Origin of the sequence: Rothia terrae (assembly GCF_014705925.2) — a bacterium.
Taxonomy (GTDB): domain Bacteria; phylum Actinomycetota; class Actinomycetes; order Actinomycetales; family Micrococcaceae; genus Rothia; species Rothia terrae.
The window spans coordinates 2,191,518-2,249,188 of the sequence record NZ_CP061539.1; the positions used below are offsets into that span (position 1 = coordinate 2,191,518).

At 54.6% G+C, this 57,671-nt stretch carries 51 protein-coding genes, 1 tRNA gene and 1 other RNA gene (1 of these 53 only partly in view); 24 read left to right on the top strand and 29 right to left on the bottom strand.

Features of this window, described 5'->3' with window-relative positions; translation table 11 throughout:
* Positions 1 to 1,293, bottom strand: the 5' portion of a protein-coding gene (locus tag IDM49_RS10020; protein WP_228008085.1) for an amino acid permease. It extends 147 nt beyond the left edge of the window; 1,293 of the gene's 1,440 nt are visible here — the first part of the coding sequence; its start codon is at positions 1,291 to 1,293; its stop codon lies beyond the left edge, outside the window.
* Positions 1,294 to 1,362: 69 nt separating this feature from the next.
* Positions 1,363 to 2,799, bottom strand: coding sequence for an amino acid permease (locus IDM49_RS10025; RefSeq protein WP_190724396.1), 1,437 nt, complete (start codon positions 2,797 to 2,799; stop codon positions 1,363 to 1,365).
* Positions 2,800 to 3,014: 215 nt separating this feature from the next.
* Here IDM49_RS10025 and IDM49_RS10030 point away from each other — a divergent pair, with 215 nt between their 5' ends.
* Complete coding sequence (locus tag IDM49_RS10030) at positions 3,015 to 5,246, top strand: S8 family serine peptidase (protein WP_190724397.1); 2,232 nt, start codon at positions 3,015 to 3,017, stop codon at positions 5,244 to 5,246.
* A 150-nt stretch (positions 5,247 to 5,396) separates the two neighbouring features.
* Here the strand turns inward: IDM49_RS10030 and IDM49_RS10035 are convergent, their stop codons facing one another.
* Entirely contained in the window at positions 5,397 to 6,083 is a 687-nt protein-coding gene (locus IDM49_RS10035; RefSeq protein WP_168614173.1) for a queuosine precursor transporter, read from the bottom strand.
* A gap of 260 nt (positions 6,084 to 6,343) precedes the next feature.
* Between IDM49_RS10035 and IDM49_RS10040 the strand changes: the two genes are divergently transcribed.
* Positions 6,344 to 7,003 (top strand): TetR/AcrR family transcriptional regulator, encoded by a 660-nt coding sequence (locus IDM49_RS10040; RefSeq protein ID WP_190724398.1) that lies wholly within the window; start codon positions 6,344 to 6,346, stop codon positions 7,001 to 7,003.
* Positions 7,004 to 7,085: 82 nt separating this feature from the next.
* Here the strand turns inward: IDM49_RS10040 and IDM49_RS10045 are convergent, their stop codons facing one another.
* Together IDM49_RS10045 and IDM49_RS10050 are read right to left on the bottom strand one after the other, a co-directional pair.
* Entirely contained in the window at positions 7,086 to 7,409 is a 324-nt protein-coding gene (locus IDM49_RS10045; RefSeq protein WP_190724399.1) for an AzlD domain-containing protein, read from the bottom strand.
* A 2-nt stretch (positions 7,410 to 7,411) separates the two neighbouring features.
* Positions 7,412 to 8,110: an AzlC family ABC transporter permease gene (locus tag IDM49_RS10050; protein WP_190724400.1), complete on the bottom strand. Its 699-nt coding sequence runs from the start codon at positions 8,108 to 8,110 to the stop codon at positions 7,412 to 7,414.
* Positions 8,111 to 8,329: 219 nt separating this feature from the next.
* On the opposite strand from IDM49_RS10050, the gene IDM49_RS10055 reads away from it, so the two are divergent.
* Together IDM49_RS10055 and pnuC are read left to right on the top strand one after the other, a co-directional pair.
* Positions 8,330 to 9,457 (top strand): AAA family ATPase, encoded by a 1,128-nt coding sequence (locus IDM49_RS10055; protein ID WP_190724401.1) that lies wholly within the window; start codon positions 8,330 to 8,332, stop codon positions 9,455 to 9,457.
* A gap of 48 nt (positions 9,458 to 9,505) precedes the next feature.
* Positions 9,506 to 10,252, top strand: coding sequence for a nicotinamide riboside transporter PnuC (gene pnuC, locus IDM49_RS10060; RefSeq protein WP_190724402.1), 747 nt, complete (start codon positions 9,506 to 9,508; stop codon positions 10,250 to 10,252).
* 251 nt (positions 10,253 to 10,503) lie between these two features.
* On the opposite strand, the gene IDM49_RS10065 is transcribed toward pnuC, so the two are convergent.
* The 3 genes from IDM49_RS10065 to IDM49_RS10075 form a co-directional block, all read right to left on the bottom strand.
* The gene (locus IDM49_RS10065) at positions 10,504 to 11,898 is read right to left on the bottom strand and encodes a DUF1501 domain-containing protein (protein ID WP_190724403.1); all 1,395 of its coding nucleotides are present in this window, start codon (positions 11,896 to 11,898) and stop codon (positions 10,504 to 10,506) included.
* Between the two features lie 9 nt (positions 11,899 to 11,907).
* Positions 11,908 to 13,485 carry a DUF1800 family protein gene (locus tag IDM49_RS10070; RefSeq protein WP_190724404.1) on the bottom strand — a complete coding sequence of 526 codons (1,578 nt, stop codon included), beginning with the start codon at positions 13,483 to 13,485 and terminating at the stop codon, positions 11,908 to 11,910.
* A gap of 229 nt (positions 13,486 to 13,714) precedes the next feature.
* Positions 13,715 to 14,644 (bottom strand): SDR family oxidoreductase, encoded by a 930-nt coding sequence (locus IDM49_RS10075; RefSeq protein ID WP_190724405.1) that lies wholly within the window; start codon positions 14,642 to 14,644, stop codon positions 13,715 to 13,717.
* Between the two features lie 590 nt (positions 14,645 to 15,234).
* Between IDM49_RS10075 and IDM49_RS10080 the strand changes: the two genes are divergently transcribed.
* On the top strand, positions 15,235 to 16,287 hold the full coding sequence (locus tag IDM49_RS10080; RefSeq protein ID WP_190724406.1) for a hypothetical protein: 1,053 nt from the start codon (positions 15,235 to 15,237) through the stop codon (positions 16,285 to 16,287).
* A 980-nt stretch (positions 16,288 to 17,267) separates the two neighbouring features.
* Here IDM49_RS10080 and IDM49_RS10085 read toward each other — a convergent pair.
* The 10 genes from IDM49_RS10085 to IDM49_RS10130 all read right to left on the bottom strand — a co-directional run bounded on the left by IDM49_RS10085 (position 17,268) and on the right by IDM49_RS10130 (position 21,306).
* Entirely contained in the window at positions 17,268 to 17,984 is a 717-nt protein-coding gene (locus IDM49_RS10085) for a hypothetical protein (RefSeq protein WP_190724407.1), read from the bottom strand.
* 8 nt (positions 17,985 to 17,992) lie between these two features.
* Positions 17,993 to 18,175: a hypothetical protein gene (locus tag IDM49_RS10090; RefSeq protein ID WP_190724408.1), complete on the bottom strand. Its 183-nt coding sequence runs from the start codon at positions 18,173 to 18,175 to the stop codon at positions 17,993 to 17,995.
* A gap of 1 nt (position 18,176) precedes the next feature.
* Entirely contained in the window at positions 18,177 to 18,455 is a 279-nt protein-coding gene (locus IDM49_RS10095; RefSeq protein ID WP_190724409.1) for a hypothetical protein, read from the bottom strand.
* Between the two features lie 29 nt (positions 18,456 to 18,484).
* Positions 18,485 to 19,585 (bottom strand): AAA family ATPase, encoded by a 1,101-nt coding sequence (locus IDM49_RS10100; RefSeq protein WP_190724410.1) that lies wholly within the window; start codon positions 19,583 to 19,585, stop codon positions 18,485 to 18,487.
* Positions 19,582 to 19,863 carry a hypothetical protein gene (locus tag IDM49_RS10105; protein ID WP_190724411.1) on the bottom strand — a complete coding sequence of 94 codons (282 nt, stop codon included), beginning with the start codon at positions 19,861 to 19,863 and terminating at the stop codon, positions 19,582 to 19,584. Before IDM49_RS10105 ends, IDM49_RS10100 begins: the two co-directional genes overlap by 4 nt.
* Positions 19,864 to 19,866: 3 nt before the next feature.
* Positions 19,867 to 20,085, bottom strand: a complete 219-nt coding sequence (locus IDM49_RS10110; protein ID WP_190724412.1) for a hypothetical protein — start codon at positions 20,083 to 20,085, stop codon at positions 19,867 to 19,869.
* The gene (locus tag IDM49_RS12575) at positions 20,082 to 20,318 is read right to left on the bottom strand and encodes a DUF3039 domain-containing protein (protein ID WP_190724413.1); all 237 of its coding nucleotides are present in this window, start codon (positions 20,316 to 20,318) and stop codon (positions 20,082 to 20,084) included. Before IDM49_RS12575 ends, IDM49_RS10110 begins: the two co-directional genes overlap by 4 nt.
* 249 nt (positions 20,319 to 20,567) lie before the next feature.
* Positions 20,568 to 20,819, bottom strand: coding sequence for a hypothetical protein (locus tag IDM49_RS10120; protein ID WP_190724414.1), 252 nt, complete (start codon positions 20,817 to 20,819; stop codon positions 20,568 to 20,570).
* On the bottom strand, positions 20,816 to 21,091 hold the full coding sequence (locus IDM49_RS10125) for a hypothetical protein (protein ID WP_190724415.1): 276 nt from the start codon (positions 21,089 to 21,091) through the stop codon (positions 20,816 to 20,818). The genes IDM49_RS10120 and IDM49_RS10125 overlap by 4 nt, the downstream gene beginning before the upstream one ends.
* A 2-nt stretch (positions 21,092 to 21,093) precedes the next feature.
* A complete protein-coding gene (locus IDM49_RS10130; protein ID WP_190724416.1) occupies positions 21,094 to 21,306 on the bottom strand; it encodes a helix-turn-helix domain-containing protein in 213 nt (70 codons plus the stop codon).
* A 117-nt stretch (positions 21,307 to 21,423) separates the two neighbouring features.
* Here IDM49_RS10130 and IDM49_RS10135 point away from each other — a divergent pair, with 117 nt between their 5' ends.
* Both IDM49_RS10135 and IDM49_RS10140 read left to right on the top strand, forming a co-directional pair.
* On the top strand, positions 21,424 to 22,089 hold the full coding sequence (locus IDM49_RS10135) for a helix-turn-helix domain-containing protein (protein WP_190724417.1): 666 nt from the start codon (positions 21,424 to 21,426) through the stop codon (positions 22,087 to 22,089).
* Complete coding sequence (locus IDM49_RS10140; protein WP_190724418.1) at positions 22,082 to 23,287, top strand: tyrosine-type recombinase/integrase; 1,206 nt, start codon at positions 22,082 to 22,084, stop codon at positions 23,285 to 23,287. The genes IDM49_RS10135 and IDM49_RS10140 overlap by 8 nt, the downstream gene beginning before the upstream one ends.
* Positions 23,288 to 23,401: 114 nt before the next feature.
* Here IDM49_RS10140 and IDM49_RS10145 read toward each other — a convergent pair.
* Positions 23,402 to 23,486: transfer RNA gene (locus IDM49_RS10145), tRNA-Ser, on the bottom strand.
* Positions 23,487 to 23,755: 269 nt separating this feature from the next.
* Between IDM49_RS10145 and ffs the strand changes: the two genes are divergently transcribed.
* From ffs to IDM49_RS10165, 4 genes are all read left to right on the top strand, one after another.
* Positions 23,756 to 23,852: signal recognition particle sRNA small type (gene ffs / locus IDM49_RS10150), an RNA gene on the top strand.
* Between the two features lie 447 nt (positions 23,853 to 24,299).
* On the top strand, positions 24,300 to 27,668 hold the full coding sequence (locus IDM49_RS10155; protein ID WP_190724419.1) for a DNA polymerase III subunit gamma and tau: 3,369 nt from the start codon (positions 24,300 to 24,302) through the stop codon (positions 27,666 to 27,668).
* Between the two features lie 181 nt (positions 27,669 to 27,849).
* Entirely contained in the window at positions 27,850 to 29,007 is a 1,158-nt protein-coding gene (gene recR, locus IDM49_RS10160) for a recombination mediator RecR (RefSeq protein ID WP_190724420.1), read from the top strand.
* 172 nt (positions 29,008 to 29,179) lie between these two features.
* Positions 29,180 to 29,452 (top strand): hypothetical protein, encoded by a 273-nt coding sequence (locus IDM49_RS10165; protein WP_190724421.1) that lies wholly within the window; start codon positions 29,180 to 29,182, stop codon positions 29,450 to 29,452.
* 18 nt (positions 29,453 to 29,470) lie between these two features.
* Here IDM49_RS10165 and IDM49_RS10170 read toward each other — a convergent pair whose 3' ends face one another.
* From IDM49_RS10170 to IDM49_RS10180, 3 genes are read right to left on the bottom strand one after another with little or no spacing between them, the layout of a single operon-like run.
* Positions 29,471 to 29,824, bottom strand: a complete 354-nt coding sequence (locus IDM49_RS10170; RefSeq protein ID WP_190724422.1) for a DUF6176 family protein — start codon at positions 29,822 to 29,824, stop codon at positions 29,471 to 29,473.
* On the bottom strand, positions 29,821 to 30,996 hold the full coding sequence (locus IDM49_RS10175; RefSeq protein WP_190724423.1) for an MFS transporter: 1,176 nt from the start codon (positions 30,994 to 30,996) through the stop codon (positions 29,821 to 29,823). Before IDM49_RS10175 ends, IDM49_RS10170 begins: the two co-directional genes overlap by 4 nt.
* A gap of 10 nt (positions 30,997 to 31,006) precedes the next feature.
* Positions 31,007 to 31,495, bottom strand: a complete 489-nt coding sequence (locus IDM49_RS10180; protein WP_190724424.1) for a DUF2087 domain-containing protein — start codon at positions 31,493 to 31,495, stop codon at positions 31,007 to 31,009.
* Positions 31,496 to 31,917: 422 nt separating this feature from the next.
* On the opposite strand from IDM49_RS10180, the gene IDM49_RS10185 reads away from it, so the two are divergent.
* A complete protein-coding gene (locus IDM49_RS10185; protein WP_190724425.1) occupies positions 31,918 to 33,216 on the top strand; it encodes an aspartate kinase in 1,299 nt (432 codons plus the stop codon).
* A gap of 239 nt (positions 33,217 to 33,455) precedes the next feature.
* Here the strand turns inward: IDM49_RS10185 and IDM49_RS10190 are convergent, their stop codons facing one another.
* On the bottom strand, positions 33,456 to 34,493 hold the full coding sequence (locus IDM49_RS10190; RefSeq protein ID WP_190724426.1) for a phospholipase D-like domain-containing protein: 1,038 nt from the start codon (positions 34,491 to 34,493) through the stop codon (positions 33,456 to 33,458).
* 101 nt (positions 34,494 to 34,594) lie between these two features.
* On the opposite strand from IDM49_RS10190, the gene IDM49_RS10195 reads away from it, so the two are divergent.
* The 3 genes from IDM49_RS10195 to IDM49_RS10205 all read left to right on the top strand — a co-directional run bounded on the left by IDM49_RS10195 (position 34,595) and on the right by IDM49_RS10205 (position 36,149).
* Positions 34,595 to 35,551 carry a 3-methyladenine DNA glycosylase gene (locus IDM49_RS10195; protein WP_190724427.1) on the top strand — a complete coding sequence of 319 codons (957 nt, stop codon included), beginning with the start codon at positions 34,595 to 34,597 and terminating at the stop codon, positions 35,549 to 35,551.
* 24 nt (positions 35,552 to 35,575) lie between these two features.
* Complete coding sequence (locus IDM49_RS10200) at positions 35,576 to 35,791, top strand: hypothetical protein (protein WP_168614156.1); 216 nt, start codon at positions 35,576 to 35,578, stop codon at positions 35,789 to 35,791.
* A 139-nt stretch (positions 35,792 to 35,930) separates the two neighbouring features.
* The gene (locus IDM49_RS10205) at positions 35,931 to 36,149 is read left to right on the top strand and encodes a helix-turn-helix domain-containing protein (protein WP_190724428.1); all 219 of its coding nucleotides are present in this window, start codon (positions 35,931 to 35,933) and stop codon (positions 36,147 to 36,149) included.
* 72 nt (positions 36,150 to 36,221) lie between these two features.
* On the opposite strand, the gene IDM49_RS10210 is transcribed toward IDM49_RS10205, so the two are convergent.
* Positions 36,222 to 36,875 (bottom strand): DUF4126 domain-containing protein, encoded by a 654-nt coding sequence (locus IDM49_RS10210; protein ID WP_228008086.1) that lies wholly within the window; start codon positions 36,873 to 36,875, stop codon positions 36,222 to 36,224.
* A gap of 203 nt (positions 36,876 to 37,078) precedes the next feature.
* Positions 37,079 to 38,407, bottom strand: a complete 1,329-nt coding sequence (locus IDM49_RS10215) for a PepSY-associated TM helix domain-containing protein (protein WP_228008087.1) — start codon at positions 38,405 to 38,407, stop codon at positions 37,079 to 37,081.
* 902 nt (positions 38,408 to 39,309) lie between these two features.
* Between IDM49_RS10215 and purS the strand changes: the two genes are divergently transcribed.
* The 5 genes from purS (at position 39,310) to IDM49_RS10240 (ending at position 47,956) form a co-directional block, all read left to right on the top strand.
* Complete coding sequence (gene purS / locus IDM49_RS10220; RefSeq protein WP_168614153.1) at positions 39,310 to 39,561, top strand: phosphoribosylformylglycinamidine synthase subunit PurS; 252 nt, start codon at positions 39,310 to 39,312, stop codon at positions 39,559 to 39,561.
* 2 nt (positions 39,562 to 39,563) lie between these two features.
* Positions 39,564 to 40,361 (top strand): phosphoribosylformylglycinamidine synthase subunit PurQ, encoded by a 798-nt coding sequence (gene purQ / locus IDM49_RS10225; protein WP_168614152.1) that lies wholly within the window; start codon positions 39,564 to 39,566, stop codon positions 40,359 to 40,361.
* A gap of 32 nt (positions 40,362 to 40,393) precedes the next feature.
* Positions 40,394 to 42,712, top strand: coding sequence for a phosphoribosylformylglycinamidine synthase subunit PurL (purL, locus tag IDM49_RS10230; protein ID WP_190724429.1), 2,319 nt, complete (start codon positions 40,394 to 40,396; stop codon positions 42,710 to 42,712).
* Between the two features lie 188 nt (positions 42,713 to 42,900).
* The gene (locus tag IDM49_RS10235; protein ID WP_190724430.1) at positions 42,901 to 45,360 is read left to right on the top strand and encodes an HAD-IC family P-type ATPase; all 2,460 of its coding nucleotides are present in this window, start codon (positions 42,901 to 42,903) and stop codon (positions 45,358 to 45,360) included.
* Positions 45,361 to 45,766: 406 nt separating this feature from the next.
* Entirely contained in the window at positions 45,767 to 47,956 is a 2,190-nt protein-coding gene (locus IDM49_RS10240; protein WP_190724431.1) for a glucose PTS transporter subunit IIA, read from the top strand.
* Positions 47,957 to 48,050: 94 nt separating this feature from the next.
* Here the strand turns inward: IDM49_RS10240 and IDM49_RS10245 are convergent, their stop codons facing one another.
* From IDM49_RS10245 to IDM49_RS10255, 3 genes are all read right to left on the bottom strand, one after another.
* Entirely contained in the window at positions 48,051 to 48,977 is a 927-nt protein-coding gene (locus IDM49_RS10245) for a type IV toxin-antitoxin system AbiEi family antitoxin domain-containing protein (protein WP_190724432.1), read from the bottom strand.
* A 259-nt stretch (positions 48,978 to 49,236) separates the two neighbouring features.
* Positions 49,237 to 49,707, bottom strand: coding sequence for a GNAT family N-acetyltransferase (locus tag IDM49_RS10250; RefSeq protein ID WP_190724433.1), 471 nt, complete (start codon positions 49,705 to 49,707; stop codon positions 49,237 to 49,239).
* Entirely contained in the window at positions 49,708 to 50,178 is a 471-nt protein-coding gene (locus IDM49_RS10255) for a GNAT family N-acetyltransferase (RefSeq protein WP_168614146.1), read from the bottom strand.
* 329 nt (positions 50,179 to 50,507) lie between these two features.
* On the opposite strand from IDM49_RS10255, the gene IDM49_RS10260 reads away from it, so the two are divergent.
* The 3 genes from IDM49_RS10260 to IDM49_RS10270 all read left to right on the top strand — a co-directional run bounded on the left by IDM49_RS10260 (position 50,508) and on the right by IDM49_RS10270 (position 55,093).
* Positions 50,508 to 52,268, top strand: coding sequence for an ABC transporter family substrate-binding protein (locus tag IDM49_RS10260; RefSeq protein ID WP_190724434.1), 1,761 nt, complete (start codon positions 50,508 to 50,510; stop codon positions 52,266 to 52,268).
* A 132-nt stretch (positions 52,269 to 52,400) separates the two neighbouring features.
* Positions 52,401 to 53,933, top strand: a complete 1,533-nt coding sequence (locus IDM49_RS10265; RefSeq protein ID WP_190724435.1) for an ABC transporter permease — start codon at positions 52,401 to 52,403, stop codon at positions 53,931 to 53,933.
* The gene (locus IDM49_RS10270) at positions 53,933 to 55,093 is read left to right on the top strand and encodes an ABC transporter permease (RefSeq protein WP_190724436.1); all 1,161 of its coding nucleotides are present in this window, start codon (positions 53,933 to 53,935) and stop codon (positions 55,091 to 55,093) included. The genes IDM49_RS10265 and IDM49_RS10270 overlap by 1 nt, the downstream gene beginning before the upstream one ends.
* Before the next feature lie 81 nt (positions 55,094 to 55,174).
* On the opposite strand, the gene IDM49_RS10275 is transcribed toward IDM49_RS10270, so the two are convergent.
* Positions 55,175 to 55,795, bottom strand: coding sequence for a hypothetical protein (locus IDM49_RS10275; protein ID WP_190724437.1), 621 nt, complete (start codon positions 55,793 to 55,795; stop codon positions 55,175 to 55,177).
* 94 nt (positions 55,796 to 55,889) lie between these two features.
* Between IDM49_RS10275 and IDM49_RS10280 the strand changes: the two genes are divergently transcribed.
* Entirely contained in the window at positions 55,890 to 57,662 is a 1,773-nt protein-coding gene (locus IDM49_RS10280) for an ABC transporter ATP-binding protein (protein WP_168614141.1), read from the top strand.
* Positions 57,663 to 57,671 lie beyond the last annotated feature (9 nt).

Genomic DNA, 57,671 nt, shown 5'->3' on the forward strand with positions numbered 1-57,671 from the left:
GTTACCGTCCAGTTTGAAGAGAGCAACCCAAATCGCAAACAGCACCAGGATGGCAACACCGGCGGTGACGCGTCCGCCCCACAGACGGAACGGCGCCGAGTTGCCTTCCACCTTTTTGAAAGCAATGTACGCCAGCAGAATCAATACCCACACGGTCAGCGCGCACACCATCACGAGCGTCATCATGACGCCGAATGCCGCCTTGGGCAAGAAAATTGCCAGCAGAACAGCAAGAACGACGCCCGAGAGCGAGACCAGCATTGCGCGCACGGGAATACCGGCGCTACTGGTCTGCGCCAGCGAGCTCGGCGCCATGCGGTCGGAGGCCAACGAGTGCATCAGGCGCGAACCAGCATAAAGGTTAGCGTTTGCCGCTGACAGCGCCGCAATCAGCACCACAAAGTTAGTAATGGAGGCAATCGCGGGCACGCCCACCTGAGCAAAGACCATCACGAAGGGGCTGGTGGCAACGGTGCCTTCCAAGCCGGCAGCCTGCTGCCACGGAATCAAAGACACCACAATGAACATGGACAGCACGTAGAACGTCGCCAAACGCCACATCATTGCTTTAGCGCTGGTACGCACCGAACGAGCCGGATCTTCAGCTTCAGCCGCTGAAATTGAAATCATCTCAACGCCACCGAACGAGAACATCACGATCGCCAGTGACAGCCAGACCGAGGTGAAACCGCCGGGCATAAAGCCGCCGTCATTGGTCAGGTTAGAAACGCCGGACGCGGCATGGCCAGGAAGGCCGAAGAAGACGAGGCACAGACCAACCACGATGAAGAGCAGTAGCGCGAACACCTTAATGGATGAGAGGAAGAATTCCATGGCGCCGAAGTACTTCACGGAACGAATGTTCAGCGCAATAATCAAGACGCCAAACACAACGATGCCTACCCACAGTGGCAGATCAGGCCACCAGAAGCTCAGGTAGCTACCCACCGCAATCAGCTCGATACCGGTGATAGCGCAGGTTGCCGTCCAGTAGGCCCAGCGGGTGAGGAAGCCTGCGTAGGGGCCAAGATAGCGGGTAGCGATAGAGCCGAATCCGCCACGCACCGGGTAGCGCACCGCCATCTCGCCCGCAGAACCACCAATGATGGCAGCCAGCAAAGAACCAATAGCGTAGCTGATAATAATCGCCGGACCGGTCAGCGCAATCGCTGAACCTGAGCCCAAAAACAAACCGGTACCCAGCGCTGAGCCCAGCACAATCATGGTCATTTGACCGTGAGAGAGCGAGCGCTTGAGCTGGTTGCTTTCAGCCGGAGCTGATGTAGAAGCCATGAGATTTTCTTTCGCGTGTGTGGTGAAAAGTTATGCGTAGGGGCGGGTATTACCCCGCCCCTTTACATGCTATTGCTGCTGGTTAGCGTAATCGCTTGCTTCGGTGAAAGCATCGTGGTTGACGCTCTGGCGCGAACGCACGAAAGCAAAGTAGACGATGCTGATGAAGGCGAAGAACGCGACGCCCACGGTTGCTGGGATTGCCATGTCTTGGGTAAAGAACATGGCGGCAAAGGTTGCGAGGACGCCCAGTAAAGCAAGTGCGGCTGTGGTGCGTCCGCCCCAGACGCGGAATGGTGATGCGTTACCTTCTTGTTTCTTGAAAAACATGTAGGAGGTAAGAATCATGAACCAGACGACGAGCACGCAGACGGTGACCAGTGACATCATCATGACGAAGATGTTAGCGACGCCGGTGATTGCCATAACGACCGCGACTAGGGAGCCGACCATTGACAGTCCCAAGGCCAGCGCGGGAATACCGTTGCCGGTGGTGCGGGCAAATGCTTTGGGTGCCATGGAGTCGTGTGCAAGCGCGTGCATCTGACGGGTTGCCGCGTAGAGTGCCGCGTTCGCGCCGGATAGTGCTGCGGTGAGAACCACGAAGTTAGTGATGCCTGCGATGAAGGGAATGTTCAGCGCTGAGAAGACCATGACGAATGGTGAGCTGCTGACTTCACCTTCAAGTGTTGCGGCTTGCTTCCACGGCATCATGGCAACGACCACGAAGATCGCGAGCACGTAGAAGGTAGCCAGGCGGTACATCATTGCTTTGACGGATGAGCTCACTGAGCGCACGGGGTCTTTGGCTTCAGCTGCCGAGATGGAGATCAGCTCAACACCGCCGAAGGAGAACATGACGACTGCCAGTGAAATCCAGATGGATGAGATGCCGTTGGGCAAGAAGCCACCGTCGTTGGTGAGGTTGCCCAGACCGGTTGCAGGAGTATTCGGCAGACCAAAGAAAACCAGGACCAGTCCGAAGACGATAAAGACGATAACCGCAATAACCTTGATGGACGAGAGGAAGAATTCCATGGTGCCAAAGGACTTCACGGAGGTCAGGTTCAAGGCAACAATAATGGCGCCAGAAACAACAACCCACAGCCACAGCGGAATGTCAGGGTACCAGTAGCCCATGTACTTGCCCACTGCTACCAGCTCGGCGCCGGTGAGCGGAACCATGGTTGCCCAGTAGGCCCACCGCGTCAAGTAACCAGCGTAAGGGCCCAAGAAGCGTCCTGCAATCGTGCCAAAACCACCCTGAACAGGGTAACGAACAGCCATCTCACCAGCACATGCAGCGATCACCGCCGCAATCAAAGAGCCAATAGCGTAGCTGATAATAACAGCGGGGCCAGCAATCGCAATCGCCCCGCCAGAACCCAAAAACAGACCGGTGCCCACGGCAAGACCGAGAGCAATCATGGTCATCTGCCCGTGCGAAAGCGAACGGGAAAGCCTACCTTTTTCTTCTGTAGACACCTGTGTAGCGTGTGAACCCATTGAAAACCTAACGTGGTGAAAAGGTACTTTACGAGGCAAGCAGTTTGCTGACTGCAAAAAGTAATACTGGCAATCATAGCCGCCAAAATGAGATATTGAATATTTTTTTGCTGAATGTCTAAACAGGTGAGAAAAAACCTATTATTCTTGGTGAACGGTACACTCACCCGGTGCACCCACACATACCTATCCCCTGTCCCCTTTTTTAATTGAATATGAAACTTAGATACCTTCCCCCGGTTATCCTCAGCTCATGCGCGCTGGTAGCAACTTCTTTCGCTGGCGCATCTGCGGCTAACCTCCCCACACCAGCAAACCAGCATCCTACAACTACGCAGGTTTCTGAAGATACCGACCGCATCATCGTCAAGTTCAAAGACGAGCAGCCCAAAGAAGTTCGCGAAGAAGTTGCGAATAAAGTTGAAGCTGAAAGCGATGCTGTTGACGATTCACAGCTTTTAAAAGAAACCACTGCCGCTGACGAGAAGAGCAGTGTAATTTCAGCGGATAAGATGCTGAACCCCGACGAGCAAAAAGAGGTCATTGCAAATCTCGAGAAAGATCCGCGCGTTGAGTCCGCTGAGCCGGACCGCCTGGTGAAAGCTCTCGCATCCACTTCTGAGCCCTACTACTCCAAGCAGTGGGCGCTGACCTACGATTACCTCGATGTCGCACCGGCGTGGAGCAAGTACACAGGAGTTGGCCAGACCATCGGTATTGTCGACACCGGCTACTCTGTACACCCGGATCTTGAGACCAGTGGCTCTTACGGCTACGACTTCATTTCATCTCCCAGCCTGTCACGTGACGGCGGAGGACGCGACACCAACCCGCTCGACCAGGGTTCAGATAACCCCAGCGTTGACTGGCACGGCACTTTCGTGGCGGGCATCGCTGCGGCACGCGCTAACGGCACCGGCACCACCGGTGTAGCACCCAGTGCGCAGCTCACCTACGGTCGCGCGCTCGGTCTCAACGGTAGCGGCTACGTTTCAGATATCGCTGATGCGCTCATCTGGACCTCCGGCGGTTACGTTCCCGGTGTTCCTACCAACAAGCGTCCTGCAACTGTTGTGAACATGTCTTTGGCATACCCCGACAACACCTGCTCGGACTTGATGCAGTCAGCGATCAATGATTCTCTCTCACGCAATGTGCCCGTTGTTGTAGCAGCGGGTAACGAGGGTCAGAGCGCTAGCAACTACTCACCGGCTAACTGCTACCGAGCTATTGTTGTGGGTGCATCTACCTCGTGGTACACGCTGACCGAGTACTCAAACTACGGTGAGATGCTGGATGTTGTTGCCCCCGGCGGTACCACCGGCCGTGACATCTTCGGCCCGTTGAACACCGGTAGCTCAAGCATCGGTTCGCCCACTTACGGCACCATGAACGGCACCAGCATGGCGGCACCCTACGTCACCGGCACCATCGCACTGATGAAGCAGGCCTACCCCGCTATCACTGTAGAGCAGATCCGCAATATTCTCACCAGCACCGGCTACAACCTGCAGGGCTACAAGCAGGTAGACGCCGCAGCGGCAGTCAAGGCAGCAGCGGACCTTGCACCGGTTCCGGCATCACAGTTCACGCTCAAGGGCGCTATCGGCGACTACTACAAGTCAAAGGGTGGCATCACCAAGTTTGGTTCACCGACCACCAACGAATTCTCAGGTGTTAACGGCGGAGCTATTCAGGCATTCGCTAAGAACTACTCCATCTACTGGACCTCTCGTACCGACGCGCACTCCGTGAACTTTGCAGGGAGCATCGGCGCACGCTACCGCGACAGCGACTACGAGCGCGGCCTGGGCTACCCCGCATTCGATGAGGTCAGCATCCCCGGTGGCGCTATGCAGAAGTTCGCTCCCGCATCGGGCCCACTGAACGCGCTGTACTGGACGTCGCAGAACGGCACTCACCTGGTGGCTGAGCGCGGCGCTATCGGCTCACGTTTTACCAATGAGGGCGGCACCGGCAAGTACGGCTTCCCCGTTGAGGACGAAGGCGGCATTGGTAGCGGCGGCGCGCGTCAGGTATTCCAGAACGGTTCTAGGCAAAACCGTTTCTACTGGGCACCGAACACCGGCGCTTATTTGGTCAACGGTAACGGCGCGATTAAGGCTCTGTGGGAATCACGCGGTGGCGTGAACACTGATGGCTTCCCCGTCACCGATGAGATTCCGACCGCTGGCGGCGCGGTTCAGTACTTCCGCAACGCTAACTGGGCTGAAACCGGTATCTGGTGGTCATCAACCACCGGTGCGCACGCTATGAACTCAAAGGGAGCGATCTACAACTACTGGTGGAAGAACGGTTACGTTTCGAAGTTCGGCTTCCCCGTCACCGACGAGGTTACCAACTCCGATGGTTCAGCAACCGTGAAGTTCTCTAACGGTTCAACCCTCAAGTGGACTGCTAACGGTGGCGTACGCGTCGTTCGATAAATTGCTTCGCTACATCAGTCACTAAAATGGCGTCCCCTGCTGGTAGCAGGGGACGCCATTTTTATAGGTCGCCCCAATGCAAAAGAGGATCGGTCAGAGCTTTATTCATAGCACCGCTGAGGCAAGCAAAATGTTGCGCGGTAACCGTCCTTACGCGTGTGCAGACGCGTAGCTCGGCTCATGCTTTTTGAACCAGCTGATGGTCGGGTAGGTGATAGGCATGAGAATGAATTCAACCGCGCACTTGTAGATGTAGCCGACGATGACGTAGTTGAGAAAGTCCGGTGCGGTTGAAATACCCAGGATAGGTGCCGCAATCGAGCAGAAAATCAGGGTGTCGGCGAGTTCACCCACCAGGGTTGAGCCCATCAGTCGCCCCGCGAGAAAGCGTCCTTGAGTGCGCTTTTTCATGGCGACCATCACCCATGAGTTCAACAGCTGACCTACCAGGTAGCCGAGCAAAGAACCTCCGACAATCAGTGGCACGGGGCCCAGTACGGTCTCTAGCGCGCTCTGGTTTTCGTAGAACTCAGCGCCGGGTAATTTGATGGTGATCCAGAAGCACAGGGATGCGAAAGCCGCTGCGGCGAAAGAGGTAAGAATGACGCGTCGTGCGTTTTTAAAACCGTAGACTTCTGAGACCACATCGCCGATGACGTACGCCAGCGGGTAAAGGAAGAATCCGCCGTCGGTGAGAATGGGGCCGAACGCGACGCCTTTGGTGGCGGCGATGTTTGAGATCACCAGGATTACTGCGGATGCCGCGAGAAGAAGGTCGAAGTAGGTGTGTGCCGGACGCGCGTAGGTGGGCGTGTGGGTGGTGGTGTGTTCAGACATAGATATTCTCTTATTTGTATGAAGACGGTACGTGAATAGGCCCCGTTGCTTTCTGCAGGTTGTGAAGCAACCGGGTGTGCTCGTCTGCCACCCGAGCCGTTTTATTGTACGCGGTTGAAACGGGCGAATGCTAAGTGTGACAGGTATGTGAGACGCGGATGCACGGGTCGTGCCCCGGTGAAACTGTTAGTTATCTGGGAAAACGCCGCTGCAGCACGTCCCCGCTCATTCTTGGTGACGTTTTATTGTAAAGTGTCGATATGCCTCGTATTTCAGCAGCCTCAAACGCAGCCCAGCGCGAAAACACCCAGCGCGCCATCCTCGATTCTTTCGGTAGTTTGCTCTACTCACACGGCCTTCCCGGTCTGACCATGACGGACGTCGCCAAGAACGCGGGAATTGGACGCACCGCTGTCTACAATTACTTCGCTGACATGGGTGAACTTCTGGTGGCCTATGCCCTTACTGAAACCGAGCGTTTTATCACCGAGCTACGCGAAAATCTTGAGGGCGTTGAAAACCCTATTGATAAGCTCGCTATCTACATCCGTCTTTCGATTGAAGACATGGCGCGCCGCCATATGCCTCCCGGCCCGGCAATGCGCTCTGTGCTCTCCCCCGAGTCTTTCGCCAAGCTCGGCAAGCACGTTCGTGAACTTCAGATGGTTCTGGTAGGTATTCTGTCGCAGGCGATTGAGCAAAACTTTATTCCCGAAAACGACATTAAAGAGCTCGCACACTTGGTTCACGGTTCACTCACTTCTAGCGCGGATCGCGCTGAGGACGCCTCGTCCGCCGAGGATCGCGAGCGCCATATCACCTCTACTATTCGTTTTATTCAGATGGGTCTGGGCGCCCGTTTTGAGGGTGAGGATGCCGTTCCGCTGGGCGGCGCGCCTGCTCTTAGAGCTGTCTCTTAGTCGCAGACGCATCCAACATCAAAAAATGCCGAGGCTCGAACACCGTTGTTTCGAGGCCTCGGCGTTGGTGTGTGCGGCGGGGTTAGCCGAAGGTCAGCGCACCGTAGATAAGTACGCCGGCAACGAGTGCGAGCAACACATTTTTACGCCAGAGGTACAACCCGATGGTGGATCCCAGTGCGACAGCTAGAGCGAGCAGTCCCCCTGCGCCGTGAAATTCGCCGTGGTTAATGGAGTACACCACCAAGATGACCATGATGCCGCCGGGGAGCATTTTGCCGATGGCCAGCACGTAGGGGTTGGTGGCGATTGCGCGCACGGTCAGCATGGGCACAAAGCGAAGTGAAAAGGTGACAGCTGCGGCAACAGCAATCAGAGCGAGGGTGTGTAAAACATCAATCGGCATATTTAGCGCCCCGCCTTCCCAGTCTTTACCTGATATACAGCATCCGCTACGCAGAAAGCCGCGAAGATAACCAGGGCAACCATCAAGAAAGCCCCGGGCGCCAGAAACCACGCTACCGCGCATCCGGCAAATGCGTAGATGAGCGGTCGATACTGACGCGAGTGTCTAAAGAAGTCGATGGCGAGCACGGTGAAGAGACCTGCCATCGCAAAGTCCAGACCGTGAAAACTTTCGGGAATGGCTTGCCCCGCAAAAACACCAATCAGAGTTGAGAAGAACCATGTGAAGTGTGCTCCTGCCTGAAAGAGCAGCAGTTGCCGCTGATTGGTGAGGCCGTGCGGGGTATTCACAATGGCGTAGACCTCGTCAGTCAGTGAATAGGCGCCGTAGAACCAGCCACCTGCATTGCGGATGAGATGACGAGGGTATGACAGCGGGTAGAAGACGTGGCGAAAATTCACCGCGAAAGCGGTAGTTGCCATGGTTACAAGCGTTGCGCCGCCGGTAATAAGCGTAATCATCAGAAACTCGATAGACCCGCCGTAGACCACAGCAGCAGTGAGCGGCGCTACCCAGTGCGGTAGCCCCGCATCGGTAGCGAGGGCACCGAAGGCCAGCCCCAATGGAAAATATCCCATCACAACGGGTGGGAGCAGGCGTAGGCCGTGACGGGCGTCGTGAGTGAAGGTAGACGTATTCACGAGACTCTCTATCTACGAACTAATGGCGGGTGCAAGTATCCAGTGTATAGATACCGTGCAAGCTGAAAAATGTAACGGTCATATGACGGACGGTGAACGCTTACGTAACGCACCGAAGTAATAATTAGTGTCGAGATGACTATAACTTGTTTCTGGGCTCAATACCTGCAAAACTTTTGACGTAGATTTCCCCTCACCGCGGCAACGAAAGGCACCAACATGCTGTACAAGAAACAGCTCACCGGCACCGGCGTAGGTGTAGTGGTGGGTTCGTTCGCGCCGTTGCATCGGGCGCATATTGACACCATTTTACGTGCCAAGAAAGAAAACGACGGCGGCGCCTTAGTAATTGTCGCCGGGCACGAGCACGATGCAGGTAGTCACGCCGGCATGACTCACATTAAGCGTTACCGCTATGTCTCTGAATACTTCAAAAACGATCCACTAGTCATCGTAGACTTCGCAACAGTCACCGACAGTGAGCTCCCCGCACAGATTGTAGAAGAGCTCTGCGAAAAGCACGTCCAAGCCACCGCCACACGTACCTGGTACGACGCCGAGAACGACGCCCGCGTCCAGCACCTAGCTCAGGATGCCGGTGGAAAACTCGTGCATGCTTCTACGTTTTCAGCTCGTACCGGCACAGAGTGCAGTGAAGACTGCAGCGACGACGCACTCACTAGCGAACGCATCCTTGAAAATCCTCTACACTACTGGGATTTCATCGCTCCCCCGTTCAGACGTTTCTTCACCAAGAATGTGCTAGTCATGGGCGCAGCGTCCGGCGGTAAAACCACCCTGATCGAAGACCTCGCCAAGCTCTACATCGCACCGTACTCCTACGAGTACGCGCGGGTTTACCAGGTCGAGGCGAACATTCGCGATGAAGACTACGACCTGCTGGACTACCAGAATGTTTTCACCGGCCAATACCAGCTCAACCGCGAAGTGATTGATAACCCGGGTAACCGCGGGCTGGCGCTGATGGATACCGACGCGATGGTCACCAAATGCTACGCGGCGCTATCGGCAGCAGACCCCGCCAGTGCGCTGACCATGGACGACTGGACAACAGCCCTCAAACCCATGGCAGACTCGCTCATCGCCAAAGCACGCTGGGATCTTATTCTGTTCATCCCACCCGTCAGCCAGGCAAGCTACACCGACGACGGTTTCAGGTCGCAAACCAACAACACAGACGCCTACCTCACCGAAATCTCAGGCCTGATGCTGGAAGAAGTAAAAGCCGCAGGCCTAGAAAATAAACTTGTCTCGCTCACCGGCAACGGATACGCAGCCCGCTACGAACAAGCCAAAGCCGCCATCAACGCGGTGCTAGCCAACTAGCGTCCTCACCGCCCACCGTCTTTCCACTGTTTCTTCGAAAGTAAAAGAATGACATCACCTGCAATCCACCACAAAAGCTTCAGTCGAAAAGTATACGAAGATCTCTTCGTCGGCTACACGCCCTTTGAGAAAATCTTTTACCCCGCCATCATCTTGCTCCAAGTCATTTTTGCGGTGGTATACCCCCAGGGAATCATTGGTTCCATCGTTGCAATCAGTGGCGTCATCTGTGTAGCGCTGGTCGGCAAAGGACGCATTTCAAACTACTTCTTCGGCGTCATTCAAAACGTTCTCTACCTCTACCTTTCGCTGCAGGCGGTCTTCTACGGCGAGGTCATGATCGCAGTGTTCTACGTGCTCACCCAGTTCTGGGGACTGTACACCTGGCGCAAAAACCTGACGCGTCAGGCAAACGAGGGCGATGCGAAGGACGTCAAAACCAGGCGCATCGCTTTCACCGGCTGGGCAGCGGTAGCAGTCATTCTGGCACTGGGCACCTGGCTCTACGGCATGCTCCTTGCAAGCATCGGCTCTAACCAGCCTTACATTGACTCATTTACCACCACCATCGCCGTTATCGCGCAGATTCTCATGGTTTACCGCTACCGCGAACAGTGGGCACTGTGGATTGTTCTCAACCTCGCCCAAATCGTCCTCTGGCTCACCAGCGACACCGCGGGATCTATGGACATGGTGGTCATGTACATCGCTTTCATCTTCAACTCCATCTACGGCTGGTACAACTGGTCAAAGCTCTCAGCCACCCCGGACGAGGGCGCGGTGCGAACATCCTAACCTGCGGCGTTAGCGGACGCGATGCTGATGCGCAGAGACCGATGGACGCGCGTTCTTCACCTTGTAAGTACGGGTCGCCGACGTGAGTCGCTTCCGAGCACCCCGCGCGAGTGAGGCGAGAGGGACTGCTGGCAGACGTGCGTCCATCGGTCTCATACCAGCTGTTCTAAAAATCGTTGTTAAATAAAGTGCTCCCGGTCTGGTGCATCAGACCGGGAGCACTTTATAAGCTGGTTAAGAAAGTCTTTTCTTTATGCGAGTAGACCAACCGGCTTGGGCGTAAATTCGGGGAAGATCTGGGCGATGCGGGCGGAATCCACGCCAAGGCCCTTCGACATCACTTCAGCAGCAACTGAGCGGTAGTCGGTGCGGATGGCGTTGTCTTTATCGTCATCGTTCTTGAGTCCGCCCCACGAGCCGCCGGTGATGCGTCCGGTTGCTTTGCCGGAGAGCACGAATGAGAAGTTGCCCGCGCCGTGGTCGGTGCCTAGCGACTGGTTTTCTACCGTGGTGCGGCCGAATTCAGAGACAGTCATGACCACGACGTTCTGCATACGAAGTGCACCCATATCTTGGTAGAAAGCGCCGAGGGAATCGCCCAAGTCCTTTGCCAGGGTATTCAGGCGATCTGCCTGTCCACGGTGGGTATCCCAGTTACCCTGGTCAACGGTCACTACCTGCACACCCTTGTTAGCCTTGATGATCTGGGCAATATCCTTCATACCGGTGCCCAGCGCGGTGTCGGGGTAATCGGCACCGTTTTCAGGCTTGTAACCGGCGTTTGAGATCTCCTGAACCTGGTTCATAGCACCGAGGGTGGTCTTGACGCTGGCACCCAAATCGCCACCGACATTTCGGCTGATGCGTGAAGCCACCGCAGAAATGGTTTCAGTGTCTTTGAAGGAGGTCGATACCTTGAAATCGCTGAACGCGTTGATGGACAGGATTTCTTGGTCGTGGCCGTAGAAGGCGCCAGAGACGCGTCCGGCATGGGAAAACGCGCGGAACTGCGACTCATTGTTATAGGTGGCATCCAGCAGACGCGCCAGCCAGCCGGTCTTGTACTGCACCGGTGCTGAGCGGTCAGAAATGATGTAGTTGCTAAAGTGCGAGCGCGTGTTGTTGTCGATACCCACCGAGTGCGCAATCGACAGGTCGCCGGCGATCCACGCCTTCTTCAGGCCGGACAGCTCAGGTGCCAGCATGAAGGTGCCATCCAGCTTGTAGGCGCCGTTCATAGACAGCGACTTGCGCGTGGTCTTACGGTTGGCATTGTAATGGTCATCGTTGTACGGGGTGACGAGTGAGAGCCCGTCAGCGCCGCCGCGCAGGTAGACCACAACGAGCACGGTGCCATCACCCACAGGTTCTGCCGCATAGGCATAGCGCGGGTAAATCGACTCATGCAACATCATAGAACTCAACGACAGCACACCTAGCGCGCCGCCCTTGAGCAGGCTACGACGGCCAAAACCGCCAGCATTCTCACTCAGGCGCTCACAAGCAATGCTATTTGCCTGATCAAAAGAGCGGATGTTCTCACCGGTGCGAGTATCCACCAGAAAATTACGGGAGTCATCACCCGAGTGATGATGCACCTGATGCAAAGAGTCTTCTTTTAGAAAAAGTGTTTTGAAATGTTTCACGGTAAATCCTTAGACAAGCAAGAAGTGGGGAGCGGTCAAAGTAGCCTCAACAAGACGCTTTACTTCATCGTCACTGCTGATGCGTTCGCTATCTGCAACACGAGCATCACCAGAGACAGCCTCCGGGGTCGTGTTCTTAGCGAACGTTGCCAAAGCCCCCACAATGTTGGGCTCGTTCTCAATGGAATAACCGGTGAGGGTTACAAAAACCTTGCGCGCCGCATCGTTCACGCTGGTTTTACCCACCGTGATACCCAGCGCGTCCGCCCAATCAATAGGCTCAGCCCAGCGAGCAAAACTATCTTTCGCGTTGCCGTCCCACGTTGAAATGTAGTTGGTAAACCGCGAGAACTTAGAGATGCTATTGACATTGGTGGAATTAATCCACGCGCGCGGGCTCAGCGGGTAACCGTCAGTTGCCGGTGCGGTGTAGGGCATACCGGCCGAGTAATAGTTAAGCATCATAAACACTCTGTACAAGGGTGTGTAGATAACGCTCATATCAGAAAGATTATTAGTGTTCTTGAGTTTCAATTTTCCTGAAGCAAATAGCGAAGCCAAGACACTTGCCGGACGCTGGATAGTCTGACCACCCGAAGCACGGAATTCAGCAGATTTAAACAAAATTCGCAGAACGGGACGAATATCCGTATCAGCCTCAAGATAAGCGTCAGCCATTTTCTGCTGAAGCCCCTGCCAATCTTGGTGCTCCCCCACAAAATACTGAATCAGACGACGCGAAATGCGCATGGCGGTACCGCGATCGTGCGTCAGATAATCAATTAACTCACGCAAAGTTGCATACATATCTTCAGCGGTAGAACCACCGTTCTCAAGGGTACGACCGCAGACAGTAATCGGACCAAAGAAATGAAGGTCAGGACGAGCCTCGCTCAATACACCATCATAATTACCCTTAAAACCGGTCATGAGCTTAGCCACTGCAACCACATCATCCTGCGAGTAACCCTTATCAGTACCCCACGTGTGTAGCTCCATAATCTCGCGGCCCATATTCTCATTCAGCGCGAACTGAGTATTCGTGATGTTATCGAGAAACAGATTCATCGTACGAGTATTGATCAGCTCCCACAGCAGGTCACTGTACTTACCGAGGGCTCCATCAAAAAGCACGTTCACGTAGTCGTGAAAACCATCCGGTGACTTCTCAATGCTTGCAGCCACAGTATCAGCCCAAAACTGAGCTATCTTAGCCTGTAACTGCTTCTCAGATGCCCAGCTACGGTGGAAAGCTGCCTCTAGAACGTAAGTCGCCACATCATAGTCTTTGTGACGATTACCACCGTGATAGGTGTCGTAGAAATTCTTATCGAGAGTCTTACCCGCCGGTGCCTTGATAAAGCACGAAGGGAAGATTGCCTTGCGCTCGCTGTTGTACTGGGCGCTTTCGGTCAGAGAATCAGGGTTTAGCTGTTTCTCGATCCACGCGTCCACGCCCATTGATTCAATAGCGGATGCGCGTGCTGCGGTAGGTGCTGCACACAGTTTGCGTGCGAAAAACCAGCCTTCGCTGCTGGTCAGTTCAACACCGTTGAGGTACGGGGAGTTAAAGCTGATATTAGCCATATGTCTGGGATTTTCCTGGGATTGTCAATAAAGATAGGACTGCGCCAAGAATCCACGGGTGCAATGGTGCTGCATCGCAATAAGTTGTGGTTCTCATACCTGCTGTAGCAACCTCAAACGGGGATTTCAGGTGGTTACAGCCAGTATGTATGTCTTGTGACTACCGGCAAGTTGGGGACTTACCCGTCACAAGGCATATAGACAGTCACCTTTACTTTATGCAGATGCCTTACGCCAGGACAAGCAACAAAGTGCGGGTATTTTGTGGGCTGTTTAGTGGTGACAAACAACCTCTCGGTGTTTCACACCACGTCAGTGGGAGGTTTTCGTGTCCTGACTCTTTAAACGCCTTAAACGCCGAGAACAGCAGCGGTGGGGTAAGGTGAGGTGGTTTGGCAGAGGCCAGTACCGCCTTATGCCTGCTCGCGCACCCACTGCTCGATGTTCGGCTCAAGAATAACCGCATCCGCAGGAGCATGAAGCGAACCGTCACCCAACCTTCAAGCGCAGGGTCGACAGTCACCACCTTGCGAGAATCATCCCTAACTGCGAGAACCTTTTCAGTCAGCTGCGGCAGGGTGATGCGCTCAGCACCGGCGACGGTCACCACACCTTCACCGTGCTCACCCTCTGCGGCTTCTACCAAGAAACGGGCGACGCTACGGGTAGCTACCGGCTGAATGTCCCAGTTCTGCACGCGAACTTCATGATCGGCTTCTTCGGTGCCCGCGGGATTCAGCACAAATTCAAACCACTGAGCACTACGCACCACGACGGGCAACTTGGCATTTTTTGTGATTACACCTTCTTGCTCAAAACGCGCCTTGTAGAAAGGGAACTCCTGCAAGTTCTCTTTCTCAACACCGTTGATAGAAAGCATCACGACGCGCTCAACACCCTGATCGTTCGCCACTCGAGTCAGTGTCTGAGCAGCATCAACAATCGGCTGGACGGGGTCAGCAGCGTCAGGAGTCGCCACCTGCGAAGCATCGATTACAGCGTCCGCTTTCTTGAGCGCATCAGCCAAGCCTTCGCCAGTGCTTAGATCGACACCCTTTGAACGGGAAATCTCAACGACCTCGTGGCCGCGCTTCTTTGATTCTTCAACAATGAGCTTTCCAAGAAAACCGGAAGCTCCAGCAATTGCAATAGTAGACATGGGTTCAGCCTATACCCCCCATACCCGCCAACTAGGGGGCGGCGCACAGACACTAAAAAGCCCCGGCTCACATGAGCCGGGGCTTTTCTCATAGCGGAGGATAGGGGATTTGAACAACTTAGGGTTAGTGTTCAACTAGGTTTTTCATCGTGCATAGAACCGCTTATTTGCAGGGTTTTTGAGGGGTTTACTATCGAGTTAGTACACCGTTGCACGTCTAAATACTTTGGTGCTGTCACAAAAATTGTCACAAAAAATTGTAGCGCCTCATGCGTTTTCTATATCCTCCAGCCGCAACCGCGACAGCTCTAACCGCTCCTCGGTACGCCAAGACCGTGACCCCGGTGCAGTGGTGGACTCGATACGCTCAATAAGACGAGATAACCTAGCGCGCTCTTTACCGGCCTCTTTCCTGCACCAGTTTGAGCAATACGCCCGGCGCTTGCCCACAAGCTGCACACCGCAATAAATACATTCCTCGCACCTGCTCACACAAACCACGTCATGTTACTACTTATTACCCCCGCTAAAACTTAAAACCCAGTGCTACAGCTAACATCTAATTACCCCACATCACAGAGGAAAGACACATGAAAAAATATATCCCCCTCACCCTGCTCGTAACCCTCACCCTTACCGGATGCGGCGCAAACAACAACACACAATCCAGCCCGCAAAACCCCCAGACCACTACCAGCGCCACACCCCAAACATACAAAGACGTAAAAAACTGGTCAGCAGACGACGAGAACAACGCACAGTACACTTTCAGCGCTAACACACAAGCACCGGCAGGCGTAGAAGAAGCCAGAAAAATAATGCAAAAAGAAAATCAACAGCTCACCTACATGGCGGTAACTGTTGATAACACGAAAAGCAACTCACAAACAGCCATAACTCAGCTATCCTTCACAACCCCCGCGGGCGATCTCATCACATACACCCCTCTGTATGACTACCTCAGCACCTCCGATGTACCAGATGAAGCAAGTGTTGATGCATATAACCGTGTAGTAGATGTATCAAACGCCTTCAACGGTGACGACTACACCGTAGTAGCCGGGCAGAAGAAAACCCTAGTATTAGCTTCTACCAGCGCCTACCCAACTGAGGTAACTCACGCAACCCTGAACGAAAACTACGTTCTTACCCCAACAGACAAAACCGCTGAAACAGATAAAGCTACTGGAGCACCAGAACCAACAGAACCCGTAGGTAGCGACGACAAGCTAGCGGATCTCAACGGTACAACCCTTAAGGGAAATGACATCAATTTCCGTATTTTCAGCCCAAACGCCCAAAAGGAAGTAAATGCAGCAATGCCGGCAGAACTTCAAGGCTCATGGGGTGCACTGTGCTCTAATGGAGCGACAGAAGAACAGCTACAGGAAACTGGCGCTTCATCTAATGGCCACAGTTGGCGACCGCTCAAGTATGCAGTGTCCGAAAGCGGTATTCAGTCGCTTAATGGCAACGCGAGCCAAGCTGAATACAATGCGGCTTCTTTGGCTGAATTGTCGCACGGTGGAACATGTGCCGTGATTCAGTCCCCCGATGTTTCTGCTGCTACAACGACCACCACGGCGACCGTTGGGCATTACATTGGTAATTTCACATTGGAAAGTACCGTAGAGGTGAAGTAGGAACAGGCCTCGGCAGGTACCGACATCATCTCGGTACCTGCGGGCATCACGCCCGCAACTCAGCTATTCGTGATACACGAACAACTACACAGATCATCTGTACAACTGAACCACCGAGCTTTTCCCTGTAGTTACCGACACCATCTCGGCAACTGCGGGCATAACGCCCACAGTTGCCACAACACAGCCAACCACCCGGGGGTGTACCCCTACCCCACCCCGCAAAACGTTGCCTCCTCCGGGTGTAGCCATCCCCCCGTGAGGTAAAAAGGATCCCGGGCACCCTCATGTGTGGAAAAATAAACTCCTCATCTGAGGAATTGCCGAAAATATATCACTACGCCCGGAGGAGCAAACACTCCGTCAGAAATAGGGAGGGGGTAGCCCCCAGGGGGTCATGCGACAGCCTAGAACCGCTGTGCGCGTCGTGACCACCGAAACCCCTAGCGAGCATTATTAGACGCTTAGAAGAGCACACAGCCCCGAACAGAGTTAGACACTATTAAGTACTCTGTGAGCAAAGAAAGAGCCCGGCAGTCAATAAAGACTACCGGTCTCACTCACTGCCTATCACCACGGGAGGACGTACCCGCGCCACCGTGCACGCTCATACTCGCTAACCCTCGAATGAATAACATCGGGGTTTAGGTCTTGCTCAGTGACCGGCAACGGTTCACCAAACTGCTTCAACAGCTCTCGCGCTTTCTCATACCGCCGCAACATAGTTCCCACCGGCCGCCGCTCTTGTCTTCGCGCGTGGAGCACCACGGCTTTAGCTCCCTCAATGCTTTGCACTGCTCTGCCGTGGCAACGTAGCGAACACAATGTTTGGGCGTTGAGTGTGATGGTGAGATTCGGTTGCGTGGTTCTGCCACAGTAGCGGCAGAGGTTTGAGCCAGTCATGCTTTGCCTCTCTTTGGGTAGCAGTTGAGGCGGCAACGTTTCCCTCGTTACCGCCTCAGCCTTGCCGTATGCGTGAGTTACTTTTTATGAGCTAACCAGTATTTGAATACCTCAATCTCTTTCCCAGTGAGCGATACTGTGGGATGAAAAAGTAAGGAGTTTCGAGTACGCGCTTCTAATTCTTCAATCAAGTGTTCATACTCTTTTTCTTGCTCTTGCAGTTGCTCTTCTGTGTTCCAGTGAAGGGTTATCGTTTCACCTGCTCGCGGCTCGCGCTCAAGCATGGTCGCAAATACACCGGCGGTATTGAGTCTTTGCTGCGGCGCGGCGTATTGATTGGAAAATGCTGTACCTAGCTGTTGTGGTACAACGCTAGTAACCTCTTCCGAATAGACAGCCGGGAAAGCGCAACCGGTCAAAAAGTGGTGCGCTAACTGGTTATGCTTCTGCGCCGCGTTTCCATACCTCACGGCGAGGGTTTGAATCATATCCAAAGTTCCCGCCACCGCAATAAGTTCAGGGACGAGCTTCTTGAGCTTCGCGCTCTTATTGATCTCTCGCACATCTAAACGAGTAGGCTTGAACAGCTCCCACAGCTCCCCGAATCGTGCACCGTTTTCATTGAAGATTTCTCGCAATGCTTCTAGGTTCTGTAAAATAAACGCGCGTTGATTTCGGGCATCGACTTCATCCATTTCTTTCCGAGTCTGTTCAGTGAGTGGGTGTTCTGCCACAGTTTGCGCTATCTGAGTGGAGAGGTAGAAGTCTTTGAGCGCTTCTCCTGCCTTTTTCACGTCCCCTTTCAGTAGAGCTTGGTGGTATTGCTCATTGAATGACACGCTGGCACTGAGTTCTTCGATGGTTTGTTCTCTGGTAAGGGTTTGCCTATTAGTTCGCTGACTTTGAGCGCATCGTAGCCTACACCGTTGGCGCTTTGGTGGTAGGGCATGGCATTAGCGGTTTGCGTAGTCATGTTGTCAGTCATTTTATTTGTCCTTAGTTTTGGTTCCGCTGCCTTGTTCGTAGTTGTCGATCAGGGCGTTACTCACATCCACAATCTTGTTGTTGGGGATGAACACGCGAAATACGTGATTTATAAAAATTGCTTGGCCTTGTTGGCTGCTGCCGTTTGGTTCTTTGTAGGTATAGGGTTTTACTCTGAGGTTTTGGCGAGTCATGTTTTCCTGCCTTTCGTGCACTGCTTTTGAGATATTGCCCCGAGGTGAAGGTGGCAAGGTGGCTATATATAAGTGCCACGCTGCCATCTTTGCCACCTTCCCGAAATATCAAGGGTTTACGCTGCCACCTTTAAGCCCCCTTGATCCGGTGCATCCTCGAATGCCCATACCCAACCAGAACCACCCCGCGGGCGAACGCTGACGATTCTGGGATTAGAACACCGCCTGCGAGCGTCTCTAATCTCCTGATCTTTGAACCCTGCGGCGCGGCCAGCTTTGATAACGTCCCCCGCCTTTACTTCTGGCTCAGTGGAGTTGCGGATAAAGTCCACCACGAACATTTGAGCGGCGTTCTTATCGTCATCGTCCCCACCGTCCACCTCACGGTTCACCAGCTCCCCCACGGTCATCTCTGAGGCACCAAGGAACTTCACGCGCCCTACCTCAGTAGGATCACTACCGGGAATAGGGACACTGACGCTTTCTAGGGCGAATTTCCACGAACCTAGCCCGGTGCCGTAGTTGTTCTTATCCTGTGTCACCACACGCTCGTTCGTGTCAGGATCAACAGCCATAACCAACATGGAACGGGTAATGTCGCGCCACGCGTGAGAACCTGACACTTTATGCTGTGTACGGCCGCCGGAGCCTTTGTTGAAGTGACTAATCATGATGATCGCTACCTCATGCTTAGCTGCAACCGCCATGAGCGGGGCGAACGCCCTGCGAACGTCCTGAGCCTTGTTCATATCCAGCGCGCCCATCATCTGTGAGGCCGGGTCAAGCAAAACGATTTTTGCACCGGTTTCGATGATTTGAGACTCCAGCAGCTCAGTATCTTGTGGGAACGTAAGTTCTTGGTCTGAGTGGCTTTCACCGAACCTTACGCGGCGTTGTAGTTGGTAGACGTTATCAAGGTTGGCACCGGCTGCCGTGAGGCGTGGAATGGTGACAAACTCCCATGCGTCTTCTGGTGTGAAGAGAATGGCCGGGTATGGTGTTCCTTGTAAATCACCCTCCAGCTCACCACGGGATAGTTGGGCTACGAGGTCAAGAATGAAAGTCGTCTTGCCCTCACCACCATAACCAGCCATGACCGTACCGGTGCCAAGGGGAATGACCCCGTGACTGCTACAAGCCCATAGCCATTTAGTTTTTTGTGGCTTGATAGAACTTGCGGGGGTCAGAAGTGCGGTAATGGTTTCTTCTTGGCTCATGCAGTCACCTTCTTCACATCATCAAAACCGGGTATCAAATTCTGAGGATCAGCCACGAATACGGGCACCGTCTCACACTCAACTTGCGCTATCTGCTCGGCGCGTTCTTCTAAGGCTTGCTGGTCTATGATTTCTTGCTGAACCATGCCTACATACACCCCGGCGTTGAACACTTCCCATAACTGCGCGGTGAGCTGCTGCGGTGCAGCTGAGACTAACCGGAATACCGGCGTGTATGCTCTGCTGAGTCGGTCAGCATCAAAGGAGGATAGGAGCACTGTTTACACCTCACTCACGTCTTGCTGGGTGTTCCAGTGGCGGGCTATGAGGGTACAGCCGGGGCACATTCCCGCGCGTTGTGCAGCGTCCAGAGCTTTAGCGAAAGACATCTCGGGCTGTTGCGTCCACTGATACCCACACAGGGAGGTGACGGTATCGCCGGGGCGTGGTGCTCGTTCCCGTAGTGTGAGGTGCAAGTAATCTTCATTCGGGTTACTCATTGCCCACCACCTGCCACCATGAAACTAGCTTTGACCTGACAAGCTGGGCACAAAGGCTTAACTGCCTTCTTATTCCTGACAGTCCCCACAAACCCGCACAAGGCCATAATTCTCATGCCAGTTTCCAGCGAACGAGCTCTATCGGGCGCGTACATCTTATGGCGATACCGCCTAGGATCATCGTCCAGCTCGGTGATATCCCAACTAGGGGTAGTGCTGATAGTCTTAGACATACTGAACAGTCCTTTCGAACATTAGGCAGGTGCCTAATGTCATATGTTTGTTTTGGTAGATAAACCCTGAAAGTTTGGGCTTGTTCTGGGAGTTCTTGCCATTCGTTTTGTTGGTAGCTTCACGAACGGTTTGAATCTCCGCCGATGCGTCCACAGTGTCTTGCTTGGCGGCTGTACTGTGGACGCTATTCTTTTTTGCGCTCTGGTATTGGTAGTACCCGAGGACGTTCGGCTGTTTTGGTTTGCGCATTAAGGGAAAACCTTTCTGGACTCTGACAGCATCTGAGACAACAACTCCTTATTGCGAGTAGCGACAGATAGCAGATACTCCAACCCCTGCCGACTGATCCCGACCTCATTCTGACCGCGACCAAAATCAAGCGGTTGCGTCCACCCGTTAGCGATGAACAGAGCGTGAGTACCTGTCACATCTTCCACCCCGAGGTGATCGCACAAGGCGTTGATGTAGGAATGTTCTTCTTGGTGTGCAGGGTCAATCATGCTGCCACCTCCAATGTGTCTTTGATTCGCCAGATGCGAATCAGGTTGCCGTTACGTTGTGAGACTGCCGCTCCTGCTGGTTCGGCCAGTGCCCGGAACTCTGGAGACTTGAAGTAAGTCCCCCATTCTTGCGGGGTGCTGGTTTCACCAATGACCTCATGTAGATCGTCAGATGTGAACTCTGTACCCGGTGGGAGTTGCTGGACGTGGTACAGGAAGCGGTGTTTCGCGGTGAGTGTCTGCACGGTTTCTAGGGCTAGGACTCGCGCCATGTTTACGCCGCCTGTTCTGCCGGTTCTGGCTGCCCGGTGAGCATATGTAGGAGGCGGACGCGGGGAATGAGTACGCGCCGTCCTACGCGGATAGATGGGATAGTTCCATCAGCAATGCCGCGTGAGACTGTGCGGCGGTCTACTCCTAAAAGTTCGGCTGCATCGACGGCGGTAACGGTTGCTTTGGTGCTGGTTTCCAGCTCTGCAAGATTCATATGAATCACCCTTTATATACAAAAATGAATTAGCACCTCTTGGCGCATAAGTCATTTATAGCACAAAAATGCATGGCGCGGTACCCATACGTATTTGAATTTAGGTAAGGTGTCCGTATGAGTACACCTGCAAAGAACAATGACACCGAGGAAGAAAAGAACTACCGTCAAGAGCTCAAACGGTTACGACAGCTGGGAAAAATGAGCCAAGCGGATTTAGCTCAAAAAATGAAAGATAAAGGGTGGGACGACTATACTCAGACCACAGTTTCCCGCATGGAGAATGGCGGGAGACCTATCACCCTTAGCGAATCTAGAGCGCTAGCACAGATTTTGGGAACAACCGTAGAGAGAATGATTAAACCGCTCGTGATTAGTTCACTCGACGCTATTGCCCAGGATCGCGCTAATCGATTACGAGAAAGCAAAGCATCTTTTGAGAAAGAGCTCGTAGCTTTTTGGGAAGAAAGAGACCTGTTCTTTTACCCGGAAATGGGACTAAGTAAAGCAGAAAATCAGCAACTTAACGAGCTTCTTTACAAAAGATATAGATCCCTTTATGTGAGCTCTGGGCTCTGGGACTCATGCTTAGATGCTTTCCAAGATGAATACGAGTCCATGCGGGAAGCGGCCAACGGAAAGCACCCTCGCTCTTCCTACTTCCCTACACTCGAAGAATGGGTCAGTGAGGGACTAGGGATACAGCCCGTAAAAAACCATATTGACTACACGCTCAATGAGCTAGACGAGATTTACTCAGAAAGAACCCTAACCAATGAGTAAGCGCCGTTATGGTGGTGGTTCTGTCTCAAAATACACATACCGCAACAAAACCCGTAGCACTACTAAATGGCGCTGGCAACTACGCACCACAGACCCCGACACGGGCGAAGAAAAACACGTCGGGAAAAGCGGGTACACCACCGAAAAAGAAGCCCTCAAAGGACTAGCAGAAGCCCGCGAACGATACGCCACCACAGGCAAAGCCAAAGCCTCCAAACTCACCGTTGAGCAATTCGCGCAAGAGTGGTTAGACGGTAGACGCGTAGCACCGTCCACACTGCAAGCGGATATAAAAATAGTGCGTAACCACATCACGCCCTACATCGGTTCGACTGCTCTTGATGCACTCACCGCAAGCCGTATCAAAAAGCTCTACACAGACTTGTTGAAACACGGACGTAAAGACCGCAATCATGAGGGCGAACCGCTATCACCTAACACCGTGAACAAGGTTCACAATGTCTTACAGGCGATTCTTGATAGTGCCGTACACTCGCGTCTTATCATGGTGAACCCCGCCAAAGACCCGTTAGTAAACGCGCCTAAATCTAAAGAAATCAACGCCGCGAAAGAAGAGATAGCCCCCTGGAGCGCCGGGCAGCTCAAAGACTTCTTGGCATGGTCTGAAAATGTTTACCGTGATGATCTATTCATGCTGTGGCACATCTACGCTGTGACAGGCATGAGACGCGGCGAAGCGCTCGCCTTGCGGTGGTCTGATTTTGACCCGGTAAATATGACCCTTGCCGTTCGTCATGCCGTAGACCCTGCAACGCCGGGCGGCGTGAAGCTCCCTAAAGGCGGTAAAGCCCGCGTACTGGATATTAGCGCCGGTGATGTGCAGAAACTCAAAGCATGGCGAGGGTTACGGGCGCAACTGGGTTTTGAGCTGGTGAAACAAGATGCTTATATCTTTGGTAACGATTCCGGCGGGGTGCGCTCGCCTAATGAGGTTTCGCGCCGGTGGCGTAGACGTATGAGCGCTGCAACTCAACAAGGGCTAGATGTACCAGTTATCAAGCTGCACGATCTTAGGCACACTCATGCGACTTTGTTACTGCAAGCCGGAGTACACCCTAAGGTGGTGCAGGAGCGTTTAGGTCATTCGACTATCACGATTACGCTTAACACTTACTCGCACGTTATCCCTACGATGCAGCGCGGCGCGGTTGATTCTTTTACATCTTTGATCGCGTAGTTTGGTGCAGTATTTTTTCTGGTGTCACAAAAATTGTCACAAAAGCCCTATTTTTGGGTAAAAGAAAAACCCCGTTTACCTGTTTGACTAGGGTAAACGGGGTTTGTACCCCTGCGGAGGATAGGGGATTTGAACCCCTGAGGGCGTGAACCCAACACGCGTTCCAGGCGTGCGCCATAGGCCGCTAGGCGAATCCTCCAAGCGTTGCTCTGCACAAAATACGCAGTCACGAAAGCGAACAGATACGAGCTTACCTTATAAGGTGTACGGTTCGCAATTAGAGGTAGCTCAGTCAGGACGCCGATAACGACTAAAGACAGAAGGTGAGGCGAGTGCAAGGTCTTACTATAGGCAGGCGTGTAAGCTCGCATCCTTGATTTAGGGAGCAGATGGATTGGCAAGAAGGGTGTTGCTGACTAGGGCTTCCTGTCGCAGATTGCCTCAGCTATATCTTTACTGTAGACTTTTACTTGCCTCTCACGTGGCGTTATCTTGGAGAACTCCCCCAGGACCGGAAGGTAGCAAGGGTATCTGGGCTCTGACGGGTGCGTGAGGGGTCTTTTTTTGTTTAACGCCCGCGTCCGCATCCGGGTGATAGCCCTCGCCTCCTGCCTGCCCGTTTCTGCCGCGGGTGTGACCACAAAACCGTCAAGGTGACCATAAAAACGTCACAATCACCCTACTTTTCGGAGTATTTTGACGTTTACGTGGTCACTTTTCACCCAGGTAGTCTCGACGCGATCGCCCTGCAGACGCACATCCCGCCAACGCGCGTCCTGCTTTATATGCCCGTCCGACGCACCCCCCCGGCACCCCGCCCATCGCACAGTGCTTGCCACCAGCGGTCTGCAACGCGGCCGTTCGTTAATGAGGTAAATGTCTTAGCATGCTCGGCGTGAACCACCCTTAAATTGTCAGTCCCCCTCGCTAAACTTGGTAAGAGTCGTTGACGCGAGCGCCGAAAGCTCGCGCATCGCACCTGTTGAATTGAACGAAAAATGAGGGTTTAGCTGTGAGCACTGCTTTGTACCGCCGGTATCGTCCCGAAACTTTTGCCGATGTTATCGGTCAAGAGCACGTGACTGAGCCCCTTATGACTGCGCTTGAGAAGAACCGCGTCAACCACGCCTACCTCTTTTCTGGTCCGCGCGGTTGCGGTAAGACAACGTCGGCTCGTATTTTGGCGCGTTGCCTCAACTGCGCTGAAGGCCCTACGCCTACCCCGTGTGGTGTGTGCGATTCTTGCCGTGAGCTCTCCCGCGACGGTGGCGGTTCACTCGACGTGATTGAGATGGACGCGGCGTCCCACGGCGGTGTTGACCATGCGCGCGATCTGCGTGAGCGTGCGTCCTTCGCGCCTGTGCGTGACCGCTACAAAATCTTCATCATCGATGAGGCCCACATGGTCACCCGTGAGGGGTTTAACGCCCTGCTCAAAATCGTTGAGGAACCGCCGGAACACATCAAGTTCATCTTTGCGACGACCGAGCCCAACAAGGTGCTGGGCACTATTCGTTCGCGTACCCACCACTATCCTTTCCGACTTGTTCCGCCTGAAACTCTTACTGCTTACCTGCAGAAACTTGCCGATGAAGAGGGTGTTAAGATCGCTCCCGGCGTTCTGCAGCTGGTAGTGCGTGCCGGTGGTGGCTCAGTGCGTGATTCGCTCTCAATCTTGGATCAGCTGATTGCCGGCGCATCAGATGCCGACGGCGTCACTTACGATCTTTCCGTTGCGCTGCTTGGCTTTACTCACGGCGAGTTGCTGGACGAGGTCATTGAGGCTTTCGCATCCAACAATGCAGCTACTCTCTTTGGCTCTGTTGACCGCGTGATTCAGACCGGTCAGGATCCTCGCCGCTTTATCGAGGACCTCCTTGAACGTCTGCGCGATCTGATTATTATCAAGGCTGTGCCGGATGCTGCCGAGCAGATTTTGCATGGCGCATCGGCTGATCACATTGAGCGCCTGCGCGCCCAGGCAGACAAGCTGGGTGCGGGCGAGCTCTCTCGCGCGGCGGATATTACAAACACGGCGCTGAACGAGATGAGTGGCGCCACCAACCCCCAGCTTCACTTGGAACTTTTGTGTGCGCGCATCATGCTGCCCACTTCCGATCAAAGTGCCGGTGGTTTTGGTGCGCGTTTGGACCGCATTGAACGACGCATCTCCGGTGGAGACGTTACTATTGCAGCGCCTTCAGCGGGTGCTTCTGCTGGTCAGACACAAGGTCTCAGCGAGCAACCCGCACCCGTCCAAGGGGCAGGACGCGCCGCTGTACAAGCCGCGCTGAACGCGTCACGTCAGGCGCAGGGTAAGCAGACTGCCTCGGTTCAGGGTAACCAAGGTGGACAGCAGGCGGTGAGCGGCCAGACTGCTCAACCACAAGCATCTGCGTCACAGCAAGCACCGACACAGGAACCAACACAGGCGCAGAATGCTGCACCCTTAGCATCGCAGGGCAACGCTCCCCTGGCGCAGTGGAACTCTCAGCGACAAGGACAGCAGGGGCAAGGTAGCTCCCACGCCACTGCCCAACAACAGGTTTCTGCGCAAAATCAGAGTGCTCAGAACTCAGCGCCGAACCAGGCCACGCAAAACCAAGCTCAGAACCCGAACCCCACCCCTGCGCAGCAGGCTCAGAAACAGCAGCCAACTCAGCCCGCTCACCCCACGCAGCAGACAGCCCCTCAGGGCGAGAACGTGGTGCAGATGGTTCTTACCGCATGGCATGACGTCATTGCGCGCGTGCAAAGTCCAGTTGCGCAACAGTTCTTGGCGCGCTGCACCCCCTCTAAATTTGAAAACGGTCAGCTCTATATTCGCGCCACCATGCCCGTATTGCGCCAGGTCAAAGACCATATTGGCGACCTTGAGAGCGCTCTCAACACCGTATTAGGCTTGCAGGTTCGAGTGCGTGCCGAGGTAGATAAGGGTGATGCTTCGCAGACTCAGCCCGCTCAGGCTAATGGCCAGTCCGCGCCGTCTCAGCCGCAGCCCGGCGCTCCTCTGCAGAACCAGCGTCCACAGCAGCATCCACAGACTCAGCAGCCCCAAAACCAGCCTGCGCAGAACCCGGCTCAACAGCAGCAAGCATCCTCACCGCAGCAAAATGAGCACAACGAGCGTCCTCAGAATCTCGAAATCGCTGAAGGTCCGCGTAGTGGTGAAGCCGCATGGGCTGCGCACGGCCAACCGCGCACTCAATCCGAGCCCCAATGGAGCCAGGACGATTGGAACAATCCCGTCACGAGCTGGGATGTTGCGTCCATTCCGCAAAGTGGTGAGCCAGCCCCAGCATCAGATACTTCGCGCGGCCAGTCAGCATCAGAAGAGTCCGAGAAGAGCCAACCGACCCAAGAATCAGCTCAGCCTGCACCGGAGCAGAGCAACGACCCCGAAGACCAGCTCTCTCAGGGCGCAGCCAATGGTTTTGATGCTGAGGACGCTCACGAGCAAGAAGCCTCAGAGCCCGTCGACCATTCAACCGCTCAGGCACAGCGTGAGCAGGTAGAAAACGCTACCGAAGATACTCAGTACTTCCCGGATGCTGCTGACGAAGCAACCGCCGATGACGATGCAGAAGACACTGAGGGTGACTCGCATCCGGCAGCCGCACAACCGGTTGAGCCCGAGGGTGAACCTATTGCAGACGGTACTACCGCAACGGACCTTCCCGATTCTGTGGATGATAGCCGTAACTCTGATGCGCCGGATTCTTCAGAACCCCAGGCAGGGCAGAACCCAAAAGTAGCTGAGCCGCAGGCTCCCGCGCGTCCAATCGCTGAAGAATACGGCGATTATGAAGGCGGATACTTTGACGAGGGCCCGCAGGATGAGCCTGAGTACATTGCGGGGGTTGGCTATGTGAGCGACTCTGCTCAGACAGCGCAACAGTCAGCACAGTCTCAGCATGAACAGCCTCAGCGTGAGCAGGTACAGTCCTCACAGCTCGCCCAGTCACAAGGGTTCCAGCAGGCACAACCTGCACCGGCTGTAACGCCTCAACCGGGTGCGCCGTTAGCTGGCGCGCCGCTTGCTGGCGGACGCCCGCCCCTGTCTAACGGCACGCAAGGCTTCCAAGGTGCGCCGGCACAGCCGCAAGTTGCTCCGGCGGCTTCGGAGGCACCCGCATCCGCACCAGCGCAGCCTAGCGTTCCCGGCAAGAAATTGTCTTTCCGCGAGCGCCACGCCGCGCAGTTTGAGGCAGGACGCCGCGCTAAGCAACAGAACAGCATAACCGCACCGGAGGTTGAGGAACCCACAGAGTTTGTGCCGTCAGATGAAGACACCGCTCTCGAAGAAACCGTGCTCATGGGCCAAAAAGCAATCGAGCAAATTCTCGGCGGCAAAGTGATTGAAGAAACCAGCAACTTTTAAGGCTCAAGAGGTAGAAGCTGGGTGAGTCGCTAGCTGGCATCGGGGCTGGCGTGAGAGGGACTGCTAGCGAATCACCCAGGTTCTATCTCGGGCACACCGAGGGCTGTCCAAGCGTCCGGAATTTTCCTCGCCGCCACGGGGTTTTACTTAACACAGCATTGAACGATTGTCAGGAGTGTATGTGTACGAAGGTGCCGTCCAAAATTTGATTGATGAGTTGGGCAGACTTCCCGGTGTTGGGCCCAAGTCTGCGCAGCGTATCGCGTTCTATATTTTGAATGCGGATGCCTCCGAGATGCAGAAACTCTCAAGTGCGATTACGCAGGTCAAGCAGACCGTGAGTTTTTGTGAGGTGTGCGGTAACGTCTCTGAAACTAAGCTCTGCGTGATTTGTAGGGATGAGCGTCGCGACCCTTCTGCGCTGTGTGTGGTCGAGGAGTCTAAGGACGTCGTGGCGGTGGAACGCACGCGTTCCTTCACAGGTCGCTACCATGTGCTGGGCGGTGCGATTAACCCGCTGGCGGGTATGGGACCGGAGCAGCTACGTATTCGTGAGCTGGTGGCGCGTCTGTCGGATGAACGCATCCAGGAAATTATTTTGGCAATGGATCCCAACCTTGAGGGCGAGGCTACTGCCACCTATCTGTCGCGTATGCTCACTCCCCTGGGTATTCGCGTCTCGCGTTTGGCGTCCGGCCTGCCGGTGGGTGGCGATCTTGAGTATGCCGATGAGATTACGCTGGGGCGCGCGCTCGAAGGCCGTCGCATTATTTCGGAGGGTACGCGCTTTGCGCAGGCGAACGCTGCCGAGGAATTTGAGCAGGCTGTTGAAGAAGAAACCGCAGAGGTTGAGGCACAGAAGGCGGCTGAGCCGTCTGCACCGCGTCAGCGCTGGAACGGGTCAATGTTCGATGACATTGATGATTCTGAAGACACAGGTAGCACCGACGACGAGGGGCCAGCTTCTGATCGCGCGGTTGAGCAGGACGCCGGTGGGCAAGGCGCAGGCGAGCAGGGCAGTCTGAATGAGGCTTTGTTAGAACAGGAAATTCAGGCGTTACCGGTAGTCAGCGACCAGTTTGGTGCTTCGCAAGAGAGTAATGACGCCGCTGGGCAGGAGGCTCCACGTCGCGTCCCCGGTTCAATGACGGCAGAGGAACGTGCCGCTGCGGCTTTCGATGAGGAAGAAGCGACGTCGCAGGATGCTAGCGAGAGTCAGGACGCGCGTCGTGCGGAATACGAGCGACAGTTGGCCGAGTTGCGAAAGACGCCGCTGCGCACTGCAAAGCCGGATGTTCCGCCTATTCCGGGGAAGACGTACGTGAACCCCTGGGAATAGGATCCGATGAGTCGCTCGAGTTCCCACTTTTTGCCCGAGTTCCCTGTCATTAAGTGGGAACTCGAACAAAACCTGGGACCTCGCCACAGCTGACAGGACGCATCCTCTAAGCTTTCACACACTTTCAGAATTGGGCAGTATACTTATTGGCAGTCTACTCAAAGGAGAAACTATGAGCATCCTCCCGAAAAAGAAACTTATCATGCTGGTTTTGAAGTACCTTCCCGCATCCGTGCCGTTGAAGGTGGCTCTCTTCCTGTTCAAGAATAAGACCGCGCGTAAGATCGTCCAGAAGCTCTGGGGCGCAAGATTACTCGTTTCTTGCCTTTCAGCAAGGGCCTATTCGGCCGCTAAACCGCAAGCGCGGACTATCCTTTTCGGGCGTGGACTGTTGAAGTCCACGCCCGAAAGTTTATCTAGCGTCCAAAAGAAGGACGCGGTTTAGAGGCTGAACTTCTGCACCTTACAGTAGAGGCGTCATAGATTCCCGCACATGTGGCAGTAGCATCAAGACCTTCGGCGTCAGTTTCACCCCGGGGTAGTTGGGATCGATACATTCCAGCCAAAATTCAAGATGCTTACGGTCGAGCCAATGCTCAGAGTCATGAACCGACTGCGGGTTATCGCCCTGCACGCTGTACCAATACAAGTAATAGACGCCGTCTATCTGCTCAGCGAAGATGGACTCCACGTACATCTGTTCGGGCTCGAGGGTCTCTTCTACTGCTGACATGTTCGCATTGAGAAACTCCATCCACTCCTGCACTCGTGTTTCTTTCCCCGCGAGTACTCGAAACCGCATGAGTTCAAATTTCATATTTTTCTCCGTGTTCTTCTTTGCGCTATCACATTCACGCACGAGCACACCGTCACTGATACGCCCGCCACCGCCATCAGCTGAAGGGCAAGCTCCTGCCTTGCAAAGGCAGCTATGGTGTAGCCAGCCAGCAGACACACGTACACCACCCAGCGAAAACCAGCCCACGCGCGTCCTTGAAACTCTTGGGAGACCGATCCAATAATGACGCGGTTAATGACAGCGTTGAACATACCGTTTCCTGCTCCGCCCGCCCAAAAGAGCAGGATAATCACAGCAAACGAAGGACGGAATAGCCCGACGCTTCCGAGGGCAATACCAATAGGCAGGGCTGTCAGCGGGTGTTGCGCCACGGGGTGGTCACCGAGAAACTTGCCCAGCCAGCCCCCGCACATTACGCCCACTCCCCAGGCAGCAGACGTGACACCAAATTGTTGAGGCGTCAGCCCCAGAAAATGAGTGAGAGCGAAGACACCGGACACATCATCGAGCGAGGTACTCGTGACAGTGGTAATAATGAGGGCGAACCCCAGCGCCCCAAAAGCTTGAGGGGAATACAGAAGCCGCACCCCGGCAGTCCACGAGGTCTTGTCGCTAGCGTCATCTAAGACAATGGCGTCGGGAGTAGCCACCATGACGCCAAGCCCAGCGAAAATAAGCATGGCAAGTACGTCCACAGCCAACATCCACTGAACGATGCCGGCACCGAACCCCACTCCGCCGAGGGCAACGCCCACAACCCCTGCGAGTCCTTGCACTGTTGCCAGATGCGCACCGGTTTTAACAGCGTCCAAGGAGTAATGAGCTACTAGTTTCTGCGCTACCGGCCCCACCAGCGCAGTGCACGAGCTCATGAGCGCACACCCAGCGATGATGACACCCCAGTGGAGAGTAAGCGCAACAGTCGCCATGATGCACGCGTTAACAACCAGGGACGCGGGCCACCACCACCATTTCAGATGCTTATCAGTCAGATGACCTCCCACAAGTCCCAGCACCACGCCGGGCACGAGATTGGCAGCAAGTACAGCGGCCATCAAGTATGACTGCCCAGCCTGGGCAGCCAGCAGAGAGAAGCCTATGGAAGATAAACCAGTGCCAAGAGCCGACACAAAGATGCCTAACAGCAGGAGGTTTAGGGCGGTTTGAGCTGAAAATTGACGGGTCAGCATCAGCACCCGCCTAGCTATTGAGGCTGAACTTCTGCGCCTGCCCATTCAAGTAAGCAGGTAGCCACAGCGCCTCCCATTCCGGGGCTTCGGCATGCAAGACGGTCTCCCACCGGTTGGGTGCTACATTCGTGAGCCAGTAAGAACCGGCATTGTCTCGTTGCAGGTACCCGTAGTCGATCAATTCACGGCGCAGGTAGGCGAAATCCGACCACAGCGCACGCAACTTTTCGTTGACGTCCTTCTCGCTGTAGGTAGCCCCGACATCAAAAAGGTTCACCAGATACAGCAGAACGTGCGCCCGCGCCTTGCGTTTAGACGGAAAAGTGGTGAGCGCGCCATCCGTGAAAAAACGGGAAACAACGGTGCGGTGTTCGTTCTCCGCAGCGACAGCCTGTTGCGCGTATTCTTCGAGAAGTTGAGCCCTGGCGGCGGTATAGTTCTGCCCGGTGTCAGCCATTCGCTGACGAACAAGAGCCTTAAAATTTTTCTGAGAAGTCACGAATAACCTACCTTGCGCACCCCAGCTATGCGTTTTAGGCACGGTTCACGCGCGTCAAAATAAGGAGTACAGGCAACCGGAAAATTCTCTCTCCTTCGCGTGAATCTCACCGCGCTGGGTAGGTGAGAACGCTGGGCACCGGCTGTGTGCCTGCTCATTAGTGTAACTGACGTACAGCGACGTAGCCAGTGTTGGTTAAACATTCAGGTTTGGGGTATTCCGTCCAACAGCAGAAGGCGCTTCACAGCCCCGACTACCCGCGTCCACCATGTAATACATGCGTTATCTCACCTGCGGGTATGTCACAGCGCGTCATAAAGTAGTAATCGCTACACAATATGGTTTGCGCACCGCAAAACCATAGGATGTAAGTGAGCCGGCAAACCGCACCGGCATGTAGAAACGTTTTACTGGAGATAACGATGAGCCTAATTGTCCAAAAGTTCGGTGGGTCCTCTGTTGCTGATGCCGACGGCATCAAGCGCGTAGCTCGCCGCATTGTGGACACCCAGAAGGCGGGTAATGATGTCGTGGTTGTTGTCTCAGCGATGGGTGATACCACTGACGAGCTACTTGATCTTGCTGAGGAAGCCACGAACGCTGTGCCCGGTCCTTCACGCGAGTTAGACATGCTTCTAACTGCGGGCGAGCGCATTTCTATGGCTGTACTTGCGATGACTGTCAATTCTCTGGGCGCAAAAGCTCAGTCGTTCACCGGTTCGCAGGCTGGAATGATTACCGACGGTGTACACGGCTCAGCGCGTTTGGTGGAGGTCAACCCCGATCGTATTCAGAAGTCTGTGGAGCAGGGTAATATCGCCATTGTGGCGGGCTTCCAGGGCATGAACCGCCAGACCGGTGACATTACAACCCTTGGACGCGGCGGCTCAGACACTACTGCCGTCGCGCTAGCTGCGGCAATGGACGCTGACGTCTGCGAAATTTACTCAGATGTTGACGGCGTGTTCACCGCCGACCCCCGCATCGTGCCCTCTGCGCGTAAGCTAGATACTGTTACCAGTGAAGAAATGCTTGAGCTTGCTGCTAATGGCGCGAAGATTCTGCACCTGCGCAGTGTTGAGTACGCGCGTCGTTTCGGATTGAAGTTGCATGTGCGTTCGTCGTTCTCGCAGCTTGATGGCACCATCGTTCTTCCTGATAACCCCGAAGATTTTAAGTTTGAAAACCTGAAGGAGATCCCCTTGGAGCAGCCTCTGATTTCTGGTGTTGCCCACGACCGTAGCCAGGCAAAGGTAACCGTAGTGGGTGTGCCCGACCTTCCGGGTTCTGCTGCTAAGGTCTTTGGCCTGCTGAATGAGGCTGACGTGAACCTTGACATGATTGTGCAGAACGTTCCTACTGACCGTCCGAACGTCACCGACATTACCTTCACCTTGGATCAGGCTCAGGGCGGTAAAGCTGTTGAGGTTCTGACCAACCATAAGGCTGAGCTGGGGTTCGCTGAGGTTCAGTACAACGACTCCATTGGTAAGCTTTCGCTGGTAGGCGCCGGCATGAAGGCTAACCCTGGCATTTCGTTCAAGTTCTTTGATGCACTGCGCGAAGCTGGCGTGAACATCGAGATGATTTCAACCTCCGAAATCCGCATCTCTGTTATCACCGACATCGAAAAGCTCGACGAGGCTGTTCAGGCTGTTCATACTGCCTTCGACCTGGATGCTGACGGGGAGGCTACCGTATACGGCGGTACCGGACGCTAGGTTCCAGGCGTCTAAGGCTTCTGAGGACGTTGTTCATCAACTGGCGCGGGGCTGGCGTTTAAAGGATGTTGATGAACAACGGCTCGAAGAAGCCAGTTGGCTGCAACGCCCGCTCAAAGCTTATTGATGGATAAGCAGTCGCTGAAGGTTTTATCTCAAAAGGACGCCCGCTCTCCCCTACTGCCGTAGGCAGGAAAGGAGGGCGGGCGTCCTTGTATGCTTTCGGGTGAAGTCAGAGCCTAGAAGGTGCTGAGCCCCGTTGCCTCCTGCACGCGGTAAACAAGATGCTGCCAGGCGGCTGGTTTCTTGTACTCGTCGAGGCTCTGCGTGAACGTGGCGCCGCGGTTTTCCCATTGCCCGGTCCAGTAGTCGGTGAACTCCATAATAAATTTTGGTCGAGTGGAGCGCACGTACAGCGACGTTTCAAGGTTGAAACCTGACACGTTTTGGCGCGTGAAGTTCCCCGATCCAGCAATAATTTCGATGGAGTCCGGCGTTAAAAGTGCAATGAACTTAGGGTGGTATTGCTCGCCAGTAGTTGCCGCCCAGCGCACCTGAATACCGGCGTCCGCAAGTTCGGCTGAGACCGGCAGGTTGGGCAAACCGTTTTTGTTGCGCCCGAAAGCGTCCTTGTTCTTATCAAGGATGACCTGCACTCGCACTCCCCTGCGCGCAACATCTTTGAGGGCGTTGATGATGCTGCGTTCTGAGAAGTAGAACATCCCAATGGTCAGTAGTTCACCGGGGCACGCGGAATTAATGAGTTCTACCACGCGTGTACGGATTGCGCCTTCGGTCAGGAGCGAGGCAGCATCCGCGCCGTTCTCATCGCCAGCATCAACCTCCATGCTGAGATTGTCAAAGAAAGTGCCCTCCGGTGCAGAAAACGCGTACACAGCGCGTTCACTTGCCAGCAGGTCAGCGACCACAGCACCATCAACATGAAAACCAAAGTTAGCGTTGGGCGCGGACGCGTCGTGCGGGTTAGCCGACGACACCACGGCTTCGCGCTCATTGAGCGCCACCTTGCGATGGTTAGCCTTGAAATTTAGCAGCTGAGTATAGGCGTGCGCACTCACCTTAGGACCTTGTGGATGTAGCGCGTTCGGCAGTACAGAAGCACCAACCGGTAGCTTTGACAATACGCTGCGATACAGCGCAGAGTAAGCGGGGTTAGAATCCGGTAGCGCATCCAGGTTAGTTTCAACGACCTCGATGCCGGCAGCCCGCATCCGCTCAAAATAGTCACGAGAATAAGCGCCGTAAAAGGTGTTCATGGGGTCTGTAATCAGCACAATGGGCAGCTGTGGCGCAGCTTCTTTGCGCTGGATCAGAAGCCGCGGGCACTGTCACATCTTGCGCAGGTAAACTTGAAACCATGCAATTTTCACCGCAGACCTTAGTTTTAGAACGCGCCGAATGGCAGGAATTAGCGCAGGCGCACCAAGCGCGCGCCGGACGCTACGCGAACCCCTACGTTGAGCGTCGTAACCGCGGTGAAAAGCACCCCGTTGAGGACTTTCTCTTTACCTATTACACTCTCAAACCCGGTCAGATGATGCGCTGGCATCCGGGCGCTGGCGTCATTTTGTTAGGCGCACCCGAGTACGCAGATCAGAAGTTCTACCGGGCTGTGACGGCGCAGGAGTTGCAGGATGTCGGCGTCCGGGCAGAGCGTGCGCAACAGCTGGCGCACGAGAGCGCCGCTGTAACCGTCGATGTTGAAGGCTTCTTAGAAAAACGCGGAACTGCCGTCAGCTTTACCCGCGAGATTCTGAGCAATACTGCCGCTAAACCCGGCTATTTCGGGTGCTTTGGTATGCACGAGTGGGCCATGGCCTATAAGTCAGTGGAGAACAATATCCGCCACGACTACCTTGGCCTTCGACTCGGTGCTGAGGGCACCGATAAGGTGGTGGAGTCCCACAAAATTAGGTGCTCGCACTTTGATGCGTTCAGGTTCTTCATGCCGCAGGCAGCACCCATGAACGAGCTTCAGCCCACCCGCGAGCAGCAGCGTAACCTTGAGCAGCCCGCCTGTTTGCACGCCAACATGGACGTCTATAAGTGGGCGTACAAGCTTCTTCCGCTGGTCTCATCAGAACTCCTCATGGACGCCTTCGAGCTGGCATGGGAAGTGCGTGAACTCGATATGAAGGCGGCACCGTACGATCTGAAAGATTGGGGTTATGAACCGGTTAAAGTTGAAACTACCGAAGGTAAGGCGCAATACGTACAGATTCAACGCGAGTTCGCCGAGAGGTCGGTGGAACTTAGAAATAGCCTCCTCGCGGTCGTCGAAACGTACAGGTTCGCGCTTACCGAAGCTGTCTAAAAAGCTGTTTAGAAAGAGGTAATCATGGCTGAGTCACTGACCATCGCAGAGACCGCCGAATACTTGGGCGTCAACGAATTTTCCGTGATGACATGGTTTGGTGAGGACGCCCTCGTACAGGATGAGTCCGCGCCCGGCGTCCGCTTTACTCGCGCGTCCGTAGAGGCTTTGAAAGAGGTGCTGGTCAACCGCAAGAGTGAATCGCGCACCATGATGCGTGATTTCGGCGGGGAATACTAAAACTTCAGCGAGGCGGAGGCTTCGCAAGTACAGCGAAACCCTCCGCAATATTAGCATCTTCAGTGATGCAGGTAACCTGTTTGTCACATTTGACGTGTAGGCTTACTAACACGAGATACCCGATAGAAGGAGTAGACCCATGTCAGATAACAATCTTTTGAGCATTGAGCAGGTTGCTGCTGCACTCGGCATTGATGAGTCAGCAGTGAAGTCACTGGTTGACGAAGGCAAGCTGTCACCAGCAGGCGGTGGCGAGGACGGTCTGAAGTTCTCACCCGAGGCTTTGGGCGCGCTCAAAGACAGCGGCTTCGGTGGCGACACCCTGCGTGGCGCGCTGAACGGCACCGACCTCATCTAAGGTTTTTACGTGCAAGAGGGGCTCAACCTATTACGGGTTGAGCCCCTCTTTTTTGCGCTTTCACGCGGCTTACTAGTAGGTGGTCACTGCCTGTGATCGCTTTTTGCGAGCGCGTATTCTGCTCACTGCCATAGTGACGGGAATGGCAATGGCTACCAATATCAGGGCAGCGAGAATAGGCAGGAAGATAGCGGCAATGGACAGTAGTACGGATGTGGCGTCCTCGGCGGTTGAGACCATAGGCGCACCCACGCCGACGGTTGCGCCGTTGATGAGCGGACGCATCGTCATTTTAAAGAGGTGCACGAGCAGGGCGATGATAATGCCCACGACAATGGCAACCCAGGCACCGGACTGCACGTAGGCTTCGGGATCGGTGACGGTGTCGCTACCGCCTACGCTGAAACCGGCAATGTTTGAGACTGCGGTGGAGCCGAAGACGATACCGCCGGAGGTCGGACGCACGATGGTCTGGATAAAGTCGTTAACAGTATCGACGGCGGGGATTTTGTCAGCCACGACTTCAAGGGCTAGGAGCACGCTTAAGATGATGAGCACCCAGCCGTTGGAAAGCCAGTCGAATCCGCTGCCGAGATTGACGAACTGGGTGTATCGGTCAAGAAGGCCAAGAACCAGAAGGGGGATGTACGCATTAAGCCCTGCGGATGCCGCGAGACCGGTACCGGTGAGAAAATCCATAATGCCATCGTATAATCCGCGGCTCATAAGTACGCCAGAAACCTTCCACATGAGACCTTTTAGACCCCTGGTATGAAGGTTTGTGGCGTACTTATGGCCTGAAGCGATGCCTTAGCGCATCTATTGTGTTTGTTTCTTACGGTAGATAAACACTGTATCTAGCGCTAAGAAGAGCACCAAAGAAATCCCTAGCAACGGTAAGAAAAGACCAATCGCTACAGCAACTAGGGTTAAAGGAAGCCAGAACCACACGGGTATGTTCTTCCACATCGTGTGAGGAGGAACCGCACCCAATCTGTGAGATTTATTTTTAGGACGACGTTGCCACCACACACGTATCCCCAGATACACAGCATTGTTAGAGCCACAGAAAATATCACGATGACCAGCTGGTTAACAGCGCCAAACATGATGCCCATATGTGTATCAACACCCCATCGAGTCAGCTTTGCAGCGAGCGGATAATCTGCAAACCGAACGGTATCGACGATGGTGTCATTCTGCGGATTCACAGCAACAGAATCTACCTGGGTGGGAAAGCTGCGCTGAGTTTCGGTAACAGTCCACGCCGTCCTGTCTGCACCGGGAACTATCTCGATATTCCGGGAGTCGATGGTCGGCTCTTGGCGAGCGTCCTGCAGAATACGGTCATAAGAAATAGCCTGCTCTTGGGGTTCTTGGCGTGTATGAGCATCGTGGGTGGTGTGGGAACCATGGTGGTGTGCATGCTCATCGGAGGAAGTTGTGGAACCATCTAGGCTCTTGTTGACGCTGGGAGTAGTCCAGCTCATTGCAGTACGTAGATTTTTAACATTTTCCCCGGCGTAAGTTGACCATGTAATGCCGGTGGCAGAGAAAAATACCATTCCTAGTGCTAACCAAATGCCAGCTGAGCTATGCCATGAAAGGGTACGACGATAGCCCTTTATCTTGTTATTAGGCACCACCAGGTCTTTTTTCTTGGTGAGTTTTTGAGCCCGAAGAATCCATAGGGTTACCCCACCTAGAGCTACAACCCACATCCATGAAGCGGCTAGCTCGCTATATACATGCCCGAATTTGCCCAGATGTAAGTTGGTGTGGAATGTGCTAATCCAAGCACGTACGGGAAGGGAGCCACTACTGCCATAGACAGTGAGATCTCCGCGGATTTCGCCTGTTGCAGGGTCAACAAAAACTCCCCGAGTTTCGCTTTCCCCAAGGTTTTCATCCGCATACATCACTCGGGTGGTTGCCCCTGCTTGTGGTGCTGGACGAACAGCTGCGGGGCTGGCGTTAGCGTCGCCCACGTAGCTGTTGGCGGCAGCTACCTGCTCGTCTATGGTCAGGCGAGTGTCTTGGCTACTGGCGGTTAGCTCATGTCGGTAAATTATTTTTTCCGCTGGAATGGAGAGTGCGTAGAGCCCTCCTGTGATAGCCGCAATGATGATGAAGGGTGCAATAAAAATCCCGGCGTAAAAGTGTAGCCGTCGAGCCAGTGGATAAAGCCAAGTTGAGATTTTTGGTTGCTGAGTTGCTGTGCTGGGCCCCATATTTTTGGGCGCAGTTGAGGTATTCATGTGTATCTTTTCTACAGTCAGGGCGCTTGAAGGTATCGCTGTGTAGCGCCTAGTCGTGCAGACTAGGACGCGGGCGCAAGGGAAGAAGATACGGCTGAGGGTAGGTCCCATTGGCTCCGTGGCGTCAGGGTAACTTGCGAGAAACGCAAGAGAGGGATGGGATATTTGTCCCTCGTCATAGCGCGGCAGGTTATAGGGACTAGCGGCAGGCGTAGATATTTTAGAAACCTGCGGATCACTAGATGAGTAAGGGTGATGAGAGCGCTAATGAGAAGCTCATACTTGTAGATCACAGCGACGGTAACGACTACTGCAATAAAGTGTGCTAGCCACATGCTGATGCTGAGATGGTAGGATTCTGCAACCCGCGTCGGCACATGCACCTGTATCTGATGAGAGTGCGAAGGATGGAATGCGTGATGGTGGTGCATCACGGGTCCATGCGCTTTCGCTAATACTTCAAATAATGTGTGGAAAACAAATTGGCTGGTAAGAACCACTGCATCTAAGCGCGGCAACGAGAACTTATGAGAGCTCAAGGCTATGCAGACCGGTGTAGATAGCACCAGTGGAATGAGCATAGCAAGAATTGAAAATGACCACGCACCACCTGCTATTGCGTGCGAACATAGCGCAGCAAACGTTGCGAAGGCAGCAGAAAGCGATCCACGAAGGACTCTTTTCTGGCGGTGTTTCTGTTGCACCTAAATATAATAAACGTCGAAGGCCCTTAGCGGACGAGCACCGCACGCTTTACTTATTCAAAATTTAAACTTATCTGATGCAGTTCCTTGGAACAGTTACACCTCAGCGCGCCCGGGTTACTTCAGCTCACTTTTTCGGGTTAAGATGTTTAACGGTCAATTGTTACCTTTTTACGCACATCTAGGAGTGCCCATACTATGGCCCGTATTGTTGTTGACGTTATGCTCAAGCCTGAAATCCTTGACCCTCAGGGTAAGGCTATTGCTAACGAGTTGCCCCGCATTGGTTTGAAGAACTTCACCGATGTTCGTCAGGGTAAGCGTTTTGAACTCACTGTTGACGGTGAGGTTACCGAAGAGCTGCTGGCGCAGGCTCGCGAAGCTGCCGCTGAGCTGCTCTCAAACCCCGTGATTGAGGACGTCATCAACGTTGAAGCACTGGAGGACTAAGCATGGCTGAGTCTTTGGCTCCTACCGAAGTTCCCTTGGTGGGTGACTTCTCACAACCGACTACCGACTCTGCACTATCAGGTGTGCGCGTTGGTGTTATTACTTTCCCCGGCACGCTGGATGACCGCGACGCTGCTCGCGCCGTGACCCTTGCCGGTGGCACCGCTGTACCGCTGTGGCACGATTCAACTGATCTGCAGGACGTAGACGCTGTTGTCGTACCCGGCGGTTTTTCGTACGGTGACTACCTGCGTGCTGGCGCTATTGCTGCTAAAGCTCCGATTATGGAGAAGGTTATCGAAGCGGCTAACTCCGATGCGGCACTGCCCGTTTTGGGTATTTGCAACGGTTTCCAGGTGCTGACCGAAACCCACTTGCTGCCCGGCTCGATGATTAAGAACGATCACCGCAAGTTCATTTGCCGTGACCAGGTTCTGCGCATCGATAACAACGAGACCGCGTGGACTTCTGATTTTGAAAAGGGTCAGGAAATCGTAGTGCCCCTGAAGAACCAGGACGGCCAGTACGTTGCGGACGCGGAAACCCTCGAAGAGCTTGAAGCTGAAGGACGCGTCGTCTTCCGTTACGTAGGCGTAAACCCCAACGGTTCACGCAACGACATTGCGGGTATCGCGAACAAGCGCGGCAACGTCGTGGGTCTCATGCCTCACCCCGAGCACGCTGTAGAACCCGGCTTCGGCCCCGACTCATCCGGTTCCGGCGACGTCGCCTTGCGCGGCGGTGCTGACGGCCTGGGTGTGTTCACCTCGGTTCTCAACAAGCTCGTTTCAGCACGCTAAGCGTCTGCCCTATTTCAAGGAATTTTTACGATATGAGTGAAAAGCAGTTCAATCTGGACACCGTCGAGAACGCGGCGGCAACTCCAGACACCGAGCTCCCCTGGGCTGAGCTTGGTCTGAAAGAAAACGAATTTGAAGACGTCAAGAAGATTCTTGGCCGTCGCCCCACCGCAGCTGAGCTGGCAATGTACTCAGTCATGTGGTCTGAGCACTGCTCCTACAAGTCATCCAAGGTTCACCTGAAGCAGTTCGGCGCCAAGGTAACCGACGAGATGAAGAAGGACCTGATGGTCGGTATCGGCGAAAACGCCGGTGTGACCGACATCGGCAACGGCTGGGCTGTGACCTTCAAGATTGAGTCACACAACCACCCCTCCTACGTTGAGCCCTACCAGGGTGCAGCAACCGGGGTTGGCGGCATTGTGCGTGACATCATCTCCATGGGTGCTCGCCCCGTTGCTGTCATGGATCCGCTACGCTTTGGCGCCATCGATCACGAAGACACCGCGCGTGTCCTACCCGGTGTTGTATCCGGCGTTGGCGGCTACGGCAACTCATTGGGTCTGCCCAACATCGGTGGCGAAGTCGAATTCGACGAGTGCTACCAGGCTAACCCGCTGGTTAACGCGCTGGCTGTAGGCATCATGCGTCACGAAGACATCCGCCTGGCAAACGCATCGGGTGTTGGCAACAAGGTCATCCTCTTCGGTGCACGCACCGGTGGCGACGGCATCGGCGGCGCGTCCGTTCTGGCGTCCGAGTCATTCGACGACTCCAAGCCCTCAAAGCGTCCCGCTGTTCAGGTGGGCGACCCCTTCGCAGAAAAGGTACTCATTGAGTGCTGCTTGGAGCTCTTCAAGAACTCCATCGTTGAAGGTATTCAGGACCTCGGCGCAGCAGGTATCTCCTGTGCAACTTCAGAGCTGGCGTCAAACGGCGACGGCGGTATGCACGTTGACCTGACCAAGGTACTTCTGCGTGACCCCACCCTGACTCCCGGCGAGATTCTCATGTCAGAATCTCAGGAGCGCATGATGGCAGTTGTCACCCCCGAGAACCTCTCACGCTTTGAAGACATCATGACCAAGTGGGACGTTGAGTACTCAGTACTCGGCGAGGTCACAGGCTCGGGCCGTCTGACCATCGAGTGGGACGGCGAAATCATCGTTGACGTTGACCCCAAGACCGTTGCACACGACGGCCCCACCTACGAGCGTCCTTTTGCACGCCCGGATTGGCAGGACGACGTTCAGGCTGACCACTTCACCGGTTCAGAGGCGGACGCGCAACGTCCTACCGGCGGTGCCCTCGGCAACGCTGTTCTCGAACTGATGGCTGGCCCCAACCTCTGCTCCAAGTCATGGATCACCAACCAGTACGACCGCTACGTTCAGGGCAACACCGCCCTGGCAATGCCGGACGACGGTGGTGTGGTACGCGTGGATGAAAACACCGGTTTGGGCGTTGCACTGGCAACCGATGCAAACCCCCGCTTCACCTACCTCGACCCCTACGAGGGCGCACGCGCGTCCTTGGCTGAGGCTTACCGCAACGTAGCAACCGTGGGCGCACGTCCCGTTGCTGTCTCTGACTGCCTGAACTTTGGCTCCCCCGAGGATCCGGACGTCATGTGGCAGTTCGCTGAAGCTGTTCGTGGCTTGGCTGATGGCTGTATGGAACTGGGCGTTCCCGTCACCGGCGGTAACGTGTCGCTCTACAACCAGACCGGCGACCGCGCCATCAACCCCACCCCCGTTGTGGCAATGATGGGCGTTATGGACGACGTCACCCGTCGCACTCCCTCAGGTTGGTCAAAGGCTGAAGACGGCCAGGCTATCTACCTGCTGGGCACCACCCGCGACGAGTTGGACGGCTCAGAATGGGCACGCTTGAAGGGTCACCTGGGTGGCCAGCCTCCCAAGGTTGACTTGGCACTGGAGCGCACTCTGGGCGACATGCTCGTGAACATGAGCCGCGACGGCATGATCGACGCTGCACACGACGTTGCAGCTGGCGGTCTGGCAGCAACCCTCGTTGAGTCCTGCCTGCGCTTTGGCACCGGTGCTCGCATCGGTCTGGGCGAAGTTGCAGAACGCGATAACGTAGACACCTTCACCCTGCTCTTCTCAGAGTCGCTGGGCCGTGTGGTTGTCTCCGTTCCTCGCTCCGAAGAGGTTCGATTCAAGGACATGTGCACCGCACGCGACTTCCCGTTCGCACGCATCGGCGTGGTGGACGCGGCGTCCGAGGCATTGGAAGTACAGGGCGAGTTTACCCTCACCCTCGACCAGATGCGCGAAGCACACGAAGGCACCATGGCACGCTACTTCGGTGAGGTAGCACAGGGCTAAGGCTCTTACCGCCAAGGTAACCACATACAAAATTCCCGAGCTACACATGATTTTCGTGTGTGGCTCGGAAATTTTGTATGTGGGACGCTGTGAGCCGAGGCGGTATCTCATCCCTACGCAGGATGCCGCCGCCCACCAGCGTCCTCTAGAATGATAAAAACACCCCGACCAGACCCCGGAAATGTTGTATGAAAAACTCTCGCTCAACAGTTGTTCCTCGCGCCGAAGACCGACAGAACATTGACCCGCATCAGGGGCTGAGCGAGAGCCAAGTTTCAGACCGTATCAACGCCGGGTTAGCGAACACTGTGGATTCCACGACCTCCCGTAGCGTCTGGACGATTGTTCGAACCCATCTCTTCACACTTTTCAACCTTATTTTGGGGCTGTGCGGGCTTGCTGTTGTCCTTCTGGGACGCTGGTTCGACACCCTTTTTCTTCTGGCCGCTATCACCAACGTGGTGGTGGGCTTTGTGCAGGAATATTCGGCTAAGAAAAAGCTCGATCAGATTGCCTTATTGCGCCGCGATCCCGCAACGGTAGTGCGTGAAGGACGCGTGCAGCAAGTGCCGCTGGATCAGCTCGTCGTAGACGATGTTGTGGTGCTCAAGCGCGGTGACCAGGTTCCCGCCGATGCCACCGTTCTCACGTCCGATGGGTTGGATCTCGACGAGTCAATGCTGACCGGTGAGAATGACCCCGTGGCGAAGGTCCCGGGTGATGCGGTTCTTTCTGCATCGTCGGTGCTGGGCGGTACGGGACGCGTGCAGATTTTCGCCGTCGGTGCTAATTCACACGCGAACAAGCTGGCGCAGGAAGCCCGCCAGTTTACGCGCATTAATTCCGAGTTGCGCGCCGGTATGGAGCGTGTGGTCAAGTGGATTACCTTCGCTCTAATTCCAATCATCGCGATTGTTGTGAACGGCCAGATGATGGCGGTTGGCGGCTGGTCGCGCGCCTTATCAAGCGGTGCGTGGCAGGATGCCACCATCGTCGCGGTCTCGTCCATCGCGTCCATGATTCCGCAGGGTCTGGCGTTGATGACCACCATTTCGTTTGCGGTTGCGGCCGTGAAACTGGCGCAGGACGAGGTGCTGATTCAGGAGCAGCCTGCGGTTGAGGTTCTCGCCCGCGTGGACGTGGTGTGCTTCGATAAAACCGGTACGCTCACCGAGGGTGGTGTGGGTTTTGATTCTGTGCAGGCACTCGATAACGCACCGGCAGGCTGGCGTCAGGCGCTAGCCTGGTTTGGTGCCGATGAAAACGCTAACCCGACAGCCGCAGCCCTGAGCGAAGAATTCACCGACGTACCTGCCAAAAAAGCGTCGGGAACCATTGCCTTTTCTTCGGCGCAACGTTTTTCTGCGGTGGAGCTTTCCACCGGCGCCTGGGTTTTGGGTGCGCCAGAAGCACTGTTGGACGCGAGCACACCAGAACGCGAGCGAGCCAGCGAACTCGCCGCGTCCGGCCTGCGCACCATGGTTCTCGCGCACACCGCGTCCTTACCGCGCACTGCAGACGGCAAGGTGCTGACCGATAAGCCAAAAGCTAGCCCGGCTTTGCTGATAACCTTCCGCGAGCAGGTGCGCGAAGAGGCACCGGAAACCCTGCAATACTTTGCTGACCAGGGCATCAGCCTCAAGGTCTTTTCGGGTGATAACCCACAGACCGTGGCTGCAGCCGCTAAGCTCGCCGGCATGAACGTCGATAGCGGTGCTATCGACGCGTCTGCCCTGCCCGCCGACGGTGAAGAACTTGCTCAGGCGGCGCTCACGCACAACGTCTTCGGTCGCGTCTCGCCCGAGCAGAAAAAAAATATGGTGCTCGCCCTGCAAAAAGCTGGTCACACCGTAGCCATGACGGGTGACGGCATCAACGACGCTCTCGCCCTCAAACATGCAGACCTCGGCATCGCGATGGGTAACGCTGCCCCCGCCACCAAGGCAGTATCGCGTCTGATTCTTCTCGACGGACGTTTCGATCGTCTGCCTTCCGTCCTCGCCGAAGGGCGCAAGATTATCGCAAACATCGAGCGCGTTACCAACCTGTTCCTGACCAAAACAGGCTTTGCAATTGTGCTCGGTGTTCTTCTGGGTCTGTTGTGCTGGCAGTTCCCGTTGCTACCGCGCCAGTACTCCACGGCTGATCTTCTGATGGTAGGAGGCCCTGCCTTCTTCTTGACCATGATGAACAATACCCGCCGCTATGTGCCCGGATTCTTGAATAGAGCCCTGCATTTTGCGGTACCTAGTGCCATCATTATTGCTCTCTCGCTTATTGTGCTGAATTTTGTGGGACGCGCAGAGCAGGTAGCCGGTGGAGCGTCCTTGACACAGTTGCAGACGGCAACGCTCATTACGCTGGTCATGCTGGGGCTGTGGAATTTGACCACGGCGGTGCGTCCCTTCGATCTCAAACGAGCGGCTCTAGTGGTTGCCATGTACCTCGGTTTGGCGCTTGCGGTTCTCGTCCCCATCTCGCAGTGGTATCACCAGTTTGAGCTTCCCACCGGCCCCCTCCTGGTGTGGACGCTGGCACTCGGTATGCTCGGTAGCGCGCTGGTTGAAGTCAACTATCAGTACCATCAGCGTTGGTTGCGTAGGTATCATCCGGACGCGGTTGCCGCCACTCGCGCAGCAAAGTATTAGAAATTTTAAGGGAAGCCTTAAACTTACTCATTCCACAGCTTGCATATAGCCAAGTAAAATCCATATTTTTCTGTGGCATAGCATCAAAAACCAAGTGTTGCGTATTGTGACAACCCGGAGTAGAGTAAGCATCGAATTTGGTGTGAACCAAGTAGTAATCATCAGGATTGTTACTGACAATGCAGGCAAGACCTGAGTTACTCATTTCATCTGAACGTAGCTCGTGCACGGCGCAGAAATGCACCTACACGCATCGTTCACTTTTCGCAGGCTAGGACTCTATGCTCCTCGCCATTAGTCCTGGACTAACCGCATCCGCACAGATGCGCACGCGAAAATGGAAGTGAGTAACTCGGGTCTTTTTGCGTTTTCAGGGCACTTTCATCACTAGCAAGGAGCTCAAACGGTGAATAACTCCGAAATGGGCAAGAAAATTCTTGAGGGTCTTGGTGGCCCCGAGAATATTTCTCACTTCACGCACTGCGCAACCCGCCTGCGCGTGACTCCTAAGTCAAAGGCTGCCATCGACAAGAAGGCAATCGAAAACGTACCCGGCGTGCTCTCAATCATCGAGCAGTCAGGCCAGACCCAGGTTGTTCTGGGCGACAAGGTTGAGGCTGTTTACAACGAGATGCAGAAGCTTCCCGGCGTTTCAGGCGTTGGCGAAGGCTCAGTAGCAGCAGGTAACGAAGTTGCTGACCCCAACGAGAAGAAGGCTAACTGGATTACCCGTACCTTCGACGTCCTCTCAGACTCATTCCGCCCCGTCCTGTGGGCACTGCTCGGCTCATCGATGATCTTGACCCTCATCGTTTTGCTGCAGCAGCTCGGTGTTTTCGGCACCTACACCAACTTCGCTGGCGAAGTTGTTAACAAGGACCTCGTCAACGGCCCTAAGCTCGGCGATGCAGCGCTGAACGCTGACATGCTGAACTCATGGCGTACCGAGTACACTTTCTGGTTCTTGATCCTGGCAGCGTCACTGTCAGTTCTGAACTTCATGCCCATCATGATTGGTGCCACCGCTGCTAAGCGCCTGGGTGCGAACATGTGGGTTGGTGCAGCTATCCCCGCAGCACTCATGACCGACGCTTTCCGCGGCCTGTCAGAGATTCTGCCCGAGGGCGCTAACCACCTGGACCTGTTCCACATCGGTGGCTGGGCTGTTCCGCTCTACCTCTTCTCATACACCGGCCAGATCTTCCCTCCGCTGTTCGCTGCTGCTCTGCTTGCTCCGCTTGAGCGCTTCCTGAAGAAGATCATCCCCACCATGCTTCACATGGTGTTTGTGCCTATGATTTCAATCCTGATTCTCGTTCCCTTGACCGCACTGGTTATCGGTCCCTTCGGCATCCTCTTGGGCCAGGGCATCTCAGATCTCTTCGGCTGGTTGAACGACATCGCTCCGTGGCTCGTTGGTGCAGTTATCGCTGGTACCTACCTGTTCATGGTTCCCCTGGGTCTGCACTGGCCTTTGAACGCTGTCATGATTAACAACCTGCAGACCAACGGCTTCGACTTCATCCAGTCACCTATGGCGGCTTACAACTTCGCAGTCTTCGGTTTGGTTACCGGTGTTGCTATCCGTGCAAAGCACGATAAGGAACTGCGTCAGACCGCAACCGGTGCAGCTGTTTCCGGTCTGCTCGGTGGTATTTCTGAGCCTTCACTGTACGGTGTTGTTCTGCGCTACAAGCGCGTCTTCCCGCTGATTCTTGTTCCCGCTGTTATCGGTGGTGCATTGATTTCAGCACTCGGCGTTAAGTCATACGCATTCGCGTTCACTTCACTGCTGTCAATCCCCGCAATGCAGCCCATCCCGCTGTTCGCTATCGGTCTTGCAATCGCTTACTTCGGCGCAATGGCTGGCGTTCTGATCTTCGGTTACGAGTCAAAGGCTCAGGCTGCTGAATCACGGGCTAAGCGCGAAAACGCTCCCGCTATTGACGCAGAAGGCGGTGAAGCTGCCGTTGTTGACACCGTTGAATCAGGTGCTCCTGTAGCTCATGAGTCTGAGGTTCTTCACTCAGGTGCTCGCACCGCAACCGCTGGCACTGCGGCAGCAACTGGTGCTACCGCATCATCCGCTTCAGCCACCGCCGCACCTGTAGCAACCTCACCTGACTCCTACGAGGCAGGCACCGTTTTGGATATTGCTTCACCCATTGTTGGACGCGCTATCCCGCTGTCTGAAGTTCCCGACCCCATCTTCGCTGCTGCGAAGCTCGGCAAGGGCGCTGCGATTGAGCCCACCGGCAACACCGTTGTAGCTCCTGCTGACGGCAAGGTTATTGCAACCCCCGCATCCGGCCACGCAGTTGGTCTGAAGCTGGATAACGGTGCTGAGCTGTTGATCCACGTTGGTATTGACACCGTAAACCTCGGCGGCGAAGGCTTCGATGTGAAGGTCAAGAAGGGCGAGCGCGTTACCGCTGGTCAGACCCTGCTGACTTTCGATCATGACATCATCAAGAAGGCGGGCTACCCGCTGACCACTCCGGTTCTCGTGACTAACACCGTCAAGTTCGACGATGTTGAGGGCGCAACCGGCGACGTCACCCAGTCGGATAAAATCCTGAAGATTACTACCAAGTAGTTCTCCACCTTCCGCGAGAGTAGATGCGCGAGAGGGGAGGGATGGACCGTTTTTTTGCCAAAAATGGTCCATCCCTCCCCTCTCGCGCATCTAATTAACTTTTAGCTTTGAGGACGCGGCGAACAATCGATACGGCTCTCGGCATCCAGTCTTGAGCGTCCGCATCAAAAACCTCTTCGTAAAGATCAGTTGCCATAATTCGAATTTCAGTCCATCCTGCATCTTCGGTACGACGTTCTCTGCGGATATCACGACGAACTTGAAGCTGTTCCGAGTGGTGCTCCCCTTCATACTGGATACTTGTTTTTGTGCGTTCGTCCGCTAAGTCTGACTGAAATAGCAACTCTCCGTCTTCTGAATAAACGGGATGGTTCAGAAGAAGTCCGTGTATTCCGTGGTCATCGAGCAACAGGCGAAGAAGCGTTTCTTGCGCGGAATCCGAACCTACCCGTGCCCGCTCTAGACAGAGCTTCAGTTTCTTGACGCCGCGCTCTCCGGGATGCTTAAGACAGAGATCCCGAATTTTTTCGATGCTAGTTTGCGCTTCGAAACAGTAATATCCATGGGCATGAGAATTAATAGCTCCGTCTACTACTTGGATAAGCTGATAGGGTGTCAGATACTGCGCTAAATCAAAAATGGTACGTTCGACAGTCGTAATGTAGGCAGAGCCAAATGGTTGAGTTTCATCGTCAAGAAGCTTTTTCGTTCGATAACCGACAACTCCCTGCCTCTTGGTAGACCATTTGCCATGAGTTTTTAGCACTGAGATTTCGTGCTTCTTCTCAAGGTAGTTAGGTATTCGTAGGCCATGCACTTTTGCCGCTGTGTGGTGGGAAATTACGATGTCTTCGGTAAGCTCGCAAATCTTTTCAGCGATGAGTGCAACATCGGGGTTACCGACAAATCTTAGCCCCTGTGAGTGCTGATTGATGTTGTTATTTCTTTTAAGTACGCGTCGAGAGACTCCATGCTGAGCAGCCTCTTGAGTCGTGAAAACTGAAGGATAGGTGCGGTTCATGTCTTTCAGTCTGTATTATTTCATGTGCGTTTAGGGCAAATTCTTAAATCTGTGGATAACTTTCGCTTTTTCTTCCGCGAGAGGGGAGGGATGGACCGTTTTTTTGCCAAAAACGGTCCATCCCTCCCCTCTCGCGCATCTATAAGTCTGCTCTTATAAGTAGGCTGATGGCGGCCTCCGCGTGAAAGCCCTCTAGTCGCTAACTTTCACCTCCTCACTCGCTCGGAAAATCAGCGCCCGGCCCCCTCGCGGCTAATGGTTAAAGCTTCAGTTCCATATCCACGTGCGGGATGTCGTCCTCCAAGTACACCTCGGAGACCCTCTCAAATCCGTGCTTGCCGTAGTAGGTTTCTGCTAGGTGCTCCTGGGCTGAAATAAAAATAGTGTGGACATGCGGCATCGTTGTGCGCACATGCTCAATTCCGGCAGCCACCAGCTGGTGCCCCATGCCTTTGCCACGCGCGTTCGGTCCGGTGATAACTCGACCCAAGGATGCGACGCCCTCCCGACGCGGGGAGTGATGGTCATCAACGGTGCCACGATCAAAGACGCGCAGGTAAGCATCAATCTCACCGTTATTCATCACGAACATATGCTGGCAACGAGGGTCCAACCCATCGATGTCTTGGTAAGGGCAGTTCTGTTCCACCACAAAAACCGCGACGCGTTGAGCGCAGATGGCGTACAGCTCGGTGTTGGTGAGTTCATCAAAGTTTTTGATGGTAAACATTTAGAGCTCCAGAATCATTTTGACGTGGGGTAGCCCTGCCTCGCGGAATTCTTCACCTACTTGCACGAACCCTACTGGCGCGTAGTAACTATCGCGCAGGTATGCCTGTGCATCAATAATAATCTTGGTTGCTTCAGTTTCATCGCGAACCCACTGAATAGCAGCGTCGAGGAGCTTGCGTCCCATGCCTTGTCCTCGCAGGGTTTTGAGAACGGCGACGCGAGACAGGGCGTAGGCGCCGGACACCTGTTCGTAGTGGTCGTCTTCAATTTTTTCAAGATCGATCAGACGCATATAGGCTACAACTTCGCCGGCATCATTCTGTGAAAAGAAGTGCACAGCTTGGCGGTCAGCGAGGTCCGGTTCTTGAACGGTGAGTTGCTGGCCGACGGTAAACACCTTTGACCGCGCAATGTAGATAGCGTTGAGCTCTTCAACGGTTAAGTCTGAGAATTTTTTAGCGGTGAACATGAAGCCTCACATTACTATGACGTCTCTAAGCGTTAATTTATCCCATTAAGTGAGGACACCGCCGGGCGTCTCAACCTCGAGCGTGCACAATATTTTCCACCTATCTCGGCCCAGCCTCAATTCGAGACCTCACTATGTGAAATCGTGCGCAATAAATCCGCAACATAAAAATAAAATGAAAAAAAGTCATTCTGACTACCTGTTTTCAGCATCTTTGGTCTACTATGAAACCAATAAGTGTTGTTAGTCACGTTAAGTGGCTGTTTCGCCTGTACGCACTATAAGTGCACCACCACATTTTCTTTTCACTTTTTCAAGGAGACCATCGAATGGTTAAGTCACGCATCTCCAGCGTTTTGAGCCTCACCGCTATCGCTGCTTTGGGTTTGACCGCTTGTGCATCAAACGGTTCATCAAACAACTCATCGGGCTCATCAGACAACAAAGACAAGTCAGTGTCTGTTGCTCTAACCAACGTTTTCTCATCGCTCAACACTGACACCGCTAGTGGCAACTCAGATACCAACGGTATTATTGCTCAGCTGACTACCCGTGGCTTCTACACCATTACCGACACTTTCGATGTTCGCCACAATGACTGGTTCGGCTCATACAACATGACCGAAGACGGCGACGGCATCAAGGTTGATTACAAGGTCAACGAAGGCCAGAAGTGGTCTGATGGCAACGATATCGACAAGGCTGATCTTCTTCTCGCATGGGCTGCAGAGTCCGGTTACTTCAACGGCGAAGGCGAGAACGGCGTTAGCTACTTTGACTTTGCAGGCGAGACCCAGGGTCTTGGCCAGGCTAGCAAGCCCACTCTGGGCGAAGACGGTCGCTCTATCACCTTCAATTACCCCCAGCAGTTTGCTGACTGGGAGATTGCCTACAACATCTCAGTACCTGCTCATGTTGTAGCACAGCAGGCAGGCATGGACGAAGCCAAGCTCGCTGAAACCCTTGAGAATGCTGAGCCCGGCAAGGAAAACTCAGACCTACGCAAGATTGCGGAGGCGTGGAACACCGGTTTTGATACCACTACTAAGCCCAGCGATGAGTCACTGCTCGTAGGTAACGGCCCCTACAAGGTCACCGACATCGTTGAAAACCAGTCAGTTACCCTGACTGCCAACGAAAACTACCAGGGCGATAACAAGCCCAAGGTCAACGAAATCGTTTTCAAGACCATGGCTGATCCTTCAGCGCAGGTTCAGGCAATTCAGAACGGTGACGTTGACATGGTTGCGCCTCAGGCATCCATCGACACCGTTTCACAGTTGCAGGGTGTTGACGGTGTTACCACCAAGACCCAGCCCGACCAGTCTTACGATCACGTTGACCTCAACATGGTTGAAGGTAGCCCCTTCGCTGACGAGAACGTTCGTAAGGCATTCTTGCTGACTATTCCTCGCCAGGACATCGTCAACAAGCTCATCAAGCCTATGGAATCTGATGCTTCAGTTCTGAACTCACAGCTCTACGTTTTGTCAGACAAGGAAAACTACGACAAGAGCGTTGAGAACAACAACTCATCTGAGTACCCCTCAGACAACATGGATGAGAACATCTCGAAGGCAAAAGAGCTTCTCGGCGGTAAGACCCCGACCGTTCGTATCCTCTACAACAACAAGAACGCAAACCGCGTGAACTCCTACCAGATGATTAAGGAATCAGCTGAGAAGGCAGGTTTCAAGGTCGAAGACAAGGGCACCGAGGATTGGTCAGAGCAGCTTCCCACCGGTAAGGACGGCGCATACGACGCATCAATCTTCGGCTGGGTTTCATCAGGTGTTGGCAACTCAGCCCTGGGTCAGATTTTCAAGACCGGCGCTTCCTCTAACTTCACCAGCTACTCCAACGCAACTGTTGATGCAGCAGCAGATGACATTATGAAGACCACTGACCAGAGCAAGATTGAACAGCTCAAGCAGTCAGCTGACGCAGAGCTCTTCAAGGACGCTTACGGTCTGCCCCTCTTCCAGTCCGTAGCAGTCGCTTCTTACAATGATGCGATTACCGGTGTAAAGCCCAAGCCGGGTCAGCAGCCTCTAACCTGGAACGCTGAAGAATGGGATATCGCTAGCTAATCGCGATAGGGCACCCAGTCTTTATGCTCACCACTTGAGAAAACGCCATAGCGCGGGTGCAATTGCATCCGCGCTTTGGTTGTGTAGACCTATAACCATAGAACCTCAATTACAACCCTTACGGATTCCACCATGTTCATGTACGTAGCGAGGAGACTGCTCACGGCAGTGTTCATCCTCTTTGGTGCATCATTTTTGATCTACCTTCTGACAGCCGCGTCGGGCGACCCCCTCGCGGAACTCCGCACCCTACAAAGTGCAAATAAAGAAGCCTTAATCCAGCAGCGCATTGATGCTTTGAATCTTGATACCCCCGCTCCCCTGCGCTACTTTATGTGGCTCGGCGGCGTGCTGGGATGCTTCACGGGCAAGTGCGACTTTGGCTCAAACCTTGCAGGCACTCCCGTCACCCAGTTGCTGTCAAACGCTATCTACCAGACCCTGATTCTGGTAGTTGCGGCAACCATTCTGTCGATTCTGATTGGTGTGAGCCTCGGTATCATCTCAGCTCTTCGCCAGTACTCAGGCTTGGACTACACCGTAACCTTTGCAAGCTTCCTCTTCTTCTCACTGCCTTCCTTCTGGATTGCGGTCCTACTCAAGGAATTCTTGGCAATCGGCTTCAACGACTTCTTGAAGAACCCGCAGGTCACCATCCCAACAACGCTGTTGATTTCACTGGTGGCTGGCCTTTTCTGGTACGCAGCCTCCTACGGCAAGCAGAAGACCCGCATCCTGCTAGCTGTTTTCGGTTTTGTGCTCACCGCAGGTCTGATTATCTTCGTCTCAGCTACCGAGTGGCTGCTCAATCCGTTCTTGGGTATTCCCTTCATGCTGGTTCTCGGCGTTCTTGCAGCGGTTGTCTTCACCATTTTGGTGTCCGGTCTTCGTAACCGCCGCGCACTCATTGCAGGTTTGGCAATGGTAGTAGTTGGTTTGATCGTCTACTTCCCCATTCAGAACCTTCTCGACCAGGCAACCTTCTTGATGATCGTCATCATCTCCGTTGTCTTCATCGTTCTCGGTATCATTGCAGGTCTGCTCGCAGGCGGCTACGACAAGGGGCAGGGCGCACGCGTTGGTGCACTCACCGGCTTCGTCATGGCACTGCTGATCTTCGCAGACCGCTTCATGCAGTCATGGGGTGACTACATCACCAACCCCCGTATTAAGGGCCGTCCGATCCCAACCGCAAACGCATCCACCCCTAACCTCAACGGGGACTTCTGGATCAGCGGTTTGGACACCTTCACCCACATCCTTCTGCCCACCATTGCTCTGACCTTGATTTCGCTGGCTAGCTACTCACGCTACTCACGCGCGTCCATGCTCGAAATCATGAACCAGGACTACATTCGCACCGCACGCGCAAAGGGTGTTTCAGAACGCGCAGTCGTCATGAAGCACGCCTTCCGCAACGCTTTGATTCCGCTGGCAACCATCATCGCGATGGACTTCGGCGCAATCATCGGTGGTGCAGCAATTACCGAACGTATCTTCTCCTTCAAGGGCATGGGTTCACTCTTCCTGGACTCACTAGCGCACACAGACCCCAACCCCGTGATGGGCGTCTTCCTCGTCACCGGTATTATGGCGCTGGTCTTCAACCTCATTGCAGACCTGCTCTACTCCATCCTTGATCCGCGCGTTAGGGTGAAAGCATAATGAGCACCAACGAAAACAAGACCTCGGGTAGCACCAAAGCGCCCACCACAGAAACCACCGCTCTGCGCTCCGTCGAAACCAACGTTGATAACCGTAACCAGGAATCAGCGGGTAAAACTCAGGGCCAGATTGTTCGTAAGCGCTTTGTGCAGAACACCGGTGCAATTATCTCGCTGGCAATTATTGTCTTCATCTTCTTGCTGGCAATGACCGCTATGGGCGTGGGCCCCATTCCCGGCTGGTGGAAGTACGACCACACCGAAATGCAGCAAATGGTCAACGGCGGCGCGCCTTCTGGTGAACACTGGTTCGGTCAGGACGCAACCGGTCGCGACCTCTTTGCAATGACCATGCGCGGTGTGCAAAACACCTTCTTAGTGGTTATCCTCATCAGCGGTATCGCAGGCTTCCTCGGTGTTCTCTTCGGTGGTCTGGCGGGTTACTTCCGCGGCTGGGTAGAGACCATCATCATGCGCTTTACCGACATCATCATCATTATTCCTCTGATGCTGCTCACCGCTGTGCTCGGTAAGATCGCCGGTAACTACTTCCACGGCACCTGGAGCATCATTGCTCTCGGTGTGGTTGTTGGTTTGCTCTTCTGGAGCTCACTGGCTCGTCTGGTTCGTGCAGAGTTCTTGACCCTGCGTGAACGTGAGTTCGTGGACGCTGCCCGCCTGGCTGGCGCGTCAGATATGCGCATCATTTTCAAGCACATTCTGCCTAACGCTATCGGCGTTGTGACCGTGAACGTCTCGCTCATGATGTCATCAGCAATTCTGACCGAGACCGCGCTGAGCTACCTCGGCTTCGGTGTGAAGGCACCCGACTGGTCACTGGGTTCTTTAATCTCAGCTAACCAGACTGCATTCTCTACCCGCCCCTGGCTCTTCTGGTTCCCGGGTCTGTTCATCCTTGTCTTGTCACTGTGCGTGAACTTCGTCGGTGACGGTCTGCGCGACGCATTCGACCCCCGCCAGAAGAAGTTCAACCCGCGTAAGGCTAAGGAGCGCACCGCCCACTCAGCTGAAAACGGTCTGAGCATCGAGGGTCTTGCAGTAGCAGCCCCCGGTGAGGCAACCGTCAAACGCGGCAAGGTCGTTGAAGACGGCGAAGACGGCCAGGCTCCCTGGGCTGACAACACCGTCACCAAGCGCTAAAGAACAAGCGGTGGACGCCCGCCCCGCTACACACAGGAGCAAGCGTCCACCGCCTCTTGAAAACTTTATAGAGATAACGAACTAGAGAAATACACTCACCGCAGCGGCAAGTGCTAAAAGCGCAAAGATGACGCCGCCTTTGACATCGAAGGTTGATTCTTCAATCCCGGGGAAGGTGCTCAGAGCTTCATCCTCAACGATTTCTTGCCAGTAGCCGCGAGCCACCATGGCAGCACTACCGGAGAATCCCGTGGGGAGATCAGAAGTACGAACCGAGCCATGACCGCCGTAAGTGATAGATGGCAGATTGGTAATTTCTTCCTCGCGAGTATGTAACCCAGCACGCATACCGGTAGAAGGCACAGCAAATGCTTGATACTTCTTACGAGCGGTCACCAAGGTCAAGTTGAATTTGGTCGAGACATCAATCAGGTTGGGGTAACCCACGCGGTGAGAAACAAAAGGGTTCTTGATGCAGAGTTCATCGCGGTCAACCTCAAACGAAGGATAGCCCAGCAGATACCACACTCCGTAGGCTAAAAAGAACCACGGCCAGCACTTAGCAACCAGCCCATACACACCGTAAACGTACAAAGTTGCCGCAACCAAAACGACAGCAATAACAACAGCAACAACGGTGTAGAAGACAGCGGTCTTAGGGCGAAAACGCACCGGCGGGTTCTGAAGATACTGGGATTTCATAGTTCTAAATTCTCTCAAAGATTCAAGCGCAAACAACCAACATACGAGCAACGCTCCCAAGAATTGATACACAAATAAGAGTGGGGATACCCAAGTGACTACTCAAACAGCTAGCGTACGAGCAGACCGTGCAGAAGCAGCACAGCCCGTCCTCGAAGTACGCAACCTCAGCGTCGACTTTGGCGTCGACCGCAAATGGGTGCCGGCAGCAACCAATCTGAACTACACCGTCCACGCCGGTGAAGTTCTGGCAATCGTGGGTGAATCTGGCTCAGGTAAGTCGGTTTCATCCATGGGTATGATCGGCCTTCTGCCCAAGAACGCCCGCGTCTCAGGCTCCGTTAAGCTCAACGGACGCGAGCTCATTGGCTTGAGCAACTCAGCGCTTCTTGGCGTTCGTGGCGATGACATTGCAGTCATCTTCCAGGAACCCATGACCGCGATGAACCCGGTAATGACTGTGGGCGATCAGATTGTGGAGACCCTGCGTCTGCACAAGGACATCTCGCCTGCGCAGGGTAAAGAAGAAGCCATCAAGATGCTGGAACTGGTTGAAATGCCGGATCCCATCAAGGCATTCAACTCATACCCGCACCAGATGTCAGGTGGTCAGCGCCAGCGCGCCATGATTGCGCAGTCGCTCTCAACCGACCCCAAGCTGCTGATTGCTGATGAGCCCACCACCGCGCTCGACGTGACCGTTCAGGCTGAAATCCTTGAACTCATGCGTAACCTGCAGAAGAAGCTCAACTCAGCAATTATTCTCATCACCCACGACATGGGTGTTGTTGCTGACCTCGCAGACCGCGTTGCTGTGATGCGCCGCGGTGAAATTGTTGAAACCGGCGACGCTGAGCATATCTTCAACAACCCGCAGCACGACTACACCAAGGCGCTGCTCGGTTCAGTGCTCAACCTGGGTGGCGGCGAGATCGACGTCAACGCGGCTATCGACGATGCAGCCGAGGGCCAGCGTCCTCCGACAGCTATTATCAACCAGGTCATGCCCCCGCGCGAGTTTGACGGCGACGTTATTCTCTCGCTGAAGGACGTGGCGCTGGAATACCCCAAGCAGGGACGCGTTGGCCCCTTCCGCGCGGTCACCGGCGCAAACCTTGAAATCCGCGCCGGCGAGGTGCTCGGTCTGGTGGGCGAATCCGGCTCCGGTAAGTCAACCATTGGTCGCGCGACCGTTGGCTTCTTGGATGTTGCCGAAGGCGAGTTGAACGTGTGCGGTTACGACATGCGCAAGCCCAACCGCAAGACCCTGGCGGCTGTCCGCAAGGACGTCGGTATGGTGTTCCAGGACCCGTCGTCCTCGCTGAACCCGCGTCTGCCTATCGGTGAGTCCATTGGTGAGCCTATGTTCCTCGCGGGTGAGGCTAAGGGTGCTGAGCTGCAGCGTCGCATCGAGGGCCTGTTGGACCGTGTTGAGCTGCCCCGCTCTTACCGCAACCGCTATCCGCACGAGCTTTCCGGTGGTCAGAAGCAGCGCGTGGGTATTGCACGTGCGCTCTCGCTCAAGCCCAAGCTACTGATTGCCGATGAGCCCACCTCAGCGTTGGACGTCTCCGTTCAGGCTCGCGTGCTCGAGCTCTTCCAGGAACTTCAGGAAGAAATGGGCTTCGCCTGCCTCTTCGTGACTCACGACTTGGCGGTTATCGATGCCCTGGCAGACCGCATCGCCGTGATGCGCCGCGGTGAAATTGTCGAGCAGGGTACGCGTGAACAGATTCTGCGCCACCCCAAGCAGGCATACACCCAGCGTTTGCTGGCTGCGGTTCCGCTGCCCGATCCCAAGGCTCAGGCAGAACGACGCGAGCTACGCGCCAAGTTGCTGGACGAAACCGGTCACGTGGTTTCCTAAGCCCTTTTC

Excerpts from the sequence above, each read along its gene's own strand:
- IDM49_RS10025 (WP_190724396.1), bottom strand. The coding sequence starts at position 2,799 with ATGGGTTCACACGCTACACAGGTGTCTACAGAAGAAAAAGGTAGGCTT.
- IDM49_RS10030 (WP_190724397.1), top strand. The coding sequence starts at position 3,015 with ATGAAACTTAGATACCTTCCCCCGGTTATCCTCAGCTCATGCGCGCTG.
- IDM49_RS10035 (WP_168614173.1), bottom strand. The coding sequence starts at position 6,083 with ATGTCTGAACACACCACCACCCACACGCCCACCTACGCGCGTCCGGCA.
- IDM49_RS10040 (WP_190724398.1), top strand. The coding sequence starts at position 6,344 with ATGCCTCGTATTTCAGCAGCCTCAAACGCAGCCCAGCGCGAAAACACC.
- IDM49_RS10045 (WP_190724399.1), bottom strand. The coding sequence starts at position 7,409 with ATGCCGATTGATGTTTTACACACCCTCGCTCTGATTGCTGTTGCCGCA.
- IDM49_RS10055 (WP_190724401.1), top strand. The coding sequence starts at position 8,330 with ATGCTGTACAAGAAACAGCTCACCGGCACCGGCGTAGGTGTAGTGGTG.
- pnuC (WP_190724402.1), top strand. The coding sequence starts at position 9,506 with ATGACATCACCTGCAATCCACCACAAAAGCTTCAGTCGAAAAGTATAC.
- IDM49_RS10070 (WP_190724404.1), bottom strand. The coding sequence starts at position 13,485 with ATGGCTAATATCAGCTTTAACTCCCCGTACCTCAACGGTGTTGAACTG.
- IDM49_RS10075 (WP_190724405.1), bottom strand. The coding sequence starts at position 14,644 with ATGTCTACTATTGCAATTGCTGGAGCTTCCGGTTTTCTTGGAAAGCTC.
- IDM49_RS10080 (WP_190724406.1), top strand. The coding sequence starts at position 15,235 with ATGAAAAAATATATCCCCCTCACCCTGCTCGTAACCCTCACCCTTACC.
- IDM49_RS10090 (WP_190724408.1), bottom strand. The coding sequence starts at position 18,175 with ATGACTGACAACATGACTACGCAAACCGCTAATGCCATGCCCTACCAC.
- IDM49_RS10095 (WP_190724409.1), bottom strand. The coding sequence starts at position 18,455 with ATGGCAGCGTGGCACTTATATATAGCCACCTTGCCACCTTCACCTCGG.
- IDM49_RS10100 (WP_190724410.1), bottom strand. The coding sequence starts at position 19,585 with ATGAGCCAAGAAGAAACCATTACCGCACTTCTGACCCCCGCAAGTTCT.
- IDM49_RS10110 (WP_190724412.1), bottom strand. The coding sequence starts at position 20,085 with ATGAGTAACCCGAATGAAGATTACTTGCACCTCACACTACGGGAACGA.
- IDM49_RS12575 (WP_190724413.1), bottom strand. The coding sequence starts at position 20,318 with ATGTCTAAGACTATCAGCACTACCCCTAGTTGGGATATCACCGAGCTG.
- IDM49_RS10120 (WP_190724414.1), bottom strand. The coding sequence starts at position 20,819 with ATGATTGACCCTGCACACCAAGAAGAACATTCCTACATCAACGCCTTG.
- IDM49_RS10125 (WP_190724415.1), bottom strand. The coding sequence starts at position 21,091 with ATGGCGCGAGTCCTAGCCCTAGAAACCGTGCAGACACTCACCGCGAAA.
- IDM49_RS10130 (WP_190724416.1), bottom strand. The coding sequence starts at position 21,306 with ATGAATCTTGCAGAGCTGGAAACCAGCACCAAAGCAACCGTTACCGCC.
- IDM49_RS10135 (WP_190724417.1), top strand. The coding sequence starts at position 21,424 with ATGAGTACACCTGCAAAGAACAATGACACCGAGGAAGAAAAGAACTAC.
- IDM49_RS10140 (WP_190724418.1), top strand. The coding sequence starts at position 22,082 with ATGAGTAAGCGCCGTTATGGTGGTGGTTCTGTCTCAAAATACACATAC.
- IDM49_RS10165 (WP_190724421.1), top strand. The coding sequence starts at position 29,180 with ATGAGCATCCTCCCGAAAAAGAAACTTATCATGCTGGTTTTGAAGTAC.
- IDM49_RS10170 (WP_190724422.1), bottom strand. The coding sequence starts at position 29,824 with ATGAAATTTGAACTCATGCGGTTTCGAGTACTCGCGGGGAAAGAAACA.
- IDM49_RS10175 (WP_190724423.1), bottom strand. The coding sequence starts at position 30,996 with ATGCTGACCCGTCAATTTTCAGCTCAAACCGCCCTAAACCTCCTGCTG.
- IDM49_RS10185 (WP_190724425.1), top strand. The coding sequence starts at position 31,918 with ATGAGCCTAATTGTCCAAAAGTTCGGTGGGTCCTCTGTTGCTGATGCC.
- IDM49_RS10190 (WP_190724426.1), bottom strand. The coding sequence starts at position 34,493 with ATGAACACCTTTTACGGCGCTTATTCTCGTGACTATTTTGAGCGGATG.
- IDM49_RS10195 (WP_190724427.1), top strand. The coding sequence starts at position 34,595 with ATGCAATTTTCACCGCAGACCTTAGTTTTAGAACGCGCCGAATGGCAG.
- IDM49_RS10200 (WP_168614156.1), top strand. The coding sequence starts at position 35,576 with ATGGCTGAGTCACTGACCATCGCAGAGACCGCCGAATACTTGGGCGTC.
- IDM49_RS10205 (WP_190724428.1), top strand. The coding sequence starts at position 35,931 with ATGTCAGATAACAATCTTTTGAGCATTGAGCAGGTTGCTGCTGCACTC.
- IDM49_RS10210 (WP_228008086.1), bottom strand. The coding sequence starts at position 36,875 with ATGAGCCGCGGATTATACGATGGCATTATGGATTTTCTCACCGGTACC.
- IDM49_RS10215 (WP_228008087.1), bottom strand. The coding sequence starts at position 38,407 with ATGAATACCTCAACTGCGCCCAAAAATATGGGGCCCAGCACAGCAACT.
- purS (WP_168614153.1), top strand. The coding sequence starts at position 39,310 with ATGGCCCGTATTGTTGTTGACGTTATGCTCAAGCCTGAAATCCTTGAC.
- purQ (WP_168614152.1), top strand. The coding sequence starts at position 39,564 with ATGGCTGAGTCTTTGGCTCCTACCGAAGTTCCCTTGGTGGGTGACTTC.
- purL (WP_190724429.1), top strand. The coding sequence starts at position 40,394 with ATGAGTGAAAAGCAGTTCAATCTGGACACCGTCGAGAACGCGGCGGCA.
- IDM49_RS10235 (WP_190724430.1), top strand. The coding sequence starts at position 42,901 with ATGAAAAACTCTCGCTCAACAGTTGTTCCTCGCGCCGAAGACCGACAG.
- IDM49_RS10245 (WP_190724432.1), bottom strand. The coding sequence starts at position 48,977 with ATGAACCGCACCTATCCTTCAGTTTTCACGACTCAAGAGGCTGCTCAG.
- IDM49_RS10250 (WP_190724433.1), bottom strand. The coding sequence starts at position 49,707 with ATGTTTACCATCAAAAACTTTGATGAACTCACCAACACCGAGCTGTAC.
- IDM49_RS10255 (WP_168614146.1), bottom strand. The coding sequence starts at position 50,178 with ATGTTCACCGCTAAAAAATTCTCAGACTTAACCGTTGAAGAGCTCAAC.
- IDM49_RS10260 (WP_190724434.1), top strand. The coding sequence starts at position 50,508 with ATGGTTAAGTCACGCATCTCCAGCGTTTTGAGCCTCACCGCTATCGCT.
- IDM49_RS10265 (WP_190724435.1), top strand. The coding sequence starts at position 52,401 with ATGTTCATGTACGTAGCGAGGAGACTGCTCACGGCAGTGTTCATCCTC.
- IDM49_RS10270 (WP_190724436.1), top strand. The coding sequence starts at position 53,933 with ATGAGCACCAACGAAAACAAGACCTCGGGTAGCACCAAAGCGCCCACC.
- IDM49_RS10275 (WP_190724437.1), bottom strand. The coding sequence starts at position 55,795 with ATGAAATCCCAGTATCTTCAGAACCCGCCGGTGCGTTTTCGCCCTAAG.